The organism is Brevundimonas sp. EU05-FHT14B11, assembly GCF_058790835.1.
Genome location: NZ_JBYTCY010000003.1, coordinates 219,722 through 275,559, shown reverse-complemented (window position 1 = coordinate 275,559; position 55,838 = coordinate 219,722). Strand labels below are relative to the sequence as shown.

Sequence of the window (55,838 nt, the reverse complement as noted above, 5' to 3'; positions counted from 1 at the left end):
GACATCCACATCTGGAACTGGGACGAGTGGTCCCAGAAGAACGTGCCGGTCCCGATGATCACCGGCCACGAGTTCGCCGGCGAGATCGTCGCCATCGGCAAGGATGTGGATCGCCGCCTGAAGGTCGGCCAGCGGGTCTCGGCCGAGGGGCACGTCATCGACCTGAACTCCGAAGCGGCCCGCGCGGGCCACTTCCACCTGGACCCCGACACCCGCGGCATCGGCGTCAACCGTCAGGGCGCCTTCGCCGAATACGTCGTGGCCCCGGCCTTCAATGTGATCGAGCTGCCGGACGACGTTCCCTATGAGATCGGTTCGATCCTCGATCCGTTCGGCAACGCCGTGCACACGGCCCAGCAGTTCGACCTGCTGGGCGAGGACGTGCTGGTAACCGGCGCAGGGCCCATCGGCATGATGGCCGCCGCTGTCGCGCGCCACGCCGGCGCGCGCACCGTGGTCCTGACCGACATCAACGACTTCCGCCTGGACCTGGCCCAGAAGGTCGCCCCCGGGGTCCGCACGGTGAACACCACCAAGGAAGACCTGAAGGACGTCATGCATGAGCTTGGCCTCAAGGTCGGCTTCGACGTGGCGCTTGAGATGTCTGGCTCGCCCATCGCCTTCAAGCAATGCGTCGACACCCTGATCATGGGCGGCGGCATGGCTCTGCTGGGCATTCCGTCCAAGCCGATGGAGACCGACTGGGGCCAGATCATCCTCAAGGCCCTGACCATCAAGGGGGTCTACGGCCGCGAGATGTTCACCACCTGGCGCAAGATGCTGGGCCTGCTCAAGGCCGGGCTCGACCTCCAGCCCCTGATCACCCACCAGATGTCGTACGAGAACTACCGCGAGGGCTTCGAGGCCATGCGGTCCGGCCAGTCCGGCAAGGTGGTGCTCAACTGGGACAAGGCGGCCTAGGAGGCGACGCTGACCGCATCGACGCCCTCCGTCCTCGCCTTCCTTGAGGGCGAAGGGACCGATGCGCGCGGGCGCACGATCTTCGACGTCCTGGCGTTCGACGATGCGGCGCTGGAGAACACCCACGATTTCATCCAGTGGCTGTTCCCGCTGACCGAGCCCTCGTCCGCCGTGCCGGAATCGCCCGTGCTCACCGAGGACGAGGCAACGGCCATCTGCGACTCGGTCATGGCCCAGTGCACCCTGGCGGCGGCCACGGACCGGATCGCCGCCTTCTACCGCAACAACGACCATTGGCTGAAAGCGGCGGACCACAACCACCTGCGCATCACCCGCATCATCCGCGCCCTGCGCCGCCTGCGCGGCGACGAGGAGGCGGAGGCCTTCCGCGCGGCCATCCTGGCGAAGGTGACGACGACCGGCGCGCCGGTCAGTCTTCGCAGCCGCGGCTACTGGATGACGGCCTGAGCGCTCATCGCAGGGCCCGGATCAGGGCGGCTTCGAATCCCTTGGCGTCCGGGCCGGGCAGGGCGGCCAGGCCTCCGGCCTCGAACATCTCGAATACCTTCGGATGGACATAGGACGACCGGCAGACCGTCGGCGTATTGCCCAGCAGGCCGGAAACGGCCCTCACGCAGACGGTGATCTTGCGCTTGGCGTCGGTGGGCGAGGTCGGGGTCTCCGCCTCCCTCAGCGCCCGCGCCGCCGACACGGTCCCCGCCCAGGTGCGGAAGTCCTTGGCTGAAAAGGCCTCGCCCATGGCGTCGCGGATATAGGCGTTTACATCGTCCGACGTGATAGGGCACAGGTCGCCATCGGCGTTGCGGTATTTGAACAGTTGCTGGCCCGGCAGGTCACGCAACGACCGGACCACGGTCGCCAGCCGCCGGTCGCGCACCTTCACCTCATGCTCCACCCCGCTCTTGCCCTTGAAGGCGAAGGTCAGGGCGGCGCCCTCCAATTCCAGATGCCGCTTGTGCAGGGTGGTCAGACCGTAGGACCGGTTCTGCTTCGCATATTCCGCGTTGCCCACCCGGATCAGGGTGATCTCCAGCAGCCGTACGGCGGTGGCCAGCACCTTGTCCCGGGTCATGCCGCGCTTCGTCAGATCAGCCTCGACCCGCGCCCGCAGTTTCGGCAGCGCTTTGGCGAAGGCGGGCAGGCGGTCGAACTTGCTCTCCGAGGCGTGGCGGCTCCAGTCGGGGTGATAGCGGTACTGCTTGCGGCCCTTGACGTCCCAGCCGATGGCCTGGATGTGGCCGTTGGCGCGCGGGCAAATCCAGACGTCGGTCCACGCCGGCGGGATGGCCAGCATCCGGATACGGTCCAGCGCCTTGATGTCGGTGATGCGCTTGCCGTCGCGATCCAGATACCGGAACCCTGTTCCCGACTTCCGGCGAGAGAAGCCGGTCGCCTCGTCGCTGCACCAGGTCAGGCCCTCGGGCACATCGACGTGGGTCACACCCCGACCTCGCGCAAGGTTTCGCGCAGTCCGTGGACCCAATCCCGCGGGGCGTCTCCGCCCCACACCTGCCAGGCGATATAGCCGGCCGAGGGCTTGTCCTTGTTGTTCCAGTCCCGCCCGTGCTTGTCGACGACGTGGCGGGCGAAATAGCTGTACGTCGACCTGATGTCCCGATCGCTCAGGATCTCCTGGCTCATCAGCTGCTCGGCCCGGCGCGCGCCGACCTCGGCGCCGCCGCGCTTGTGCTCGCGGCGCAGCTCCAGTCCTCGCTCCGCAGCGTCCGCGACGGCCTTCGGAGGGGGGCGGTTTTCGTCGGACAGGACGGGGTGTTCGATCATGGCGAACTCCAACGACGAGCGAACGAAGGCGGTTCCTCTTGACCGCGCGGGCGCGGAGGCGGAGGGCAGGGGGCATGAACTATCGCCACAGCTTCCATGCCGGAAATTTCGCCGATCTGGTCAAGCACGCTCTCGTGCTCTGGCTGCTCGACCGCCGTCGCGCCACCGGCCCCGTGACGGTGATCGACACCCATGCCGGGGCCGGGGTCTACGACCTCAGCGGCGACGGCGTCCGGTCGAAGGAAGCCGAGGCCGGCATCGCGCGTCTGATGGCCGCCGATCATCGTCCGCCCCTGATCGAGGCCCTGGCCAGGGCGGTCGGCGAACTGAATCCGCACGGCGGCGCGCGCCTCTATCCGGGCTCGCCCCTGCTGATCGCTCACCGGCTCGGCCGCGACGACCGCTATCTGGGCTTCGAGCTGAACCCGCCGGTGCTGGAGCTGCTGACCTCGGCGCTGGAGCCCTTCCCCCAGGCGACCGCCCGGGGCGGCGACGGCTATGATCAGGCGCGGGCCGAGGCGGCGCATGCGTCCGGCGCCCTGGTCCTGATCGACCCGCCGTTCGAACGGCCCGACGACTATCAGCGCGCCGCTGACACCGCCGCCGCCATCGTCCGCGCCGATCCCCGCGCCATGGTCGCGGTCTGGACTCCGCTGAAGGATCTGGAGACCTTCGACGGCTTCCTGCGCCGGCTGGACGAGGCGGGCGCCAAGCGGGTGCTGGTCGCCGAGGCGCGCCTGCGGCCGCTGACCAATCCGATGAAGATGAACGGCTGCGCTATGGTCGTGCTGAATGCTCCCGCCGGGGCGGAAGACGCCGCGCGCCAGATCTGCGACTGGGTGGCCGGTACGCTGGGCGAGGCCGGGGCCAAGGCCGAGGTCTGGACGGCGTAATTTAGTCGATCACTTCGCCGGGCTCGTACAGGTGCGGCTCGAAGGTCGCGATGGCCATGATCGGCTCCATCGCCTTGGCCACGCCGGCGGTCCGGGCCATGGCTTTCCAGTCCTCGCGTGTGCGCCAGACCGCATAGACCGCCGCTACCTTGCCGTTCAGGCCCCGGTGCAGGGTCGCCGAGATGAAGCCCTCGGCTCCGCGCTGGGCGGCGACCATCACCGCCAGATGTTCCATCAGCAGCGCCTGCTTTTCAGGATCGCAGCGATAGACGTTGATGAGCACTATGGGATCAGCATCGGACATGGCGCGTCCTCTAGACCAGTTTTGCTTCAGGTTTGTACGGTCCGAACCTAAAGAATCCTCTCTCGCCAACGACGGGAGCAGCGTCTTGTCTGTCCGGCCAGCGAGGCCATATCGGGTGGCCCGTGGAGAGCCGAATGACCCGTATCGCCATCCTGAAGACCGGTGCGCCGCCGCCGGCCCTGGCCGAAACCCATGGCGACTATCCGGCCATGTTCGGGACCCTGCTGGGCGACGGGTTCGAGACCACGGTGTTCGACGTGCGGCAGGGCGAATGGCCCGATCCCGTCGGCTTCGACGGCGCCGTCATCACGGGCTCGGCGGCCGGGGTCTATGAGGACGACGCCTGGATCGGCGCCCTGCTGGACTGGATCCGTCTGGCCCGGGGCGAGACGAGATTGGTGGGCGTCTGCTTCGGCCACCAGGCCATGGCCCAGGCCCTGGGCGGCCGGGTCGAGAAGTCGGACCGGGGCTGGGGCGTCGGCCTGCATCGCTACGAAGTGGCCGCGCCGGCGCCGTGGATGACCCCCGCCGCCGCCACGGTCGCCATCCCCGTCTCGCATCAGGACCAGGTGGTCGCCATTCCCGGCGACGCCCTTGTCACCCTGAGCAGCGCCTTCACCCCCTACGCCGGCCTGGCGTGGGGCGAGGACGCCATCAGCTTCCAAGGCCACCCCGAGTTCACCCCCGCCTACGCCTCGGACCTGACCGCCGGGCGGCGCGGGCGGATCGATCCGGTGCTGGTCGACCGGGCGCTGGAGACCCTGGCCCAGCCGAACGACCGGGCCCTGGTCGCGGACTGGATTCGCGGCTTTCTCGCGCTGTAAATCTTACTCAAGGAATGCGTGCGAATACGGAGGGACATGTGCCTTTCCCGGTTCGCGCTTACGATTGCAGCAGTGTTCGCCGTCCTCGGCGCCGCTCCCGCGTTCGCACAGCCGGACGCCAGGGGGACGGACGACGGGATGCAGCTGGCGGCGTTCGTGGAGGCTCGGGCCTCCTCGACCACCTTCGCGGCGCTGGAGGCCTTCGGCCATGACGCCATGCGGCGCACCGACCGTGAGGGGCTGAACCGGCTCTACCACGTCACCTGGACCATCCTGAACCAGGGCGAGTTCGAGCGCGCGGCGGTGTGGAACGCCCGGCTGGAGGCCGCCGCCCGCCGTCGCCGCGACGCTCGGTACATCGACATCGCCCACCTGAACGCCCTGACCATCCGCTACGACCAGGGCGAGGGCGCCGTGGCCGCGGAGATGAACCGCATGGCCGCCTCCGGCCGCGACTGGTTCGTGCGCGCCCACGCCGCCCGCCTGACCGCCCTGTGGATGATCGACAACGCCCGCGTCGGGGAGGGCCTGCAGCTGTTGAGCCAGGCGGAGGCCGACATTCCCGCCAACGACCCCTTCGCCGCCACCGCCCGCGCGGGCATTTGGGAGGTGGCGGGCATGGGTCTGAAGGCGCTCAACGACGTCAAGGGCGCCGCCGACGCCTTCCGCAAGTTCGAGATCGACTATTCCACCCCGGCCTATCCGCGTCCGGATTTCGACAGCCTCTACAACCTGGCCATGATGGCGGTGAAGGTGGGCGAGATGGACCGCGCCGCCCGCTTCTACGCGGCCCACAACCGGCTGGCCCTGCGTTCCGACCTGCCGACGCTGAAGATCTATGACGCCAGTCTGTGCGCGACCGTCGCCGACGCCCGCCAGGCGCCGCGCGCGGTGCTGGCCTGTCTGGAGCCTTACGGCGAGGACCTCGGCGAGGCCGCCTTCCTGGCCCGGGACGCCCTGCCGCTGCGCGCCGTCGCCCGCGCCCGCACCGGCCAGGCCGCCGCCGCCCGCCGGGACCTGGAGACGCTGCGGCGGCTCGAGGCCGGCGTCGGTGAACAGTCGAACGTGGATCAGGTCGAGGCCGAGGTGCTGTTCGCCGAGGGCCGACCCGAAGAGGCCTTCCGCATCCTGCGCGCCCATATGGCGGCCCAGGAGACTTCGGCGGCCCGAAGCTTCAGCGCCGGCATCCACCAGGTCACCGGCAACATGCAGCAGCAACTGGCCGAGCGCCGCCGCCAGCTGGAGATGGCCCGCGCCAACACCCGGCTGCAGCTGACCGTCACCGTCATCGTCGTCCTGTTCCTGCTGTGCGCCGCCGCGGCGCTGGCGTGGCAGTGGCGGCTGGGCCGGTTCCTGCGCGACGCCCGCCGCCGCGCCGAGGAGGCCAACCGCGCCAAGAGCGAGTTCCTGGCCAATATGAGCCACGAGATCCGCACGCCTCTGAACGGCGTGGTCTCCATGGCCGACTCGCTGGCGCGCCGCGATCTCGATGCTCAGGAGCGCGAGATGGTCGAGCTGATCCGCTCGTCCGGGGCGACCCTGGAGCGCCTTCTGTCCGACATCCTCGACAGCGCCAAGATCGAGTCCGGGCAGGTCACCCTCGAACCGGTCGCCTTCGATCTGGAGCAGACCGTCGGCGACGTGGCGGCCCTGTGGCGGGTCAAGGCCGAGGACAAGGGCGTCGCCCTGAACGTCGACTTCGACCCGGCCCTGTCCGGCTTCGTCGAGGGCGACGCGGTCCGCCTGCGCCAGGTCCTCAACAACCTCGTCTCCAACGCCCTGAAATTCACCGCCGAGGGCGAGGTCCGGATCGCCGTGCAGGCGGTCGAGGACGGCCGCGCCGTCTTCCGTGTCAGCGACACCGGCGTCGGCTTCGACGCCGAGCAGAAGGGCCGCATCTTCACCCGCTTCCAGCAGGCCGACGGCTCGATCACCCGGCGCTACGGCGGCACGGGCCTCGGCCTGGCCATCTCCACCGCCCTGGTCGATCTGATGGGCGGCGCGCTGGATTGCGACAGCACGCCGGGCGAGGGCGCGGCCTTCTGGTTCGAGATCGCCCTGCCGCCGGCCGAGCCGGTCGCCGCCGAGGCGGTCGCGCCCGCCGACACGATCGACGTGGCCGCCACGCCCCTGCGCATCCTGCTGGCCGACGACCACCCCGCCAACCGCAAGGTGGTCGAGATCATGCTGGCCGCCACGGCCATGGAGATGGTCGCCGTCGAGGACGGCCGTCAGGCGCTGGACGCCTTCGCGGAAGGCGGCTTCGACCTGGTGCTGATGGACATGCAGATGCCGGTGATGGACGGTCTGAGCGCCACCCGCGCCATCCGCGCGCTGGAGGCCGACCAGGGGCTGCCGCGCACGCCCGTGGTGATGCTGACCGCCAACGCCATGGCCGAGCATGTCGCGGCGGGCCGCGCCGCCGGCGCCGACGGCCACCTGACCAAGCCGGTCACCCTGGCCAGTCTGTTCGAGGCGATCCGCAGCGCCCTGGACCCCGAGGGGCCGAGCGGTCAGATCAGGGCCACTTCACCACGGGCGGCATCGAGCTGAGGATCGAATCGACGTTGCCGCCGGTCTTCAGGCCGAAGGTGGTGCCCCGGTCGTACAGCAGGTTGAACTCGACGTAGCGCCCGCGCCGGACCAGCTGTTCCTCGCGCTCCTCCGCCGTCCAGGCCTCGCCCATCCGGCCCGCCACGATCCGCGAATAGATGTCCAGGAAGGCCTCGCCCACGTCGCGGGTGAAGGCGAAGTCGCGATCCCAGCCGCCGCTGTCGTGATGGTCGTAGAAGATCCCGCCGGTGCCGCGCGGCTCGTTGCGGTGGGGCAGGAAGAAATACTCGTCGCACCACGCCTTGAACTTGGGATGCCAGCTGGGATCGTGGGCGTCGCAGGCGGCCTTCATGGCGGCGTGGAAGGCGAGGGTGTCGGGCGCATCCTCGCGCCGGTCCACGTCCAGCACGGGCGTCAGGTCCGCCCCGCCGCCGAACCAGCTCTTGGTCGTGGCGATGAAGCGGGTGTTCATGTGCACCGCCGGAACCCGCGGGCTCACCGGATGGCAGATCAGGCTCACGCCGGTGGCGAAAAAGCGCGGGTCCTCCGCCGCGCCCGGCACCGTCTTCGCATAGTCCGCCGGGAAGGTTCCGTGCACGGTCGAGACATGGACGCCGACCTTCTCGAACAGGCGGCCGTGCATCATGCCCATGACGCCCCCGCCGCCCTCCTTGCGCTCCCACGGGGTGCGCACGAAGCGGCCGGGCTCGCCGGGGAACAGGTCGGCGGGCGCCTGGTCTTCCAGGGCCTCGAACCCGGCGTGGATGCGGTCGCGCAGGGTTTCGAACCAGGCCCGGGCTTCGGTCTTCTTCTGGGCGAGGGGATCTGCGGCGTCGGTCATGGCGGCTTCCTAGACCATTTTTGCTTCAGGTCGCTTCGACCTGAATCCAAAAAATGGTCCAGCATCAAACTGGAGCGAAATCTGAGCCGAGCCGGACTTCGTCCAACTCGACCGATTTCGCTCTAGGCCCCCGTCGCCTTCGACGAAAGTGCGGCCCGTTGACCGCCCCCGCAACTCTGCCACTGTCGCCGCTTCGTTTTTGGGGAACCGTCCATGATCCGCACCGTGCTTCTGGCCGCCGTCGCCCTGTCCGCCGTCGCCCTCCCGGCGCTGGCCCAGTCGGCGGCGCAGACCGATCCTGGCGAGGCGCGCGCCCGGCGCATCCTGGACGGCACGCCGCTGATCGACGGCCACAACGACCTGCCCTGGGCCCTGCGCGAGAGCCACGGCAACGACCCCTACGCCGTCGACCTGACCCACGACCTGCGCGCCACGACCAAGCTGCACACTGACATTCCCCGCCTGCGCGCCGGCGGCGTGGGCGGCCAGTTCTGGTCCGTCTACGTCCCGGCTGACCTCAGCCCGACCGTGGCCGCGCGCGAGACCTGGGAGCAGATCGACACGGTCCGCCGCATCGTCGCCGCCCATCCGGATGTGTTCGAGTTGGCGACCACGGCGGACGACGTCGTCCGGATCCACGGCGAGGGCCGCATCGCCAGCCTGATCGGCATCGAGGGCGGTTATTCGATTGATGATTCGCTGGGCCTGCTGCGCGAGTTCCAGGAGGCCGGGGTCCGCTACATGACCCTGACGCACTCCAAGACCACGACCTGGGCCGACAGCGCCACGGACGCGCCGAAATGGGGCGGCCTGTCGCCGTTCGGCGAGCAGGTGGTCAAGGAGATGAACCGCATCGGCATGATGGTCGACCTCAGCCACGTCTCCGAGGACACCATGCTGGACGCCATGCGGGTCTCGGAGGCGCCGGTGATCTTCTCCCACTCCTCCGCCCGCGCCGTGACCAACCGGACCCGCAACGTGCCCGACAATGTCCTGCGCCTGATGCCCGAGGACGGCGGCGTGGTGATGGTCACCTTCGTGCCCGGCTTCGTCAGCGCCGCCCAGATGACGTGGAACCAGGAGTTCGCGCTCGAGGCCGACCGTCTGGGCGTCGATCCGGGGGCGGAGACCCCTGACCCGCGCCTGCTCGCCTGGGCCGAGGCCCACCCCCGGCCCCGCGCCACGATCGCCGACGTGGTCGCCCACATCCAGCATGTCCGCGACGTCGCGGGTATCGACCATGTCGGCCTGGGCGGCGACTTCGACGGCGTGGACAGCCTGCCGGACGGCATCACCGGGGTGGACGCCTATCCGCGCATCCTCGCCGCCCTGATGGCTAACGGCTGGACCGAGGCCGACATCCGCAAGCTGGCGGGCGAGAACGTCCTGCGCACCATGCGCGCCGTCGAGGCCGTGGCCGCCGCCAAGCGCGCCGAACGCCCCAGCCTGGCCGCGCCGCTGGCGGGCGGGGCGCCGGAATAGCTAGTTCGAGCGCGCGTCCTCCAGCCGCTCGTAGGCCGGCTGCATCCACCGCTCCGCCAGCGCGCGCAGGCCCTCCGGCGCGGACTGGCGCTTGGCTTCTGCGTCGCCGGTGAACGGCTGGTCGCCTTGTTTGGGATTGCGGCCCGAGGCGGCGGTCAGGCGCGAGATCTCGTCGGGCGTCGGCGTGATCCCGAAATGGGCGGCGACCTCACCCCAGGTCGCGCCGGGCAGTTGGCTGTAGTCGATCAGCAGCCCGGGCGCCCGACCGTGCGCCTCCAGCCCCGCCGCATAGATCGCACCCAGCACCCGGGCGGCGTAGGCGTCCGCATCCGGCTCGGCGTCGATCCCGAACAGGGACGCCGGCAACAGGCCCGGCACGGTGTGCACCCCGCGCTGGCCCAGGGCGCTGACCAGCACTTCCACCGGATCGCGGTACAGGAAGACCCAGGGCGTCTCGGGGAAGGCCTCGCGGATCAGGTCGTGCTGCAGGGTGTTCCAGGCGTCGAACTTGACGAACAGCCGGCTCTGCCCGGGCGCCCGCGCTTGACCCAGCGCTCCGACCATGGCGCGCAGCAGGGCGACCTGCCGCTCGCGGCCCAGCCGCTCGCCCGCCCGGATGAGGCTGTCCACCGGCCCCGGCTCCGACAGCACCAGCGCCCCGTCCAGCCGACCCAGCAGATGCGCCAGCAGGGTCGAACCGCAGCGCGAGACATGGAAGATGAAGCCGGTCGGCGGGACGCCCGGACTGCGCCCGACCCAGGTCTCCAGTTCCGTCAGCGTCGTTCGCCGCCGGAACAGCGTGTTGGCCGGATGGCGCATCAGCCCGGTGAAGGTGTCGTCCAGGAAGGCCTCGGTGAAGCGCGGGGCGTCGCACCAGATCCATTCCACGACCGACGCCTCGACATCGGCGTCGTCCCAGAAGATGCGGCCGGGCAACCAGCCGTCCAGCGCGCCTACTTCATCCATTGGTCGTTCCAGCGGCGGCGTTCGGTCGCCATGGCCTCGCGCACGGTCTGGGCGGTGAAGGGCAGGCCATGCTCCAGGCCCAGCCGCACGGTCTCCTCGACGAACAACTCGCGGTCGGTGGTGTCGCGCAGGTCGCCGTGCAGGGCGGGCTCGGCCGCGACCAGCGCCCGGAACCGCTCCAGATTGGCCCTGGCCTCGTCGGCCCCGACCTCCGGCTCCACGGACCGGAAGGGATCGTCGGCCTCGAAGGGGATCCGGTCGCGCAGCCAGTCGTTGACGCCCACGTCGATGACCAGATGGATGCGGTCGGTCGCGCCGCCGTTGAACACCCGGTGCGGCTGGCCGAGGTCCAGATACCAGGTCTCGCCCGGCGCCATGACCACCCGCCGGTTCCGCAGGTGGAAGCTGACGTCGGGGTTCGTGACCACGGGCACGTGCAGCCGGGCCTCGCCCCGGTCGTAGCCCAGGTCGTAGTCGCGATGCTCCCGGATGACCCCGCCAGGCCCCAGCCGCAGCAGCCGCACCGACCGCAGCGGACAGTCCAGCGTCGCCAGCACCGCGCGGACACCGGGACAGAGATCCAGCAGGGGCGTGTCGGCGAAGGCCTCGGCCGTCGCCACCAGGCTGTCGGCGCCCTGCGCCGGACCGCGCAGCACCAGTCCGCTCCAGTCGCCGTCGTAGAAGCCCCGATTGAAATGCGGAATCCAGCCCTCGGCCGACAGGGCGTCGAGATCGGCCGTCAGGGCCGCGGCGTCGAAGGTGAGGGGCAGCCGGAAGCGGTCGATCATGCCCGCAGATTGTATTGGCTGTTCCGGCTCGCGCGTCCAGACGCTTCAGGGCAGGCCGTCCGTCTGCCGCAGCGCTTCGAACAGGGCGATTCCCGCCGACACCGACAGATTCAGCGACCGGGCCTCGGGCCGAAGCGGGATCACCACCCGTTCGTCGGCCGCCGCGTGCACGAAATCAGGCGCGCCCGTCGGTTCGCTGCCGAACAGCAACACATCGTCCGGCCTGAACGCGAAGCCGGGCAGGGGCGTCGCGCCCTTCGTCGTAAACAGCACCAGCCGCCCGGCGCCCCGATCGCGCTGGAATTCGTCCCAGCCGGCGTGCCGGGTCATATGGCCGAGGGGGCCGTAATCCAGCGCAGCACGCTTCATCGCCCGGTCATCCAGACGGAAGCCGGTGGGTTCGATCACGTGCAGTTCGACGCCGAAACAGGCGCTCAGCCTGATGCACGCGCCCACGTTCTGCGGAATGGCCGGTTGAAAAAGGGCGAGACGCATTCTAAGGCCCTCATACGCGCGGCCCGGGGGCTTGTCGCGGCCTGTTTTGCGACCGTTTCGCAAGAAGCGTCAGCAACTTGCGGCTTTCCGCCGCAAACTCGGGCCGGGCGAGATTTCCGGGTTTCCGCTAATGCATTCATGCCGTGACCGCCATGCTCCTTCCCGGGCGTGGAATGCGGCGTACGAGGAGTGAGACGTGGCCGAATCGGTCGTTGAAGGCGAAGGCGGCGACGCCACCCGCCGGGACTTCATCCATATCGCCGCCGGCGCGGCTGCGGTCGGCGCGACCGCCATGGTCGTCTGGCCGTTGATCAATTCGATGAACCCCGCGGCCGATACCCTGGCCCTGGCGTCGATCGAATTCGACATGACTAAGGTCCAGGAAGGCCAGCAGGTCGTGATCAAGTGGCAGGGCAAGCCGGTGTTCGTGCGCTATCGCAGCCCGGCCGAACTGCAGCGCGTGATCGCCGACGATCATGCCAGCGACCTGAAGCAGCCGCAGACCGACGCGGAACGCACCAAGCCGGGCCACGAGAAGTATCTCGTCGTGCTGGGCAACTGCACCCACTTGGGCTGCGTCCCGACCTTCGGCACCGGTGACTTCGGCGGCTGGTTCTGCCCCTGCCACGGTTCGCACTACGACGCCTCGGGCCGCATCCGTAAGGGACCGGCTCCGGCCAACCTCGTGGTGCCGGAGTATGACTTCGTGTCCGACACCCGCATCAAGATCGGCTGAGGACGGATAAGAGAACGATGAGCGATCACGAATCCACCTACGTCCCCAAGACCGGCGTCGAGAAGTGGCTCGACACCCGTCTTCCGATCGTCCGCTTCGGCGCGGACTACATGTCGCTGCCGACTCCGAAGAACCTCAACTACTGGTGGACCTTCGGCGGCATTCTGGCCCTCTGCCTGGTCACGCAGATCGCGACCGGCATCATCCTGGCCATGCACTATGTGCCGAACACCGAACTGGCCTTCGCTTCGGTCGAGCGCATCATGCGTGACGTCAACGGCGGCGACCTGATCCGCTACACCCACGCCAACGGCGCCTCGATGTTCTTCATCGCGGTCTACCTGCACATGCTGCGGGGCCTCTACTACGGGTCCTACAAGGCGCCGCGGGAGATGATCTGGATCGTCGGCTGCGTGATCTTCTTCCTGATGATCGCCACCGCCTTCCTCGGCTACGTCCTGCCGTGGGGCCAGATGTCCTACTGGGGCGCCGAGGTCATCACCAACCTGATCGGGGCCATCCCGGTCGTCGGCGAGCCGATCCTGATCTGGCTGCGCGGCGGCCCGGCGATCGACAACGCCACCCTGAACCGCTTCTTCTCGCTGCACTACCTGCTGCCGTTCGTCATCGCCGGCTGCGTGGTGCTGCACCTGTGGGCCCTGCACACGGCCGGCCAGAACAACCCGGTCGGCATCCTGATCCCGAAGGACCGCGAGAAGAAGGACACCGTTCCCTTCCACCCCTATTTCACGGTCAAGGACGGCTTCGCCATCATCCTGTTCCTGATCCTGTTCGCGGTGTTCGTCTTCTTCATGCCGAACGCCCTGGGCCACGCCGACAACTACATCCCGGCCAACCCGCTGCAGACCCCGGCGCACATCGTACCCGAGTGGTACATGCTGCCCTTCTACGCGATCCTGCGCGCGGTCCCGGACAAGTTCGGCGGCGTGCTGGCGATGTTCGGCGCCATCGGCGTGCTGTTCATCCTGCCGTGGCTGGACACCTCGAAGGTGCGCTCGATGCGCTACCGCCCGACCATGAAGATCTTCTTCGTGATCTTCGTCGTCGTCGGCGTGATCCTGGGCTGGTGCGGCGGTCAGCTGCCGGACGCCGCGGTCGTCCCCGGCATGCCCAGCTTCACCCTGATCGACGGCAAGCTGAACAGCTACCTGTGGCTGACCCGCCTGGCGACGCTCTATTACTTCGCCTTCTTCTTCGTGATCCTCCCCTTGGTGGGTCTGAAGGAGAAGCCGCTCCCGATCCCGGCGACCATTTCGGAACCCGTCCTGTCGGGCAGTGACGAGCACAAGGGCTGATCGCGACCATGATGACCCTCAAGACTCCGATGCGCTCCATGAAGAAGACCCTGGTCCTGATCGCCGCGGCGGCCGGCCTGACCCTCGCCGCCGGCCCCGCGCTGGCGGAAGGCGGCGGCCACCACCTGCGTGACGGCGGCTTCTCGTTCGACGGTCCCTTCGGGACCTTCGATCAGGGCCAGCTGCAACGCGGCTACAAGGTCTACCGCGAGGTCTGCGCGTCCTGCCACAGCATGGACCTGATGCATTTCCGCACGCTCGCGGAACCGGGCGGCCCCTTCTACGACGCGCACCAGGCCAGCCCGGCCGAGAACCGCTTCGTCAAGGCGCTGGCCAAGGAAGTTCAGATCGCGGACATCGACACGGAAACCGGCGAGCCGGTGATGCGTGACGGCACCGCCGCCGACCGCTTCCCGCACCCGTATCCGAACGCCACGGCCGCCGCGGCGGCCAACGGCGGCGCGGCTCCGCCCGACCTGTCGGTGATGGCCAAGGCCCGTCACGGCGGCGCGAACTACATCTACTCGCTGCTGACCGGCTACCACGCCGTGCCGGAGGGTCTCACGATCCGTCCGGGCCAGAACTACAACGCCTACATGGCAGGCGACCTGACCCCGTTCTGGACGGGCGACGCGAAGCACGTGCCGGCCGGCGGCTTCATCGCCATGCCCGCGCCGCTGCGCGCCGGCCAGGTGACCTATGACGACGGCACGGCCCAGACGGTCGACAACTACGCCAAGGACGTCGCCGCCTACATCGCATGGGCCTCGGATCCCAAGCAGGTGGCGCGCAAGCGGGCCGGCGTCGGCACGCTGATCTTCCTGCTGCTGTTCGCGGGCGTGACCTACCTGTCCTACCGCCGCATCTGGAAAGGCGTCGCCCACTAAGGCGCCCCCACAGGCTGACATGATCGACCCGCCGGAGCCCGCGCTCCGGCGGGTTTTTCATTTCCGTCTCCAGTGCGTTGCCAAGACTGAAAAAGAACTTTAGAACACAAAGTGAAATCAAGGGAGGTCTCCATGATCCGCCGTCTTCGCTCCGCGTCCGCCGCCGCCCTGGCCGTGTTCGCCCTCTCCACGGCGATTCCCGCCGCCGCCCAGGTCGCGCCCAGCCCGACGGGCAGCCAGGCCCAGCGGACCGCCGTCGGCGCGCTCGACTTCCTGGACGGCGAATGGCGCGGCGAGGCGGTGATCAACATGCCCGGCGGCCGCCTGGTCCTGACCCAGACCGAACGCGTCGGCTCCCTGCTGGGCGGTTCGGTCAAGGTGATCGAAGGGCGGGGTTACGCCGCCGACGGCGCGACCGGCTTCAACGCCCTCGCGATCCTCTCATGGGACGAGCGGGCCGGACGCTACGGCTTCCGCAGCTACGCCAACGGCTACAGCGGCGACTATCCGTTCGAGCGCACCGAGGACGGATTCCGCTGGGAAACGCCCGCCGGGCCGAACGCGAAGATCCAGTACGTCGCCACCGTCCGCGACGGCGTCTGGCATGAGGTCGGGGACTATGTCGCCGAAGGTCAGCCGCCCCGCCGCTTCATCGAGATGCGCCTGACCCGCGTCGGCGACACGACCTGGCCCGCGGGCGGGGCCGTGTCGCCGCAGTAGGCGGCGCCTGATCGACAGCCCCCGAACGGCGCCCTACGGTCCGCCCCCTGTTCAAAAGGCTGAGGGTGTCCCGAGCATGCGTTTGTCCGTCTCTGTCGCCGCGCTGGTCGCCGGCGCGCTCCTGTCCGTCGCGGGCGCCGCCGGCGCCCAGACCCCGACCTTCGACACCGGCCGGCTGTCCGAGCATGTCCGCGTGCTGTCCGACGACAGCTTCGAGGGCCGGGGCATCGCCACGCCCGCCGAGCAGAAGGTCATCGACTACCTGAGCGCCCAGTACGCCGCCGCCGGCTTCCAGCCGGGCGGGCCGAACGGCCAGTGGACCCAGGACGTGACGCTGAACCGCTTCACCGCCTCCAACATCCGCGCCGGCTTCAAAGTCGGCGACACCGCCATCCCGCTGACCCAGGGCCAGCAGATCGTCATCTCCACCCGCCTTCCCAGCCAGCACACCATGCTGATGGACAAGCCGCTGGTCTTCGTCGGCTACGGCATCGACGCGCCCGAGCGGCAGTGGAACGACTTCAAGGACGTGGACGTCCGCGGCAAGGTCATCGTCGTCCTGGTCAACGACGCCGACTTCGAACAGCCGGAGCTCAACACCTTCGGCGGCCGGGCCATGACCTACTACGGCCGCTGGACCTACAAATACGAAGAGGCGGCCCGCAAGGGCGCCGCCGGCGTCATCATCGTCCACGAAAGCGCGCCCGCCTCCTATGGCTGGGCCACCGTGACCAACAGCTGGTCGGGGCCGCAGTTCGACATCGTCCGCGCCAACGCCGCCGCCGAGCGCGTGCCCATGGAGGCCTGGCTGCAGCGCGACGTCGCGGTCGAACTGTTCCGCGCCGCCGGCCAGGATTTCGAGGCCCTGAAGGTCGCCGCCCGCAGCCGTGACTTCCGCCCGGTCGAACTGACCGGGGCCGCCTTCAGCGGCATGTTCGACGTCGCCTCGAACCAGGTCACGACCCACAACGTCATCGCCCGCCTGCCGGGCACGACCCATCCGGACGAGACCGTCCTGTTCACCGCCCACTGGGACCACATCGGCGTCGGCGCGCCGGACGCCGAAGGCGATACGATCTTCAACGGCGCGGTCGACAACGCCACCGGCACCGCCGGCCTGCTGGAGCTGGCCCGCGCCTTCGGCGCCGGTCCGCGGCCCCAGCGCTCGATCGTCATGATCAGCTTCACCGCCGAGGAAAGCGGCCTGCTGGGCTCGGAATACTATGCGTCCAACCCGGTCTACCCGCTGGCGACCACGGTCGGCGGCTTCAACGTCGATTCGATGAACGTCTACGGCCGGGTGAACCGCTACGGCATCACCGGCTACGGCCAGTCGGACCTGGACGAGCGCATCGCCGCCGTGGTCGAGACCCAGGGGCGCACCATCCAGCCGGACGCCAACCCGGCCTCGGGCGGCTACTTCCGCTCCGACCACTTCCCGTTGGCCAAGCGCGGCGTGCCGATGACCTACGGCGGCTCGACCGGCGACTTCCGCGATGAGCCGATCGCCGAGCGCCAGGCGTCCCGGTCCGAGTACGGCCGCAGCCGTTATCACCAGGCCGCCGACGAATGGTCGCCCGACTGGGATCTGCGCGGCCAGGTCGAGGATCTGCAGGTCCTCTATTCGGTCGGCCGCGACCTGGCGAACAGCCGCGTCTGGCCGCAGTGGAAGGACGGCTCCGAGTTCGGACCGGCCCGCGCCGCGACGGCGGCCCAGCGGCGGTAGAGACCCCGCGTTTCCCTCCCCCTTGTGGGGAGGGATGTCGGCGCGTCAGCGACGACAGGGTGGGGTCCATATCCGAGCGCTCGGTTCCCCACCCGTCTCGCTTCGCGAGCCACCCTCCCCAGAAGGGGAGGGAGACGGCGCTGACATGACAAAAATGTAAGGAGCGGTCCTTCGGGGCCGCCCTAGAGTGCGCGCCATCAAATCGGGGGATGGAGCCTACTCAATGTTTCGCAAACTGACGGGCGGCATCGCCCTCGCCGCCATGCTTCTGGCGGCCGGCGCCGCCGGGGCCCAGAGCTTCTCGGCCGAGCGCATCAGCAACGACATCCGCACCATCAGCGCGGACGAATACCAGGGCCGGTATCCCGGCGCCGAGGGCGAGCGCATGGTGCTGGCCTGGCTGCAGGGGCAGTACGAGGCCATGGGCCTGCAGCCCGGCGGCCCGAACGGCCAGTGGCTGCAGCCGGTCGAGCTGAAGCGCTACACCCCGGTCGCCGGCGGCACGGCCAGCTGGACCGGCCCGGACGGCCAGTCGCACCCGCTGACGGTCGGAACCGACATCGTCCTGCGCGCCGTCACCAACGACGGTCGCGCCTCGATCCGCAATGCGGGCCTGGTCTTCGCCGGCTACGGCATCACGGCTCCCGAGCGGAACTGGGACGACTACGGCGACCTGGACGTGCGCGGCAAGGTCGTGGTGGTCATCGCCGGCGAGCCGGACGGCGAGCGGTTCAACGGCGAGTACGCCACCAACTATCAGTCGGGCGCCTACAAGGCCGACGAGGCCTTCCGCCGCGGCGCGGTCGGTGTCGTCACCCTGGTCCCCATGGCCGCCTCGTCGCCCCAGTGGCAGGGCGCCATGCGCGGCGCGGGTCGCACTCGCACCCTGACGCCCGGCGCGGCGAACCTGGAGTTTTCGGGTGCCATCAACCACGACCTCGCCTTCGCCCTGGCCGCGGCGGCCGGGCTGGGCATGGACAGCTTCGCCAACACCGCCGGCGGGTCGTTCAAGGCCGTGCCGCTGAACGGCGTCACCCTGTCGCTGGATATCTCGGAGACCATCGACACCCTGGTCACCCACAACCTGCTGGCCCGCATTCCGGGGACCGAGCATCCGGAAGAGACCATCATCTATTCGGCCCACTGGGACCACGTCGGCGGCGCCGCCCAGCACCCCAATGTGACCGGCGACAACATCTGGAACGGCGCCTGGGACAACGCCTCGGGCACCATCGGCGTGCTGGAGATGGCGCGTCAGCTCAGCCAGGCCCCGCGCCCGAAGCGCTCCATCGTCTTCGCCCACATGGCGGCCGAGGAGATGGGTCTGCTGGGCGCCTACGGCTACGCCGCCGATCCGGTCTATCCGCTGGAGACGACGGTCGCGGACATCAACATCGACATGCTGCCGCTGTCCGGTTCGACGCGCGACATTCCGATCTTCGGCAAGGGCCAGAACGATCTGGAAGACCGGCTGGAGGCCCTGGCCGCACCGCTGGGCCGCTACGTCTCGGACGACCACATGCCCGAGGAAGGCTTCTACTACCGGTCGGACCACTTCCCCTTCGCCCGCATGGGCGTGCCGGCGATCATGCCGTGGCACGGCTGGGACTGGGTCGAGGGCGGCCGTGAAGCCGGCGAGGCCGCCTGGCGCGCCAAGTTCGCGGCCGACTATCACAAGCCCTCGGACGAATGGTCGGCGGACTGGAACCTGACGTCGGCGGTCGAGAACCTGACCCTGCTCTACCACCTGGGTCTGGACCTCGCGAACAGCAACGACTGGCCCGGCTGGAAGCCGACCTCCGAGTTCGCCCAGGTGCGCGCCCGTTCGGACGCCGCTCGCCAGTGACGGTCAGCATCCGCCCTCTGACCGGCGACGGCTCGCCGCCGGCGGAGGGCGAATACGCCCAGGCCTGTGAAGTCAGCGGGGCGACCCGCTGGCTCTATCTGTCCGGCCAGATCCCGGTCGCGCCGGACGGGTCGCTGGCGCCCGACTTCATTGGCCAGTGCGAGCAGGTCTGGGACAATCTGGAGACCCAGCTGCGCGCCGCCGGCATGACACTGGACAATCTGGTGAAGGTCACGACCTTCCTGTCCGACCGTGCCTACGCCCTGGAGAACCGCGAGGTGCGCATCCGCCGTCTGGGCGGTCGCCAGACCGCGCTGACGGTCATCGTCACCGGAATCTTCGACGAGGCCTGGCTGGTCGAGATCGAGGCCGTGGCGGCGGCGTAAGGTCGCCTTGTGGGGCTTCGCCAATCGCCCCACAGTCGGCCCCATGAGCCGCTGGTCGCCGCAGCCCGCACCGCAGGAACCCGACGGCCTGATCCTGTTCGACGGGGTCTGCGTCTTCTGCTCGCGCTGGGTGCGGTTCGTGATCGACCATGATCCTGAGGGGCGGTTCCGCTTCCTGCCGATCCAGTCCGAGGCCGGGCGGGCGCTGGCGATGCGGTACGGCATCGACCCGGAGGCGCCGCAGACCAACGCCGTGGTCCTGGACGGACGCATCTTCTTCAAGTCGGACGCGGCGCTGAGTGTGCTCGGCGTACTCAGGGACACGCGGCCGTTGGCGGTCTTGAAGGCGGCGCCCCGGGCGCTGCGCGATCCCGTCTACGACCTGATCGCCAAGAACCGCTACGCGATCTTCGGGCGGACGGAGACCTGCATGGCGCCGTCGGCGGCCGACCGGGCGCGCTTCCTCGCATGACCACAGTTCTCGTGATCGGAGCGGGCGGGGTGTTCGGTTCGCGGCTGGCCGATGGGCTGCTGCGGCACGGCTTCGGCGTGGTGGTCGCGGGGCGGGACCGGGCGCGCGCCGAAGGCGTGGCCGCGCGGCTGAGGGCGGCCTTCCCGGAAGGGCGGGTCGAGGTCGCCGTCATGGACACCGCGACCCTGACCCCGGAGACGCTGAAGGCCACGGGGGCGACCGTCGTCGCCGACATGGCCGGGCCGTTCCAGGGCGCGCAGCCGACGACGGCGCGGGCCGCCATCGCGGCGGGCCTGAATTACGTCGACCTCGCTGACGGCCGGGACTTCGTGAAGGCCTTCCCCACGCTGGACCAGGCGGCGAAGGCGGCGGGCGTCGTGGCCCTGACCGGCTGCAGCTCGACCCCGGCCCTGTCCAACGCCGTGCTGGACCGGCTGACCGAGGGCTGGCGCGAGGTGGTCTCGGTCGAGGCCGCCATCTCGCCGGGCGCGCGGGCGCCGAAGGGCCTGTCGGTGATGCAGGCCATCCTGTCGTGGCTGGGACGGCCGGTCATGGTCTTCGACGGCGGCGTCTGGACGATGCGGCGGGGGTGGAGCGGGCTCTACAAACGGGACTTCGGCAAGGCGGGCGCGCGGCGGGTGTCGCTGTGCGAGACGCCGGATCTGGACCTGTTCCCCGTCCGGTTCGCACCGCGGGAGCAGGCGCTGTTCCTGGCGGGAATGGAGCCCTGGCCCCTGCATCTGGAAGGCTGGCTTCTCGGTTGGTTGGTCAGCCTGTTCCGCTTCGATCCCGTACCGCTGGCCAAGCCTCTGCTGGCGCTGGCCGGGCTGCATTCCGTCACGGGTTCGGACCGGGGCGCGATGCGGGTGCAGGCCTATGGCGTGGACGGCGAGGGCCGGGCGGCGCGGGCGGTCTGGCGGCTGGTGGCCGAACCGGGGGAGGGGCCGGTGACGCCCAGCCTGCCCGCGCTGGCGGCGATCCGCGCCATCGCGGCCGGACAGGTCGCGCCGGGCGCGGGTCCTTGCGTCGGCGTGTTGCCGCTGGAGGCGATCGTGGACGAGATGGCGCCGCACGGACTGGCGACGGAGAGGCTGGCGGAGCGGGGCGCGATCTACGCCCGCGCCATCGGCCCGGCGTTCGACGGCCTGCCCGCGCCGATCCGGGCGCTGCATGAGACGCCGGGGCGGTCGCTGTGGCGGGGACGGGCGACGACCGAGGGCGCGTCGAGCCCGCTGGCGGCGCTGGTCGCCCGCATCGTCGGCTTTCCGAAGGCGCAGGCCGACTGTCCGGCGGAGGTGGCCATCGACGCGGACGGCGACCGGTCGGTCTGGCGGCGGCGCATTGGCGGCCATGCCTTCGCCAGCGTCCTGTCACGGCCTCGCCCCGGCGGGCGGGTGCGCGAGCGCTTCGGGCCACTGAGCATGGACCTGGGCCTGACGCCCGAGGACGGGCGGCTGGTCTATCGGGTCGAGGGCTGGCGGGCGGGTCCGATCCCTTTGCCCCGCGCCCTGGGCCCATCAACGCAGGCCTTCGAAGAGGTGGATGAGCAGGGCCGCTTCGTCTTCGACGTGACCATCACCGCGCCGCTGATCGGGCGGCTGGTGCGGTATCGGGGCTGGCTGGAGCGGGAAGCCTGATCCTTCTCCCCTTGGGGGAGAAGGGCTCAGCTCGTCGGCGCCACCGTGGCGCGGGCGATCAGGTCGCGCGCCTGGGCGATGCCGGCTTCGGTGGTCAGGGTCCCGGCCTGGATTTCCTCGGCCCAGTCCATCAGCGGCTTGCCGGTGACGGCGCCGCGGTTGGCCTCTTCTTCCAGGTAGATCCCGCCGTTGGCGGTCGCGACCGCGTCCCAGGCGGCGCGGACGCCGGCCCAGTAGTCCTTGGTGGCGGCCCAGTAGTCGTCGCCGGGCTTGGCGTCATAGTTGTCGACGCGGCGGTAGGTGTTGATCACGTCTTCCTGGACGATGGCGACAGGATCGCCGGCGTCGCCCTCGGCCTGACCCATCTTCATGTTGTCCTGGATGTGGACCCAGCCCTGCGGGGTCAGGGCGTGGCGGTTGACGCCCAGGTAGCGGTCGTAGATCGGGTTGCGGACCGCGTCGCGGCGGGCTAGCGGGCGCCAGGTGGCGTTGCTGGTCCACTCGGCCAGGCCGTGGTCGTAGTCCCAGTGGCCGACGCCGCCGTAACGGGGGCTGTCGTCGGTCTGCCAGACGGTTTGCGACCAGGCGCCCCGGCGTTCCCCGGCCGAAACCGGGGTGACGGTCCAGCGGTTCGGACCGGCGTAGGTGAGGACGGTCTCGGGCTCATAGACCCAGTCCTGGCGCCAGTGCTTGATCACGAAGTGGTTGCCCGCGTCGTCGCCCATGACGAGGATGTGCTGCAGGCTGATGCGCGTGCCGTCGTCGTAGACGACGCGGACGATCTCGTCGCCCGCCGACAGCTTCTCTTCCAGCGGCTCATATCCCTCGCGGAAGCTGACGTTCTCGCGCATGTCGAAACGGACCCGCCATTGCCCCGCCTGGGCGAGGATCGACTGGCGATCCCGCTCGAACTGGCTGGCCGCCGGCGCGTCGACCGAGGCCGCCGCGGCGGCGGGCTCGGCGCCACTCGAGGCTTGGGCCGGGGCGGTCGCCGCGAGGGCGGCCAGGACGGTGGTCAGCAGCAGTGCGCGGCGCATGGAGCGTTCCTTCGAATGCGAGTCAGTCGCGTTATCGTCTTCTGGTTTCAGTACCGCAAGGCCAGCGAGAGACCGAAGTTGCGGCCGGGCTGGGTGTAGGCGTCCTTGACCGCCGACGAGGCGGCGACGCCGCGGACGTCGCTCCACCAGCTGTACTTCTCGTCCAGGACGTTGAAGAGGCCGGCGCGGGCCGTGACGCGGTCGGTAAGGGCGAACCAGGCGGTCAGGTCGACCAGGGTGAAGTCATCGCCGGTGTAGCAGCCGGCGGCCGGGTTGGCCGCGTTGTAGCAGCCCAGACCGTCCGTATCGCCGGCGTCCTTGGCCTGCGACCAGGTCAGAACGGCCTGACCGCCGAAGCGACCCTGGGGCTCTTCATAGCCGAGGCCGAAGACGACCTTGATCGGGTCGATGGTCGGCAGCTGGCGGGTGACGCCGGCGCTGGTGGTCTCGCCGTCGGCATAGGCGAAGGCGAAGCGGGCGCTCATGCCGTTGTCCCAGAAGGCGTTGGCGCTGGCCTCGAAGCCCTGGATCTCGACGTCGGTGAAGTTGATCCACTGGTAGACCATCGGATCGGCCGGGGTGCCGGCGCCGGAGACGACCTGCTGGCTGATGAAGTCCGAGTAGTCGGACTGGAAGACCACGGCCTGGCCCGCGAACGTGCCGCCCAGTAGCGAGATATCGCGGACGCGGACGCCGAACTCGACGCTCTGGCTGGTTTCCGGCTTCAGGTTCGGGTTCGGCAGCGAGGTGTAACCGAAGGCCAGGTTGGCGAAGTAGTTGTTCACCTGGCTGGGGGTCGGGGCCTTGAAGCCCTCAGCCCAGTTGGCGAACAGGCCGAAGTTGTCATGTCCCCACCAGACCACGCCCAGCTTGGGCGAGACGTGGTCGTCCGACTGGTCGGCGCGCGGCCCCGGATACAGCGGATCGTTGGCGGTGCTCAGGTCATAGGTGTCCCAGCGGACGGCCGGGACGATGCGCAGGTCGCCGCCCAGCAGGGTGATCTCGTCCTGGACATAGACGCCGCCCAGCGAGAAGTCGGTCTTGGGGAAGGCGCTGGTCGGGAAGGTCTCGCCGGCCGGCGGCACGGTGCCCGAGCGCACGCCTTCCTGGGTGGTCTCGGACCAGTCGCCGCCGACGGTCAGGCGGTTGACGCCGATGGTGCGGGTGAAGTCGGTCGAGACGCCGAACACCTCGTTGTCGAAGGTGTTGTCGCGGCTGCGGTCGACGGCCGGGGTGCGGTCCTCGAAGGTGTACTGGCGGGTCTCGGCGGTCTGGCCGTAGACGGTCAGGCGGCCGCTGTCGAAGCCGAGGACGTCCTTGCCGCGCCAGCCGGCGCTCCAGCCCTCGCGGGTGGTGGTGTCGTCGGCCAGCAGTTGCAGCACGGTGAGGCTGCGGCCGCTGAGGACGTCCGCGGTCATCTCGCTTTCGAAGTAGTCGTAGGTCAGGCGCAGGCTGTGGCCCGGCGCGAAGTCCCAGACGCCCTTGGCCAGGAAGGCGTCGGAGCTGACGTCCATGGGGTTGGCCTGGGTGCGGGTCGAGCCCGTGCCGCCGACGGATCCGGCGTTCTCGGTTTCCTGGGCGTCGCGGCCCGTCCAGGCCAGCATGCCCGAGAAGGCGCCGCTGCGGGCGGCCATCATGCCGGACTTGGTCAGGCCTTCGTCGGCCGAGTTATAGCCGACGCGCGCGCGGGCGCCGAAGCTCTCGCCGCTGCGAATGAGGTCGGCGGGGTCCTTGGTCGTGAAGGCCACTGCGCCGGCCAGGCCGTCCGAGCCGTAGAGGGCCGAGGCCGGGCCGCGCAGGATCTCGACCGAGCGCATGAGGTCGAGGTCGGCGTAGCCGCCGCGGCCGACGCTCTGGGCGCCGAAGGTGAAGCCGTCCGGCACCCGGACCCCGTCGACCAGCATCAGGACACGGTCGCCGCCCATGCCGCGGATGGTGAAGCCTTCATTGCCGCCGCGGCCGGTCGTGCCCAGGGCGGCGCCGAAGCGCTGGGGCTGGCTGACGACGCTGACGCCCGGCTCGAAGCGGACCAGGTCCTTGATGTCGGTGACCAGCTCGTTCTCGATCTGGGCGGCCGTGATGACGGTGACGGTGGCCGGGGCTTCGTCGGGGCGGACCTCGGTGCGGGTCGCCAGCACGCTGACCGGGGCCAGCTCGGTCGCGTCCTGCTGGGCGGCCGGGGCCGTCTGGGCCATGGCCGAGGGAGCGGCGGCGACGGTCAGGGCGGCGAGCCCGGCGGAGAGGAGAAGCGTGCGCATGTATGGTCCCGCTTGAAGAGGTGGCGGGGCAATTACTGCGAACGACTCTCACAATCAATCTCAGATCGGGCGAAGTCGTGACGTGATGCGAATAAGTCGCAGGTTTCCCTTCCCACCCGCGACGCGAACGGGGAGGAGACGGCTCAGCGCTTGCGGACGAAGACCGTGCCGGCCGAATAGCCGGCGCCGAAGCTGCAGATCAGGCCGGTGTCGCCGGGCGCGAAACCGTCCTGGTGCAGATGGAAGGCGATGATCGAGCCGGCCGAGGATGTGTTGGCGTATTCGTCCAGGATGATGACGTTCTCGTCCGCCTCGGGCTCGCGGCCCAGGACCTTGCGGCCGATGAACTGGTTCATGTTGATGTTGGCCTGGTGGAGCCACATCCGCTTTAGGCCCGTGGGATCGACGCCCAGTTCGGCGGCGTGATCGACTATCATGTCCGAGACCATCGGCACGACGTCCTTGAAGACCTTGCGACCCTGCTGGACGAACAGCTTGTCCGGCGCGCCGATGCCCTCGGGGGCGGCGTTGTTCAGGAAGCCGAAATTGTTGCGGATGTTGTTCGAGAAGGTGGTCTTCAGGCGCGTGCCGAGGATCTCCCAGCCGCCCGGAGCGGCCTGGTCTTCCGCCTCGATGATCACGGCGGTGGCGACGTCGCCGAAGATGAAGTGGCTGTCGCGGTCCTTGAAGTTCAGGTGGGCCGAGCAGACTTCCGGGTTGACCATCAGGACGGCCTTGACCGAGCCGGAGGCGATGAAGTCCGCCGCGGTCTTGATGCCGAAGGTGGCCGAGGAACAGGCGACGTTCATGTCGAAGGCGAAGCCGTCGATGCCCAGGGCCTGCTGGACCTCGATGGCCATGGCCGGATAGGCGCGCTGCATGTTGGAGGCGGCGCACAGGACGGCGCCGATCTCCGACACCGGCTTGCCCCAGGCGGCGATGGCGTCTCGGGCGGCCTTCACCGCCATCTCGGCCAGGACCGACAACTCCTCGTTGGAGCGTTCGGGGATGTTCGGGGCCATGCGCTCGGGGTCCAGCACCCCGGCCTTGTCCAGGACGAAGCGTGACTTGATGCCCGAGGCCTTCTCGATGAACTCGACCGACGACGGGGTCAGGGCGGCGACGTCGCCCTCGGCGATCTCGGCGCTGTGGCGTTCGTTGAAGCGCTCGGCGTAGGCGTTGTAGGCGGCCACCAGTTCTTCGTTCGAGATGGACTGGTCGGGCGTGAACAGCCCTGTGGCGGCGATGACGGCGTTGGTCATGGTTTTCTCTAAGCGCCCCTAACGCTCGGCGTGCGACGCCTCGCTGCATGAGGGGCGCGCCCGTTCTGTTTCTGGACTGACTAGATAGGCCTGTCAGGTTCGCCGGTCGAGGTGGGCGAGAACACGTTCGGCGACGGAAAGATGCAGCCGCTCGACCATCTGGCCGTCCACCCGGATCGCGCCCTTGCCCCGGGAATCCGGCGAAGCGAAGGCGGCGACGACGGCGCGGGCCCAGGCGATCTCGGCCTCGGAGGGCGAGAAGGCGGCGTTGGCGGGCGCGATCTGGGACGGATGGATCAGGCTCTTGCCGTCGAAGCCGTAGAGGCGCCCTTGCGCGCATTCGGCGGCGAAGCCCTCAGCATCGGTGAAGGCGTTGTAGACGCCGTCGATGGCCAGCAGGCCGTGGGCGCGGGCGGCCGCGACGGTGGCGGCCAGCCAGGGCTTCAGCGGTTCGCGATCGGGGGAGGGGCCGGTGCGCAGTTCGGCGGCCAGGTCGTTGACCCCGAGCATCAGGGCCTCCAGCCCATGGAGGCTTGCGATGGCGTCCAGCTGGGCGAGGGCGCGAGGCGTCTCGATCATGGCCCACAGGGCTATGCCCTGGGGCCGGAGGGCGTTCAGGATCTGGGCGATCCGGGCGTCCACCTTGGGGACGACGATCAGGCCGACGCCGGCGTCTGCGAGCGTCCGGAGATCGTCGGCGCCGTCCCCGGTGTCCAGCCCGTTGATCCGCACCCCGAGGCGCGGGCCGAAACCGCCGGCGCGGACGGCCTCGACGGCGGCGGCGCGGGCGTCGGCCTTGGCCTCGGGCGCGACCGCGTCCTCCAGGTCGAGGACGGCCACGTCACAATCCAGCGTCCGCGCTTTCTCGATGGCGCGCGGATTGCTGGCGGGGAGGAAGAGGGCGGATCTGCTCATGGTCTCATTCTCCGCTCATTCCGGCGAAAGCCGGAACCCAGTGTTTTGGATGACCGGTGTTGAGGTTCGACATTCATCCGCCAATCCCTGAGCGGCAGCGTCAAGCTGGACAGAACTGGGTCCCGGCTTTCGCCGGGATGAGCGGATTCAAGGACGTCAGACCTTCCCCGTGACCGGCACCAGGGCGCCCGTGATCGCGCGGGCCTCGGGCGAGGCGAGGAAGAGGATGACCCGGGCGAGGTCCGACGGCTGGACCCATTTGGACGGGTCGGCGTCGGGCATGTCCTTGCGGTTCTGCTCGGTGTCGAGGATCGAGGGCAGGACGGCGTTGACGGTGACGGGGGTCGACTTCAGCTCTTCGGCCAGCCCCTCGGTCAGGCGGTGGACGCCGGACTTGGAGGCGGCGTAGGCGCCCATGCCGGCGGCGGCCTTGAGCGCGCCGTTGGCGCCGACGTTGACGATCCGGCCCTCGGGCGAGGCCTTCAGATGGGGCAGGGCGGCGCGGCTGGCGTTGAGCGCGGTGGACAGGTTCAGGGCGAACATCCTGTCCCAGGCGGGGGCGTCGTCGTCAGTGGTCTGCCAGACGAAGCCGCCGGCGACGTTCAGCAGGGCGTCCAGCCGGCCGAAATGCGCCGCGGCGGCGTCGACGGCCGCCCTGGCCGAGGCCGGGTCGGTGAGGTCGACCCCGCCCAACTCCAGCACGCCGTCCGGCACCGCGTGTCCCGAGGCGTGGTCGATGACGGCGACCTTCAGGCCGTCGGCCAGGGCGGCTTCGACGACGGCGCGGCCCAGGACCCCGTGGCCTCCGGTGACGGCGATGACGCGATCAGACATGGGAACTCCGGCGAATGAAAAAAACTTGGGTGCGAAGAGTGCGAAACGGGGACTGAAAAACACCGTCCGAACCGTCCGATGCGTTCGGATCGAATTCGGGAAAACGCTACGAAAACAAAGAAGCCCTGAGAAATTATCCGGGTAGAAAGTCCAGACGGTTCGGACCCGGCCTAGCCGAACACCTTGGCCAGCAGTCCTTCAAGAGCATAGGCGTCCGATGCGTCAAAAGCGGACGTTTCGGTCGCGTCCACGTCGAAGACGGCGATCAGGGCTCCCGAGGCGTCGAAGACCGGGACGACGATCTCGCTGGCCGAGCGGGCGTCGCAGGCGATGTGGCCGGGGAAGGCGTGGACGTCCTCGACGATCTGGGTGGTCCCGGTCGCGGCCGCCGCGCCGCAGACGCCGCGGCCGAAGGCGATTCGCAGGCAGCCGAGCGTGCCCTGGTAGGGGCCCACCACGAGCTCGTCCCGCTTGGTCTCGTCGACGACGTAGAAGCCGGTCCAGAAGAAGACGGGGAAGGCGTCGGCCAGCATGGACGAGACGGTGGCCATGCGGGCGACGCGGTTCGGCTCTCCCTCCAGGACGGCGAGGATCTCGGCCTCGACCTCGGCATAGCGGGCGGCCTTGTCGGCGGGGCGATCGTCGCGGGCGACGTAGGACATGGGGGCAGGGCTCCGGCGGGCGTCGGTCGCATATAGGTCGATGGCGAACGGGAAGCGAGGCCGCGACTTTTCGCCTGACAGGCGAGTTCGCAAGCTGCTGATTCCCGTGGACAACTCCTGAAAGGACACAAAATGGCCGTGTTGCGGCAACGCTTTGTCGCGAAACGGCGTTAACCTTGACAGGTTGTTAACTGGATCGGACTGTCGAAGTCCCGCAATGGTTAACGGCCCGGGGGCGGTGGCGCCGGTACATGGGTGTGCGAGGGGTTATGGCGGACGGCGAACGCGATCACGGAAGACGCTCGCGTTTCGGGGCTTCGCGCGGCCCGATCGCCGTGGTGGCCGTCGCGGGCCTGCTGGGGCTGACCGCCCTGGGCATGGCGTCGTGCGGCGATCGCGGAAACGGCGTGCGCTTCTGGCAGGGCGGCGACAACGCCGCGACCAACAGCTGCCCGCGTCCGGCCTTGATGACCGGGTCCGAATTCAACGCCCAGGAAACCGGCCTGCGCGCCCTGCGCCGCGCGGCCTTCCAGAACGACTTCTTCGCCCAGCTGGAGCTGGGCGCGCGCTATTCGGCGGTGCGCGCGACCGACAAGAACATCGAAGATCCGATCGAGAGCGCCACCTGGCTGGCGATGGCCCTGGCCAATGACGAGGGCTACGCCCCGATCAACCGGGTCAATCGCGGCGGCTGGGGCGGCTGGCGCCCGCTGTCCCGCTATGACGACTGCCGCGCCTTCGAGCGGCACGAAGCCTATCGCAAGCTGGACCGGCTGCTGGGGTCGATGACCCTGGACGAGCAGGGGGCGGTGCGCGACCGGGTCATCTACATCCTGTCGACCCAGGACGCCGAGGGGTACCGCACCCTGGCCCGGCTGCACGACAGCCTGTATGGCCCGTTCGGCGAGCCCGAGGACAACCGCGAGGCGCGCGAGGCCTGGGGACGCGGCAATGCGGACCGGGGCCAGGGGCGCGAGCGCAACCGCCGCGGCTATCCGGCGGCGACCAGCCTGTTCCAGCGCAACGACGTGGACGCCTATCTGTACAACTACCTGGCGGTGCAGACCGGGGACGTGGGCGCCTATGTGCTGATGCGCGACTTCGAGCGGTCGGCGCCGAGCCGGGCGCAGTACCAGCGGTTCGTCGAGGTGAAGGCGCGCCAGTGGACGCCGCCGTTCGAATTCTATCCCAACACCGCGCCGCAGTCGGGCGTGCCCTTCTCGGACGAAAGCCGCCCGCGCGGCGACGCCTATGAATATGCGCTGGGCCGGATGGCGGGCGAGCTGCCCTTCATCCACGTGGGCCGCGCCCTGCGCTATCTGGGCGTGACCGACACGGCGGCGCAGCGGCCCGAGGACCTGTCCAAGCGCCAGATCGAGACGCTGGAGGCCATGCTGGGCCATCCGATGGAGGGCCGGCTGTCCTATCTGGAGCGTGTGCGCGCCATTCAGATGGCCGCGGTGAACGGGTCTTCGGAAGCGCAGCTGGTGCTGGCGGTGATGTACGCCGAGGGCATCGGCCTGCCCGCCGACTACGCCCGCGCCTTCAAATGGTTCGAGGAGGCGGCGCGTCAGGGCAGCCCCGAGGCCAAGTTCGCCATGTCGAGCTACTTCGCGCTGGGCGTCTCGGGCGTGGCCGACCAGGACAAGGCCCAGGCCGTGGCCTTCCGCATCGATTCGGCCCTGTCAGGCTTCGGCCCGTCGGCGAGCCGCCTGCAGGCCGTGCTGGCGCAGGTTTCCCGTTCGCAGCGCCGCTAAGGAGGGCGTGAACCCATGACGACCCGCACATCCTTGAGCCTTCTGGGCGGAGCGGCGGCGATCGCCGCCGCCGTCGCGGCCTTCGCCCTGGGCGCGCCGCCGACCCACGCCCAGGTGGCGGCCAAGGTGGAGAGCCAGACGCGTCCGAATTTCGGCGTCCTGCTGGACCCGCCGACCCGGTCGTACAGCCAGCGCCGCGACCGCGGCCGCTATGACTATCGCCGTCACCGGCCCGACTGGCGCCCCGGCTATCCGCCGCTGCGTCCGGGCGGGGAGGAGATCGTGCTGGTCGACTGCGGCGGCAATCCCGGCACGGGCGCCGTCGAGGATGCGGTGCGCCGGGTGCGCCCCGGCGGGACGCTGGTGATCCGCGCCCGGGCCGGCGCCTGCGTCGGCTGGCTGAACATCGACAAGCCGATGACCATCATCGGCGAGGGCGGCTTCGACCCGCGCGACTGGGCCAGGGCGTCCGAGCCCACGCTGCAGGCCCCGGACGGCCTGCCCTGCATGACGGTGGCCCAGGGCGTGCGCGTCGAGATCCGAGACATGGTCTTCGCCTCGCCGCGCGCCGGCGACGCCGCCTGCATCGTCGGTTACGGCGCCGAGATCGTCATGAACCGGGTCGGCTTCCACCACGCGGGCGACGAGGCGGCGATCTACGCCGACGGCGGCCTTCTGGACATCCGCAACGCGGTGATCGAGGCCCAGACCATCGCCCCGGCCATCGTGTCGGACGGCGCGGTGCTGAACACCTGGGAGACGGTGGTGTCGGGCGCCCAGTCGGGCATCGAGATCACCCCCGCAGCCGGCCCGGCCTCGCGCCTGACCTCGACGACCCTGAAGGGGACCAATGCGCCCAACGCCTTCGGCCCGCGCAGCATCGGCGTGATCGTGCGCGCCGGCCGCGACTACGGCAGGGTCGAGATCGACAACACCGCGGTCTGCGGCTTCGTCGAGGGCGTGGTGGTCGAGGGGGCCTCGGTCGACATCAAGAACAGTCGCGTCTGCCGCTCGGACAAGGGCGTGGTGCTGTACAGCGGCGAGCTGCGCCTGGCCGACAGCCGGGTCCGCGCCACCACGGTCGGCGTCGCCGCCGCCGCCGGCAATGCGGTGATCGTCAACAACGCCTTCGCCGGCATGCGCGAGGTCATCTATCGCGAGCCCCGCGCCAATGTGCAGGCCAGCGGGAACCGGGTCTGGTCGCAATACGCCTGCCGCCCGCAGTTCCGCGACCGATACCGCGGCCGCTACGAGCCCTACTGGCGTCCGGGCGAGGGCTGGGAGTGCGCGCGCGGCTCGTATCCGCGCGACTGGTGGAGCCAGGAAGACGGCCTGCTGGGCGTCGCCTACGCCGACGACGGCTATCAGCTGGACGGCTACGACGACTATCAGGACGGCGAAGGCTGGTACGACCGCGACGGCCGCTATGTGCCGGACAGCCGGTACCGCGGCGACGACCGCTGGAGCCGGGGCGGCGGCTGGGGGCGGTAGGGCTTCGCTGATATCGAAACATGAAACGGCGCTCCGGATCGGGGCGCCGTTTTCGTTTGAGCGTTCAGGTTCGGGACGGCGCGTGCGGGATGGCGTCGGCCATGATGTGGATCACCTGATCCAACCCCGCGGAGACGCCGACGTCCTGCGCCTTGAGCGTGATGTGGACGCGGGGCGCGGCGCCGGGCGGCGGGAGCGCGTCCGAGGCGTGGGCGAGGCCGGAGAGGCGGATGGCTCCGCCGTCGCTGTCGGGCGGCGTCAGGGCGGTGATCTCCAGCGCGAAGTCGATCGAGACATCCTTGATCGTTGGCGGGGACATCTCGGTGATGGCCAGGGCCGGGATGGGCATTTTCACCGCTTCGCTCAGAATCTGGCCGTCCGGGCCGGGTCCGGCGGGCCGGGTGAATTCAAATTCGACCGTGCGCGCCTGGAGGGCGTCGCCGTCCGCCGTCGGCTCGAAGCCCGCTGTCCGGATGTAGTCGAGGGTGGCCTGCGATATCTCGACCCTGGCCGCGTGCGCCGCCATCAACGGGTCGGCGAGCAGGTCGGCGAGGGGCCGGCTTTCGGGGGCGGGGTCGGGTTCGCTCATGGTCAGCTGTTCGCCGCGGGGGCCGGGATCGCCTCGAGCCGGAGGGTCATCGTCGCGGGCTTGCGGCCGTCGGCGCCGGGCGTGACCGTGGCGTGGGCGGCGAACCCGTCCGGGGTCAGGTGCGCGCCGGACGCTCCGATCAGGACCAGATCGGCGGGATCGATCTCGAACGCGAGGGTGGCCTCGGTGACCCGCAGGGCGGTCGGGGCGGCGAAGCTCAGCAGGGGGATGTCCACGACCTTCTCCCCGTCCGGACCGGGCAGGCGCACGGTGAGCGCCCGGGGACGGCCGTTCTCGTCGATGAAACGTTCGAGGTCCGCGCGCTGGGCTGCGTCGATGCGGGCCTGGGCCTCTGTGATGGCGGCGGCGACGGCCTCGGCGAGGCTGCTGAGCGTGAGGGGCGTGCTGGACATGGGAACCGCTCCCGGCGGCAGGGTTCGACGGGCTTGCGGGGCGGTCGAGCCGGGCGGCAGCGAAGCTTACGGTTGTCCGGCTGTCAACGCGGGACGCGTCGGCGACCAGTAGGCCCGGCAGGACTCGAACCTGCAACCAGACCGTTATGAGCGGTCGGCTCTAACCATTGAGCTACGGGCCCCCGGAGCGGAGGACGCCCGGCCTAGCAGGTGGGGCGGCGAGTTGCCAAGCACGCCTTGCCCGCGCCTTCGACCTGTCGGCGTTGTCACGCACATGAACGGTTTCTGCCAGCGGAGCCAAGCCGCCCGTTCAGGCGTATACGGTCATGGTTGGAACACGGACGCCGACGACGGTGTTCGCAACGACAACATCGTCTCTCACGGAGTTTCCCCCGATGATCCGCCCCGTCGCAGCTTCTGGCGCCGCCGTGCTGCCCGCCGTCTCCAACCGCGCCCTGATGATCGGCGGCGCCCTGATGGCCGCAGTCGCTCTGACGGTCGCCGCGCCGTCCGCCCACGCCCAGTCCCAGCCGCAAGGAGGCGCTCCGTTGACCATCCAGGCCGTTACCGAGCGCCCGTCGCTGAACCTGTCGGCCTATGGCGAGGTCAAGGCCACGCCGGACATGGCGACCATCAATTTCGCCGTGGTCACCGAGGCGACGACCGCCGCCGAGGCCATGAGCCAGAACGCCACGCGGATGAACCAGGTGATGGCCGCCCTGCGCCGCGCCGGGATCGCCGAGCGCGACATCCAGACCTCGGGTCTGAACCTGTCGGCCCAGTACGACTACGTTCAGAACGAGCCGCCGAAGCTGCGCGGCTACCAGGCCTCGAACCAGGTGACCGTGGTCATCAACGACCTGACCAAGGTCGGCGCCACCGCCGACGCCGTGGTCTCGGCCGGCGTCAACCAGATCAACGGCATCAGCTTCGGCCTGAAGGATCCGTCGGCGGCCGAGAACCAGGCGCGCCAGATCGCGGTGCGCAACCTGCAGGCCAAGGCGGCCCTGTACTCGCAGGCCCTGAACACCCCGCTGGGCGGCATCCGCTCGCTGACCGAAGGCGGCGGCTACGGCGGCCCGCAACCGGCCCCGATGTACGCTCGCGCCATGGCCATGGACTCGGCTGGGGGCGGCACCCCGGTCGCGGCCGGCGAGCTGACGATCCGGATCGACATCACTGGCGTCTACGACCTGAACCGCTGATCCGGCGGACAGGCTGAGATGAACGAGGCTCCGGCGTCCGCGCCGGAGCCTTTTTCAATCGACCGACCGCACCAGCATCAGGCCGATCGAGACGCTGAGCAGATGGGCGACGAAGATGATCGCCAGCGAGGTGACGGAATCGAAGTCGAACAGGAACAGCGGCAGGGTCCACGGCAGGCCCGTGATCATGCCGGGCAGAAAGGTCACGCGCTCCGGCGGCAGGCCCAGCAGCTCCAGTCCCGGCGTCAGCGCCATCATCAGCGCCACAAGGGCGGCCAGCACCCAGGCGCCGTACAGCACCCAGCGAACCCTGATGATCGTGCGCGTCATGACCGTTCCTCCGGAAGGAGAGGGAAGGCTTCGGCGCGGCTCAGGTCAAGCCGACCGGATCAGGCCGCCGGCTTGATGTTGTTCTGGTCGTCCAGCAGGACCACGGTCGGGGACCACTGGCGCGCCTCTTCGGAGGGGAGCTGGCCGTAGGTGACGACGATGACCTTGTCGTTCTTCTGCACCAGGCGGGCCGCGGCGCCGTTGACGCCGATGACCTTGGACCCGCGCGGGGCCTCGATAGCGTAGGTGGTGAAGCGCGCGCCGTTGGTGATGTTCAGCACATCGACCTGCTCGTGCGGGAAGATGCCCGCGGCGTCCAGCAGGTCCATGTCGATGGCGATGGAGCCTTCATAGTCGAGGTCGGCCTGGGTCACCGTCGCGCGGTGCAGTTTGGCCTTCATCAGGGTGACCAGCATGGGGAGTGCGGTCCGAACATGACGCGGGGCGATAGGCCCCCGCTCGCAGACCGCCCATATAGGGATTTCGGAGCGGCGCATCAATCTCGCTTTCGGCAGCGCACCATGACGATGCTGCGCCGCATTCTCCCATTGCGGGACATTCATTTGACCGCAAGCCCTGCCGCCCTATGGTCAAAATGTGGCCATGACCCGGCCCGCGCTCCGGACGACGTGTCGCCCCCATGAAGCAATTCTTCCTCACGATGGCGGGCGTCTTCGCCGGGCTGTTCCTGTTCTTCGTCATCATCCCCTTCGTCTTCCTGGCGATCGCGATCAGTTCGCTGAGCGCCAAGGAGCCCACGCCGGGCCATACGGTGCTGGAGCTGGACCTGCGCGAGGGGCTGACTGACCAGGCGCCGACCAATCCGTTCGCCGTGTTCGGCGGCGGCGGGCTGTCGACCATGCAGATCGTCGACACCCTGGCCCAGGCCGAGACCGACACCCGGGTGAAGGCCCTGCTGATCCGCCTGCCGGAAGGGGGCGTCACCCCGGCCGCCGCCGACGAGATCCGTCAGGCGATCCGCCGCTTCCGCCGCTCGGGCAAGGTCGTCATCGCCCACAGCCAGGGCTTCCAGCCCATCGGCACGACGGTCTCCAGCTACATGCTGGGCGCCGCGGCGTCCGAGCTGTGGATGCAGAACACGGCCAGCTTCCAGCTGGCGGGCTTCTCGGCGGAGAGCGTCTTCCTGGGTCGCGCCTTCGAGAAATACGGCGTCGAGGCCCAGTTCGAGCAGCGCTACGAGTACAAGAACGCGGTCAACGAATACACGCAGAGCGACTTCACCGCCGCCCACCGCGAGGCGATGACGGCGTGGATGACCTCCATCTACGACAGCGCGCTGAACAATGCGGCGCAGGACCGCCGCACGACCCTGCCGCAGCTGAAGGCGGTCATCGAGGCCGGGCCCTATTCGGCCGCCGACGCCCTGCAGCGCCGCCTGATCGACAAGATCGGCCAGGTCGAGGAGGCCGAGGCCGAGGTCAAGCGCCGCGCCGGCAAGGGCGCCGAGATCATGGAGTTCCACGACTACGCGGCCTCGATCGGCGAGCGCGCCGGCTCGGGCAGCGACGCCATCGCCATCGTCAGCGGCGAGGGGGCCATCGTGACCGGCCGCAGCGGCGGGGCCAGCCCGTTCGGCGAGGGCTCGTCCATCACCTCGGACGACACGGCCAAGGCCATCTATGACGCGATTGAGGACAAGGACGTGAAGGCCATCGTCTTCCGCGTGTCGTCGCCCGGCGGCTCGCCGGAGGCCTCGGAGCAGATCCTGGCCGCCGTTCGCGCCGCCAAGGCGGCGGGCAAGCCGGTGGTCGTCTCGATGGGCGAATATGCGGCCTCGGGCGGTTACTGGATCAGCTCGGAAGCCAACTGGATCGTGGCCCAGCCGACGACCCTGACCGGCTCGATCGGGGTGTTCGGCGGCAAGTTCGTACTGGCCGACGCCCTGGGCCGGTTCGGGGTGGACATGCGCCACCTGACCGTCGGCGGCGAATACGCCGACGCCTTCTCCCCCTCGCAGGAGTTCACCCCGGCCCAGCGCGCCGCCTTCGCGGCCCAGATCGACCGGACCTATGAAGAGTTCATCGCCCGCGTCTCGGCCGGTCGCCGTCTGCCGCCCGCCCGGGTGCGCGAGATCGCCCGAGGCCGGGTGTGGACCGGCGCCCAGGCCCGCGGCATCGGCCTGGTGGATCAGCTGGGCGGCATCGAGGAAGCCGTCGCCAAGGCCAAGGAACTGGCCCGCATCGCGGCCGGGACCGAGGTGCGCTTCAAGCGCTATCCGGAAGCCGGTTCGACGTTCGAGGCCCTGTCGAAGATGTTCGGCGTCTCGGGCGAGGCGGCGCGGGTGCTGGTCGGCATCGGCGGGGTCATGAACGACCCGCAGGCGGAGGCGACCGTTCGCCGCATCCAGACCGACCGCGCACGGGCTTCTGGCGCGTCGGTGCTGGCTGAGCAGCCCTACTGACCGGCCCGGACACTCGCCTGTGAAGCGGCCCATCATTGACCGGCCGACCCTATGGACCGACATTGGGGGTTCGGCGTTGTACGCAGCGCCCCTGAAGGTGAAGTCATGACCGAGTCCGAACGCCTGATCTTCGGCCCCGCCGCCCGGCGGCCCTCCAATGGCCTGCTCGCCCCCGTGGTGTGGCTGTTCGGCCTGATCGCCACCCTGGCCGCCATGGCCATCGGCGCCGTGCTGGCGGTGGTGACCGCCGCCGCCGTGGCCGTGATCGCCGTGATCGCCGCCGTGCTGGTGTTCGTGGCCGGCCTGGCCATGCGCGCCCGCCGGACCATGACCCGGCGCGACCGCCGCGCCGACGACGGCGTCATCGAGGCCCGCAAGGTCGGCGACGCCTGGGTCGCCTACGGCTGGGAGCGGACGGGCCGGTAAGGCTGCGCCGCCATGCTGGTCGTCAAGGACGCGCCATCCCCCAATTTCGATATGCGCCGGGCCCCGCCGGACATGCTGGTGCTGCACTACACCGGCATGCAGACGGGCGAGGCCGCGGTCGCGCGGCTGCGGGATCCGGACGCCAGGGTTTCGGCCCACTACGTCGTCGACGAGGACGGCTCCATCCTGCGGCTGGTCGATGAGGCGCGCCGGGCCTGGCACGCGGGCCGCGGCGGCTGGCAGGGCGAGACCGACTGCAACGCCGCCTCGATCGGCATCGAGATCGTCAATCCGGGCCATGAGTTCGGCTATCGCGACTTCCCCGAGGTCCAGGTCGACGCCGTGATCAGCCTGATCTCGGACATCCGCACCCGCTGGACCATCCCCGACGCCCGCATCATCGGCCATTCCGACATGGCGCCCGAGCGCAAGCAGGATCCGGGCGAGCGCTTCCCTTGGAAACGGCTGGCCGGGGTCGGCCACGGCCTGTGGTTCGAGCCCGCGCACGAACGGATCGCCGCCCTGGGCGCGCCGCTGGGGCCGGGCGACGAGGGGCTGGGCGTCATTGTCCTGCGCGCCGGCCTGCACCGGCTGGGCTATACCCTGCCGCCGGGCGGCGACTACGACGAGGCGACCCGCCTGACCGTCGAGGCCTTCCAGCGCCACTGGCGGCCTTCGCAGGTGGACGGCGTCGCCGACGGCGAGACGCGCGCGACCCTGATGGGGGTGCTGCAACTGGCGACAGCGGAGAGCGTCACGGGCGTGTTGCAGTAACGGGGTGTCCGGAGGACCCAAGGCCCTCCGGACCGGTTTCCTCAGAAGCGGGCGCGCACGCCGAGCACCAGGTTGCGGCCCCGCAGCGGCGCCAGATTGCTGATGAACGAGGCGTGGTTCAGCGCGACCTCATCCAGCAGGTTCGTGCCGCGCACGAAGACCTGTCCGTCGGCGCCCGCGACGGAGACGTCGTAGGCGAGGGTGGCGTTGACCATGTCATAGCCGGGGGTCTCGCGTTCGTAGTCGGCGATGCGGTCCTGTTCGAAGACGCGGACGTATTCCAGATCGCCGGACAGGTCGCCGCGCCGGGCGTCCGCGCGGACCCCCGCCCGCGCCGCCGGGATCCGCGGCAGGTTTCCGCCGTCCTTCAGCTCGGCCCGAACCATGTCGCCGAAGACGGTGAAGGACAGGTCGGGACGAACCCGCCAGGTCACGTCGCCCTCGACGCCGGTGAAGCGCGCGTCGGCCTGGGTGTAGCGGATCAGCCGGAAGTCCTCGAACCGGTCCAGGGTGTCGGCGTAGATGTACCCGTCATAGTCATACCGGTAGGCGCCGGCCGAGAAGGTCACGGTCCCCGTCGTCTTGCGCAGGCCCAGCTCCAGCGACCGCACGGTCTCGACGTCCAGGTCGACCGAACCGATCTCATAGGTGTTGGTCGCCAGGTGAACGCCCCGGGCGTACATCTCCTGGGCCGTCGGAGCCCGCTGCGAGCGCGCCACATTGGCCGAGATCACATAGCCCGGCGCCACGGCCCAGCTGGCGCCGGCCGAGATCGAGAACGGGTCATGGCTGCGCGCGGCGCGGCCCTTGGCCGAGGCGTCCTGCCATTCCTGGCGGATCGCGCCTTCGAACCGCCAGTCGCCCAGCCGGTACTCCTCGACCACGAACAGGGCGTTGGTCTCGATCCGGCTTTCAGGGATGAAGGATTCGGTTCCGACCGCGGCGAAGTCGCTGCGCCCGTTCTGGACGCCGACCACGCCGCGGAAGCCGGCGATCGGCGCGTGCTGGACCTCGATGCGGGCGTCGTGACCCTCGTTGGAGAAGGTGGTCGCGATCGCGCCGTCGTCGATCTCGTGATGCCGATAGTCGGTGAAGCCGCCGCGGAAGCGGATGCGCTCCACCCCGGCGAAGGGATCGTTGATCTCGCCGCGCACATCGACGCGGCGGCTGACCAGATCGACCGTGGGCGCGCCCTCGTGCTCATGGTCATGATCGTGATCATGGTCGTCCTCGCCATGGTCGTGGCCGCCGCAATGCAGGCTGGAGCCGTGCGGGTGGCAGCTTTCGTACTCGTGGCTGTGGCCCGGCAGGCCGTATTCGCTGCGCTGTTCGGTGAAGGCGGCGCCGAGGTAACCGCGCGCGCCGATCCACGAGCCGCCCAGGGTCAGGGTGCGGGTGTCGTTGAAGGAGCCCTCCAGCCGGTCGAAGCCTTCGTCTTCCTCGTGCTCGTCTTCCGCATGCTCATGATCGGCGTGGGTCGGCGTGTAGAAGGGGACGTCGTAGTCGTTGGACCGGCGGCCGGCCGCCTCGATCCGCACCGCGAATGATCCCAGGGCGGCGGTCAGGCCGACGACGGCGCTGCGCTCGTCGTCCGCGCCGCCCAGGCGCAGTTCGGCGACGCCGTCATGGCCGCCGGCCGGCAGGCGGGTCGGCACCTTCTTGTCCAGCAGGTTGACCGCTCCGCCGATGGCGCCGCCGCCGTAGATCAGGGCGCTGGGGCCGCGCAGGATCTCGACGCCCTCCAGCAGCAGGGGGTCGCCGGAGACGGCGTGGTCGGGCGAGACCTCGGAGGCGTCGAGGATGGCGGCGCCGTCCGTCAGCACCTTGACCCGCGGCGCGGTCTGGCCGCGGATGACCGGGCGGGCGGCTCCGCCGCCGAAGGTGTCGGAGTTGACGCCGGGCAGGCCGCTGAGGGTTTCGCCGAGCGTGGCCTGACGGCGGTGCACCAGGTCGTCGCCGCGGACGACCGCCACATTGGAGATGACGTCCCGACCGGCTCGGCCCAGGGGGTCGGCGGTGACGACGACCTCGTCGAGCTGGGTCGTCGGGCCAGACTGGGGCGGCGTGTCGGGAAGAGCCTGGGCCGCGCCGGCGAGCGCGCTGACGCCGGCGGCGGCGAGAAGGATGGTTCTGGTGTGCATGACAGCCCCCGGCTCGATTGAAGAGGGGTCTGTTATGTTATACTATAACAACAATCAAGACGGTTTCCCCCAATGACCTCGGCTCTGTTCACCCATATCGAAGCGCTTCAGGCGGGCCGCCCCTGGGGCGGGTTTCTGGACGCGGGGACCGGGGTCAATTCCAGCCTTTGGAGCACGGCCCTGCCGACGGACCGCTGGTGCGGGGTGACGGGATCGCCGGGTCACGCCGCCCAGGTTTCGCGCGCGGTCGGCGACCGGATGCGGCCGGTGGACCGTCTGATCGTCGGCAACTGGACCGATCCGGCGCTGCTGGCGGGAGAGCGGTTCGAGACCGTGCTGGCCGACTATCTGCTGGGCGCCGTCGAAGGCTTCTCACCCTATTTCCAGGGCGAGCTGTTCGCCCGCCTCAGGCCGCTGGTGGGGGAGGTTCTCTATGTGGTCGGGCTGGATCCGTATGTGGTCGGGGCGGCCGGGAGCGACGCGGGACGGTTGGTTCAGGCCATCGGCCGGATGCGGGACGCAGTCCTGCTGCTGGCCGATGAGACGCCCTATCGCGAATATCCCGCCGAATGGGTCGAGGCGTCCCTGGCCCGGTCGGGATTCGTGATCACCGCCTCGCGCCGCTTCGCCAATCGGTACCGCGAAAAGTGGGTGAACGGGCAGCTCGACATGGCGGTGCGGCGCCTGGAGCGGATCCGGGACCGCGGGGTCGCGGAGAGCCTGGCGCGGGAGATCGAGCGTCTGAGGGCCGAAGGCCTGGCCCTGTGCGCGGCCGAGGGCGGGCTGCGCCACGGGCATGACTATGTGATCGCCTGCCGACCCGTTCCTTGACGCCGTCCCTCGAAAAGCTCACCTAGCCCCCGTCAGACGGCCGGGCGGTCGCGGCGGGGGTTATGCTCTCGTCGAGGAAAGTCCGGGCTCCACGGTGAAAAGGCGGCGGGTAACGCCCGCCCGGGGCGACCCGAGGGATAGCGCCACAGAAAGCAAACCTCCGGCCTCGCGAGGCCGGTAAGGGTGAAAGGGTGGGGTAAGAGCCCACCGCGGGACTGGCAACAGGACCGGCATGGCAAGCCCCGCCTGGAGCAAGACCGAATAGGGATGTCGCGTGGGTTTCGGCCTGCAGGGCTCACCGCCCGAGAGCATCCGGGTAGGTCGCGAGAACCGGTCAGCAATGGCCGGTCCAGAGGAATGATCGTCGCCGTCCCCAGACTTCGGTTCGGGGGCGGAACAGAACCCGGCTTACAGGCCGTCTGACCATATTTCTTGCTCTAGCGCTTGCGCCGCGGGCGCTCGCTCCTTGAGCGCGGACGGGGCCGCCGCTCGCCGCGCTAGCGCCCGTCCTCCAGCGTCTTGAGCTGTTCGACGGCGTTGGCGTTGGCGGGATCGAGCGTGAGGGCGCGCCGGTAGTTCTCGATGGCGCGGGCGCGGTCGCCGGAGCGGGCGTACACCTCGGCCAGGCTGTCGTAGGCGTTGCCGCTGTCCGGGTGGAGTTTGACGATCAGCTTCATCAGCGTGAGGGCGTCCGCGACCTGGCCCCGGGACAGCAGACGATAGCCCCAGTTGTTCAGATCGCTTTCGGACAGGGAGGCGGCGCCGTCCCGCGCGACGAGCTCCGCCGCGATCCGTTCGGCCTGGTCGAAGCCTTCCGCTTCCAGCCGCTCGCGCAGGGCGGTCACGCCGGTCAGGGTCATGCCGGGAATGAAGCGGGCGGCGACGGGGTCGGTCAGTTCCTCCGGATAGGCGCCCGCCAGATTGGTCAGGATGATCACCGCCACGCCATCGTCCGGATAGACGGAGAAGGCGGACCGGCCGCCGCCGCTCATGCCGACGGACCGGTGCTCGGGGCGGTCGACGACGACCCAGCCGTTGGCCCATTCGCCGGTCCGGCCGTCGTTGAAGCGGCCCTGGGTCCACAGCGCTTCGAGCGTCGCCGGCTTGAGAATCTGGCCGGCCTGCAGCGCGATCAGCCAGCGCGCCAGGTCCTGACCCGAGCTGTTGATCCCCGCCGCGGCGCGGGTGAAGGGCGGGAACAGCTCGTGCACGTTCTGGAGGCGAGGCGGCTGTCCGTCCGTCGGGCGATTGTAGCGATAGCTGTCGGCCTTGCCGGGGATGAGGTCGAGAGAGTCGCCGAAGCCGGAATGGGTCATGCCCAGCGCGGCGAAGGCGTCCTGGCCCACCACGGCCTCGAAGGCGCGGCCGCGCGCCTGCTCGATGACCCATTGCAGAAGCAGATAGTTGGTCTGGTTGTAAGCGAACCGCTCGCCGGGCGCGGCGCGCAGGGGCTGGTCCGCCAGGGCGGCGATGGCCGAGGTCCGGTCCTGGCCGACATAGCCGCCGTCGCGCGTGATGATGTCAGGCAGGCCCGACATGTGGGTCAGCAACTGGCGCACGGTGATCGGCCGCCAGGCCTGGGGCAGGTCCGCGAGATAGGTCGAGACCGGGGCGTCCAGATCCACCTCGCCGCGCTCGACCAGCCGCAGGATCTCGACGCCGGTGAAGGTCTTGGTCGCGGAGTTGATCGAGAAGACGGTGTCCGGGGTGACCGGGACCGGGGTCTGCAGATTGGCCAGGCCATAGGCGCCCGAGAAGACGACCCGTCCGTCCTTCACGACCACGACCTGCATGCCCGGGATTGAACGCAGGCTCATTTGCCGGCCGACCCAGGCGTCGAGGTCAGCGCGGGCCGAGGGCTGGCTGGAGAGCGGGGGCGACGGCTGGGCCGAGGCCGCGACCGGCGCGCCGGCCAGGGCGACGGTGATCGCCAGGGCGAAGATCAGGGGTCGAAACGTCATGGCGGCTCCAGTCGCGGGCCGGCAGGCGACCACTTCGGGTTCCGGTCCGCCAGTGAAGCTTTGGTAATCGGCGCAAGCCGCGTGTCGGCTCGAAAATTTTCATCACCGGGTGGGATCGGCGGAAGGGTTTCGATCCCAGTGGTTTCGCCGGGTCTTAACCGCTTGGATCGAAAGGGCTGTCAGCATCGATCCACCGTCCGTCCACATGTGCATAGTTCACTGTATGTTCCGGTTTTCGTTCAATTTTGAGCGGGTCTGACGGTTAACGATCGTCAACTAATCCCATTGAGACCCACTCAATCCCATGCTATCCCAGAACCTCAGTAAGGGTGTGGGTGCGCCGGCTGGCGTCAACGGGATTCAGGGGAGCGGGCCTTCAGGGGCTCGAGTGGGCAGGGCGTGTTTCTCTCGACCTATGAGAAACAACTGGACGGCAAGCGCCGCCTGCTGATCCCGCAGGAGTTCCGCACCGCCGACAACGGCGCCGAGCACGGCGTGTTCTGCTTCTTCTCGATCGAGTCCGATTGCCTCGAGGCCGGCGGCGACAAGCTGATGGCCGAGTACGTCTCGATGATCGAGGAGCTGCCCTTCGGCGACGACCTGCGCACCGCCCTGGAAGAGACCTTCTACGCCGGCCAGCGTCCGCTGGCCTACGACGGCGGCGGCCGCATCACCCTGCCGGAAAGCCTGTGCCAGGAAGCCGATCTGGGCGAGGACGTGGTCATCGTCGGCCTGGGCTCGCGCTTCCAGATCTGGGACCGCGCCCGCTGGACCGCGCGCCGCGACGAGCGCCGTGCGCTGGCGCGGCAGGCCGTGCGAGAGCGCGGCGAGGCGGGCCGCAAGGCGCTGCTGGCCGGACGCCGTCCGGGCGGGGAGGGCGCATGACGTCGCCGCACGCCCCCGTCCTGATCGATGAAGTGATCGAGGCGCTGGCCCCGCGGGTCGGCGACGTGATCATCGACGCGACCTTCGGCGCGGGCGGCTATACGCGCGCCATCCTGAAGACCGGGGCGACGGTGATCGCCCTGGACCGCGACCCGACCGTGCAGCCCCACGCCGACGCGGTGGCCAACGACTATCCCGAGACCTTCCGCCTGATCCGCACGCCGTTCTCCGGGCTGGCCGACGCCTTCGCCCAGACGGATGAGGCGAAGCTGGACGGGGTGGTGTTCGACATCGGCGTGTCGTCGATGCAGCTGGACCAGGCCGAGCGCGGCTTCTCCTTCATGCGCGACGGGCCGCTGGACATGCGCATGTCCGATGAAGGCGAGACCGCCGCCGACATCGTCAACACCTGGGACCACGGTCCCATGGCCCATATCTTCAAACTGTACGGCGACGAGCGTCAGTCTGGCCGGGTGGCGACCGCTATCCTGCGCCGCCGCGTCGAGAAGCCGTTCGAGCGCACGCTGGATCTGGCCGAGGTGGTCGAGAAGGCGCTGGGCGGCCGCCGCGGCGCGCCGATCCATCCGGCGACCCGGGTGTTCCAGGCCCTGCGCATCGCCGTGAACGACGAGCTGGGCGAGCTGCGCGCCGGGCTGGAGGCCGCCGAGGCGACGCTGGCGCCCGGCGGGCGGCTGGTCGTGGTGACCTTCCACTCGCTGGAAGACCGGATCGTGAAGGCCTTCCTGACCGAGCGGACCGGCAATGCGCCGGGCGGCTCGCGCCATGCGCCCGTCGCCGTCGAGACACGCAAGCCCAGCTTCACCCTGAGCTTCAAGGGCGCGGTCGAGGCGGGCGAGGCCGAGCTCGCCGCCAACCCTCGCGCCCGGTCGGCCAAGCTGCGCGCCGCCGTCCGCACCGACGCGGCCCCTTGGGGGAGGATCGCCGCATGAACGCCGCGGTCGTCGCCCGGAGCTTCAACCGCCTGTTCGCCTGGAAGGTGCGCGGGATCCGCTGGATCGAGATCATCGGCGTGCTGATGGTCGCGGCCATGATCTTCTCGGTCTATCTGGCCAAGGCCGCCGCCGCGCGCGAGAGCGCCGAGATCGCCGACCTGGAGCGCCAGATCGGCATCAGCGGCCAGCGCGTCCGCCTGCTGAAGGCCGAGGTGGCGCGGCTGGAGCAGCCGGGCCGGCTGGAGGCCCTGTCGCGCGGCGCGGGCCTGGGTCCGGTCGACATGAAGCGGCAGGCCAGCGAGGACAACCTGGCCCAGCTGCAGCCGATCCCGGAGCCGAAGCCGGTGATCATCGTCGCCCCGACCCCGGCCCTCGTTCCCGCCGCCGCGCCCACCGCTCCGGCAGGGGAGGGCGCGCGATGAGCGTCCACGATCCCCACGCCTGGGACCGGGCCGCCCCGCGCGGACCGCGCCCTGTCGTCTACGGCATCCGCCGCCTGCTGCCGTCATGGCGCTGGCTGGCCGAGGCCATGTGGTGGGTCGAGCATTCGTTCGGCCGCGCCCGCGCCGACGCCCGGCCCGAGGAAGACACCCGCGTCCGCATCTTCGTGATCGCCTCGGCCTTCACGGCGGTGTTCTGCTGCCTCGCGCTCGGCGCGGCGCATGCGGCCCTGATGACGCCCAAGGGGGTGATCGGCTCGGCGGCCAATCCGAACGCCGTGGCCCGCGCCGACATCGTCGACCGCAACGGCGCGCTGATGGCGACCAACATCACCCACTACGGCCTGTACATCGATCCCCGCGAGGTCTGGGACCCGACGCTGGCGGCGCAGCAGATCAAGCGCGCCCTGCCGCGCATCTCGACGGCCAAGCTGCGGCGGATCCTGGCGGGCGACCGCCGCCTGATCGCCCTGCCGGGCCTGACTCCGCAGGAGAAGTCCGCCGTCCACGCCCTGGCGCTGGGCGGGGTGACGTTCGAGCCCGAGGATCGCCGGGTCTATCCGCTGGACAGCTCGGCGCGGCACGTGCTGGGCGTGGCCGACAGCGGCGGCCAGGGCCTGACCGGCGCCGAACTGGCCTTCAACGCCGACATCCGCGCCGCCGGGGCGCGGGGCGAAAGCTTCCCGCTGTCGATCGATCTGCGGGTGCAGGGCGTGCTGGAGAACGAACTGGGCGCCGCCGCCTCGGCGGTCGGGGCCAAGGGCGCCGTGGGCGTGGTCGTCGATGCGAGCACCGGCGAGGTGCTGGGCATGTCCAGCTGGCCCACGACCGACGCCCTGAACCGCGTGACCTCGGCCCACTACGAGATGGGCTCGGTGTTCAAGACCTTCACCATCGCCGCCAGCATCGACACCGGCAAGGCGGACATGAACACCATGTTCGACGCCTCGCAGCCCTACATGATCGGCAACCGCCGCATCACCGACTTCCACGCCACGAACAAGATCCTGAGCCTGGAAGAGGTCTACCTGCACTCGTCCAACATCGGCACCTCGCGGATGGCGGTGGAGCTGGGGCCGGACGTGATGCGCGACTATTTCGGCCGGTTCGGCCTGCTGGACGCCGCGCCGATCGAGCTGCACGAGTCGGCCCGGCCGCGCCGTCCGGCCAACTGGGAGGACTCGACCCGGGCCTCGATGTCGTTCGGCTACGGCATCATGATCACCCCGCTGCAGATGGCGGCGGCGACGGTGTCCCTGGTCAACGGCGGCGTCTACCGCCCGCTGTCCCTGCGCCGCGGCGGCTCGGGCGCCGAGGGCCGCCAGGTCGTCAGCCCGGAAACCTCGCGCAGCATCCGCGACCTGATGCGCGCCAACGTGCTGCGCGGTTCGGGCAAGTCGGCGAACGCGCAGGGGCTGCGCGTCGGCGGCAAGACCGGCTCGGCGAACAAGCTGGTCAACGGCCGCTATGACCCGCGTCACGGCGTGGGCTCCTTCGCCTCGGTCTTCCCGGCGGACGGTCCGGACACGACCCGCCGCTATGTGGTGTTCGTGCTGATCGACGAACCGGCCCAGGGCTCGCAGCTGGGCGGCGCGGTCGCGGCCCCGACGGTCGGACGCGTCATCGACCGGATCGCCGGCTTCCTGGGCGTCGACCGCGTGGCCGATCCCGTCATCGCTCCGGCGGCGCCCCAATGAGCGCCGTCCGCCTGTCCGACCTGCTGCGCCGCGACGTGTCGTCCGATCCGATGATCACCGGCGTCACCGCCGACAGCCGCAAGGTCGCGCCCGGTTCGCTGTTCGTGGCCCTGCCCGGCACGGCCGCCGACGGACGCGCCTTCATCCCCCAGGCGTTGTCGCAGGGCGCCGCCGCCGTGCTGGCCCCCGCCGACACCGACGCGGCCCTGGCCCCGGTGCTGGTCACCTCCGGCGACGTGCGCCGGGCCTACGCCATCGCCGCGCGCGGCTTCTACGGCGCCCAGCCCGCCCACTGCGTCGCGGTCACTGGAACCAACGGCAAGACCTCGGTCGCCGCCTTCTGCCGCCAGATCTGGGCGGCGCTGGGCCTGACGTCCGCGAGCATGGGCACGCTTGGGGTTTTGAAACAGTCAGGTAACGTTAATCAGGCGTTGACCGGCCCCGGCCTGACCAGCCCGGACGCCGCCGACGCGGCGCGCCTGCTGGCCGAACTGGCGACCCAGGGCGTGACCCATCTGGCGCTGGAAGCCTCGTCGCACGGCATCGACCAGCGCCGCCTGGACGGGGTGACGCTGAAGGCGGCGGCCTTCACCAACCTGACCCAGGACCACCTGGACTACCACGGCGACATGGAGAGCTACCGGGCCGCCAAGCTGCGCCTGTTCGAGACCCTGCTGCCGCGCGGCCGGACCGCCGTGCTGAACGCCGACAGCGACGCCTATTCCAGCTTCGCCTCGGCCAGCATCATGTCCGGGCTGGGCGTGATGGGCGTGGGGCAGCGCGGGCGGGACCTGGCGCTGGTCGCCCGCCGGGCGGTTCCGGAAGGCCAGCGCCTGACCATCGACGTGCAGGGCGAACTGCATGAGATCCTGCTGCCGCTGGCCGGGGCCTTCCAGGCGTCGAACGCCCTGGTCGCCGCGGGCCTGTGCATCGCCGCGGGCGAGAGCGCCGGACGCGTGCTGGCGGCGATGGAGAAGATCGAGGGCGCGCAGGGCCGGCTGGAGCGCATTCCGGGCGGCGCAGGGCAGGGCGAGGTCTATGTCGACTACGCCCACACGCCCGACGGGCTGGAGACGGTGCTGAAGGCGCTGCGTCCGCACGCGACGGGCCGGCTGATCGTGGTGTTCGGCGCCGGCGGCGACCGGGACCGGGCCAAGCGGCCCCTGATGGGCGAGATCGCGGGCCGTCTGGCCGACATCGCCATCGTCACCGACGACAACCCCCGCTCGGAAGACCCCGCCTCGATCCGCAAGGCCGTGCGCGAGGGCTGTCCCGACGCGCAGGAGATCGGCGATCGCCGCAAGGCCATCCACCACGCCATCGCCCTGATGCGCGAAGGAGATGTGGTCGTGATCGCTGGAAAAGGGCATGAACAGGGCCAGATCGTCGGCGGGGTGACCCATCCCTTCGACGACGCCACCGAAGCCGCCGAAGCCCTGCGTATCCATGCCTGATTCCGAACCCCTCTGGACGTCCGCCGAGATCGAGGCCGCGACCGGAGGACGCCTGTCCGGCGCCCCCTTCGCGGCGACCGGGATCACCTACAACAGCCGCGAGATCGTTCCGGGCGACCTGTTTGTGGCGCTGAAGGGCGCGCGCGACGGGCACGACTTCGCCGACATGGCCTTCGCCAACGGCGCGGCCGGCGCGATCGTCGAGCGGGCGGTGAACGGTTCGGCCGTGATCACGGGCGACACCCTGCATGCGCTGGAGGCGCTGGGCGTCTTCTCGCGCGAGCGGGCGCCGCAGGTGAAGCGGGGCGCGGTCACCGGCTCGGTCGGCAAGACCAGCGTGACCCAGGCGATCAAGGCGGGCCTCGACCTGGCGGGGCCGGCCCACGCCTCGATCAAGAGCTACAACAACCATATCGGCGTGCCGCTGACCCTGGCCCGGATGCCGCGCTCGGTGGAGCGGGCGGTGTTCGAGATCGGCATGAACGCGCCGCGCGAGATCGCGCCGCTGTCGAAATTCGTCCGGCCGCACGCCGCCTGCGTGACCACGGTGGGGCCGGTGCATATCGAGGCCTTCGCGGACGGCGAGGCCGGGGTGGCGGCCGAGAAGGCGTCGATCTTCGAGGGGCTGGTCCCCGGCGGGACGGCGGTGGCCAACGGCGACGTGGCCCTGTCCGGCGTCGTGTGCGACCGGGCCCGGGCGCTGGGCGCGCGGCTGGTCACCTTCGGGACCGACATGGGGCATGACGCCCGCCTGCTGGACTTCCAGCCGTTCGAGGGCGGGGCGCGGGTCAGGGCCGAGCTCTACGGCAGGCCGCTGGACTTCGAACTGGCGCAGTCGGGCTTCCACTGGGGGCTGAACAGCCTGTGCGTCCTGCTGATGCTGGATGCGCTGGACGTGCCGCTGGAGACGGGGCTGCAGGCGCTGGCCGGGTTCCGGCCGCTGGCGGGACGGGGCGAGACGATCACCGTGCGCGCGCCCGGCGGGGCCTTCACCCTGATCGACGAAAGCTACAACGCCAATCCGCTGTCGATGGCCGCGGGCTTCCGCAGCCTGGGGGCCAGGCCGGTCGCGACGGGCGGCCGCCGGATCGTGGTGCTGACCGACATGCTGGAGCTGGGCGAGCAGTCGCACGCCCTGCACGAGGGGCTGGCCGAGCCGATCGCCGCCGCCGGGCTGGACCTGGTCCACGCCGCCGGGCCGGAGATGAAGCGGCTGTACGACGTCCTGCCCGCCGCCCGCCGGGGCGAGTGGCGCGAGACCGCCGCCGAACTGGCCGCCGACGCGGCCACGCTTGCAGGCCCGGGCGACATCGTCATGGTCAAGGGATCGAACGGATCGAAGGCCTCGCTGATCGCGAAGGCTCTCGCCGCGCTGGGGGAATAAGAGCGTGTTCTATCTGCTGTATCTCTACTTCCAGGACGTGGCGAAAGACTATCCGCTGCTGCACCTGATCCAGTACCAGACGGTGCGGGTGGCGCTGGCCATGGTCACGGCCATGATCGTCGCAGTGGCCATGGGCAGCCGCTTCATCGCCTGGATGCGGGTCAAGCAGGGCAAGGGCCAGCCGATCCGCTCGGACGGCCCGGTCACCCACCTGTCGAAGGTGGGCACCCCGACCATGGGCGGGCTGATGATCCTGGCGGGCATCGCGGTGGCGGTGCTGCTGTGGGGCGACCTGACCAACCCCTACATCTGGATCGTCTCGTTCGTCACCGCCGCCTTCGGCGTGCTGGGCTTCATCGACGACTACGCCAAGGTGACCAAGCAGACCTCGGCCGGGCTGACGTCGAAACAGAAGCTGGTGGCGCAGGTGATCGTCTCGGTGATCGCGGGCGTGATGACCGTGGCCTGGATGACGGTGTCGCCGACCTCGCCGGGGCTGGAGACGTCGATCGCCTTCCCCTTCTTCAAGGCGGTGCTGCTGAACATCGGCTGGTTCTATGTGGCCTTCGCCGCCTTCACGATCGTGGGCTTCTCCAACGCGGTGAACCTGACCGACGGTCTGGACGGCCTGGCCATCGTGCCGGTGATGATGGCGGCGGCCGCCTTTGGCATCATCTCCTACCTGGTCGGCAACTTCATCTTCTCCCAGTATCTGGGCGTGCACCATGTGCCGGGCTCGGGCGAGCTGGCCATCTTCTGCGCGGCCATGATCGGCGGGGGCGTGGGCTTCCTCTGGTACAACGCCCCGCCGGCCAAGATCTTCATGGGCGACACCGGTTCGCTGGCCCTGGGCGGCGCCCTGGGCGCCATCGCAGTGGCCACCAAGCATGAGCTGGTGCTGGGCATCGTCGGCGGCCTGTTCGTCGTGGAGGCCGCCTCGGTCATGATCCAGGTCGCCTACTTCAAGGCCACCAAGAAACGCATCTTCCTGATGGCCCCGATCCACCACCATTTCGAGAAGATGGGCTGGCCGGAATCGACCGTGGTGATCCGCTTCTGGATCGTCGCGGGCATGCTGGCCCTGGCCGGCCTCGCCACCCTGAAGCTGCGCTGACGCCATGATCCCGGTTCCCGGCTTCGAAGGGCGGAGGATCGCGGTCTTTGGCCTCGGACGGTCGGGGCTGACGGCCGCGCGCGCGCTGAAGGCGGGCGGCGCCCTGCCGGTGCTGTGGGACGACAGCGTCTCCAGCCGGATGCAGGCGGAGGCGGAAGGGTTCGCCGTCGAGGACCTGACGGTCGCCGACTGGTCGGGCTTCGCCGCGCTGGTGCTGTCGCCGGGCGCGCCCCTGACCCACCCCAAGCCGCACTGGACCGTCGAGAAGGCCAAGGCGGCGGGCGTCGAGGTGATCGGCGACATCGAACTGTTCTCGCGAGCGCTGGCGGCGGTGCCGGAGGGCGAGCGGCCGGCGGTGATCGCCATCACCGGCACCAACGGCAAGTCGACCACGACGGCCCTGATCGGCTGGGTGCTGAAGAAGGCCGGGCTGACGGTGCATGTCGGCGGCAACATCGGCATCGGCGTGCTGGCCCTGCCGGCGCCGACGAAGGACGCGGTCTATGTGATCGAGGTGTCGAGCTATCAGCTGGACCTGACGACACGCTTCGCGCCGGACGTGGCGATCCTGACCAACATCTCGCCGGACCATCTGGACCGGCACGGGGGGATGGAGGGGTATGTCGCGGCGAAGCGGCGGATATTCGCGAACCTGCACTCGGGCGCGGTGGCTGCGATCAGCGCCGATGACGACTGGGCGCGGAAGGTCGCGCGAGACGTCATCGCGGCTGGGGCCAAAGTGATCGCTGTTGAAGTGACCGACGCGCCACACGGCGCCGATGGGCGAGCGAACTTCTCCGGAGCGTCCCGGGCGATCGACGTCCTCGGCGGCGTGCTTGTTGATGACGGGCGACCGATCGCAGATTTGGCTAAGGCCCGCTCTCTTCCTGGCAGGCATAACGCCCAGAACGCCGCGTTCGCGTGGGCGGCGGCGAAGGCGCTCGATGTGGCGGAGGACAAGGCCGTTGATGGCCTCCTCTCCTTCCCCGGCCTCGCGCATCGGATGGAGACCGTGGGCCAGCTGGGCAAGGTCCGCTTCGTCAACGACTCCAAGGCCACCAACGCGGATGCGGCGCGGCAGGCGCTGATGTCCTACGACCGCAGCTTCTGGATCGCGGGCGGGCGGGCCAAGGCCGGTGGGATCGACGACCTGGAGGACCTGTTCCCCCGGGTGGTCGAGGCCTTCCTGATCGGCGAGGCCGCCGGGCCGTTCGCCGCGCGGCTGGGCGAGACGCCGCACCGGATCAGCGGCGACATGGCCAGTGCTGTGCAGCAGGCCTATGAGGCCGCCGCCGTGACCGGTCGAGAGGAGGTGGTGTTGCTGAGCCCCGCCGCCGCCAGCTTCGATCAGTATCCCGACTTCGAGGCGAGGGGAGAGGCGTTCCGCGCCGCCGTGCTCGCCCTCGGCGCGATCCCCGCGAGCGCCTCATGAGCCAGCAGGGCTACAATCCCGCCTTCTCGCGCAACGACCAGAGCCTGCTGGCGCAGTGGTTCTGGACCGTGGACCGGGGCCTGCTGGCCGCGGCCCTGACTTTGATGGGGCTGGGGGTGGCGTTGAGCTTCGCCTCGTCGCCCGCCGCCATCCTGGCCGACCAGTCGATCTCGGACCCGTTCCATTATTCGTGGCGGATGATGGTGTTCGCGGGCGCGGGGCTGGGGGCGATGCTGACCATGTCCCTGCTGTCGCCGCGCGGCGTGCGGCGGATCGCGGTGCTGGTCCTGCTGGGGGCCATCTGCATCATGGCCCTGCTGCCCTTCATCGGCGACACGGTGAAGGGCGCGGCGCGCTGGATCAATCTGGGGCCGTTCAGCCTGCAGCCGTCCGAGTTCGCCAAGCCCAGCCTGATCGTCTTCGCCGCCTGGATGTTCGCCGAGGCGCAGAAGGGGCAGGGGGTGCCGGGCGTCAGCATCGCCTTCGGGGCCTGGGCCCTGACCGTGGGCCTGCTGCTGATCCAGCCGGACATCGGTCAGACCCTGCTGATCACCACCACCTTCATGGCCGTCTTCTTCATGGCCGGGGTGCCGCTGAAGTGGGTGATGGCGCTGGCCGCCGCCGGGGGCGCGGGCGTCGTGGGCCTGTTCTTCACCTTCAGCCACATGCGCGACCGCCTGAGCCGCTTCGGCTCGGACGACGCCGGGGCCACCTACCAGATCGACCGCGCGTCCGAGGCCATCCGGGCGGGCGGGCTGGTCGGCCGGGGCGTGGGCGAGGGCGTGATGAAGCGCTCGGTGCCCGACCTGCACACAGACTTCATCTATTCCGTCGGCGCCGAGGAGTTCGGCCTGGTGCTGAGCCTGGCCATGATCGGCCTGTACGCCTTCATCGTCATCCGCGGGATGCGGCTGGCGATGAAGCTGAACGACCCGTTCGAGCAGGTGGCGGCCGCCGGCCTGTTCATGCTGATCGGGCTGCAGGCCTGCATCAACATCGCGGTGAACCTGAACCTGATCCCGACCAAGGGCATGACCCTGCCCTTCATCAGCTACGGCGGCTCGTCCATGCTGGCCATGGGCCTGACCATGGGGTTCGCCCTGAGCCTGACCCGACGCCGCCCCGGCGCCTATGAGCCCGGAACCACCCTCGGCGCCCGCCGCCGCATCCTGCCTTAGGACTCACCCAGCGCGAATGGCTTGAGTGAGTTCTGAATCCATGGTTGTTTTTCGACACAACCATTGGGGGATGTAATGCGACTGAACAGGCTCTCCATCATCGGGCTCGTGGCGGCGATTCCGGCCCTTGCGGCCACCGCCAGCGTGGCCCTGCCGCGCGACATGACCATCATCGACTACTACACCGATGCGACGCATCAGGAGCAGGCGGGGACCTACGTCGAATTCTGCTCGGGTCGTCGCACGACGGTGGGCACGGTGACGGCCTTCACGGAAACCACGCGTCACCGGTGCTATAATGGTATCGACTACGATCTGTTGATCTCCGACTGGTACAAGTTCAACTGTGCCCAGCCGGGCGTGACCTGTTTCTTTTACTGAGCCTAAGGCCCGCCATCCGAGCCTGAAGCGGATTGCGTGTGGGGCTGATGACCAGCTTGTCTGAATGCCGGTGAAAGTCTGTGTCGTCGCCGCCGGGGGCACCGGCGGGCACATGTTCCCCGCCGAGGCCCTGTCGCGCGAACTGGCGGGGCGCGGCTGGCGCATCGTGCTGGCCACCGATCATCGCGGCGAGCAGTACGCCCACGGCTTTCCCGCCGAGGAGCGGCTGGCGCTGGACGCCGCCACGGGGCGCGGGCCCATCGGCATGGCCAAGGCCGGCGTGGCGATCCTGAGGGGGGTGATGCAGGCGCGCGCGGCCCTGACCCGGCTGGACGCCTCGGTCGTGGTCGGCTTCGGCGGCTATCCGTCGGCGCCCGCCCTGCTGGCGGCGCTGAGCCAGAAGCGCCCGACCCTGCTGCATGAGCAGAACGCGGTGCTGGGCCGCACCAACCGCTGGCTGTCGCCCTATGTCGGGTCCATCGCTTCCTCCTTCCCCAACCTGCAGAAGGTCCCGCAGGCGGTGGGCGCGCGTGTGACCCTGATCGGCAATCCGGTTCGGCCGGACATCCGCGCCCTGTTCGACCGGCCCTTCGTCGCCCCGGCGGGCGAGGCCCCCATCCATGTGCTGGTCACCGGCGGCAGCCAGGGCGCGCGCATCCTGTCCGAGACCGCGCCACGCGCGCTGGCGGCCCTGCCCGAGACCCTGCGCCGCCGCCTGAAGGTGCAGCAGCAGTCGCGGCCCGAGACGCTGGAAACCGCGCGCCAGATCTATCTGGAGGCCGGGATCGAGGCCGAGGTGGCCCCCTTCTTCCGCGACATGGCCGCCCGCCTGTCGGCGGCGCACCTGGTCATCGGCCGGGCCGGGGCCTCGACCTGTTCCGAGCTGGCGGTGGCGGCCGTGCCGTCGCTGCTGATCCCGCTGAAGATCGCCATGGACAACCACCAGCGCTTCAACGCCGCCAGCCTGGCCGACGCCGGCGGGGCCGAGGTGATGCTGGAGGACGCGGTGACGGTGGAGGCGATGACGGCGGCGCTGGACGCCATCCTGTCCGACCCCGCCCGCCTGACGGCCATGAGCGCCGGGGCCCGCTCCGCCGCCCTGCCGGACGCGACGGCGGACTTGGCGGACATGGTGGAAGCCGCCGCGATCACCTGAACGGTTCTGATCGGCAGCTTCGCGCGTTACAGCTTCACCATGCCGACCTTCATCACCGATCTGACCCACGAGGTCTTCCGTCTGTGGCGGGAGTTCTACTGGCTGCCCGAATGGGTGGTGATCAGCGTGATCGTCGTCAGCTGCGTCTTCATCGGCTGGGCGGCGAACCAGCTGGTGTTCTGGCTGCTGCAGCTGGCGGTGAAGAACCGCAGCCTGTTCTGGCGGGGGTCCGTCGGACGGGCGCGGCTGAAGGTGCGGATCGCGGTGATGATCGCGGCCATGGCGCTGGCGGTGACCATCTCTCCGCTGGATCCCGGCCCGTCGCTGGTGATCCGCCAGACCCTGTGGTTCGGCTTCATCCTGACGCTGGGCTGGATGCTGATCGGGGCCAGCGACATGTGGGCGGTGGTCTATCTGCGCCGCTTCAACATGGCCGAGGAAGACAACCTCATCGCCCGCAAGCATGTGACGCAGGCGCGCATCCTGCAGCGGGTGGCGGCCCTGCTGATCGCCATCGTCACCCTGGGGCTGGCGCTGATGACCATCGGCGCGGTGCGGCAGTGGGGCATGAGCCTGCTGGCCTCGGCGGGGGTGGTCGGCATCATCGCCGGCCTGGCGCTGCAGCCGCTGCTGACCAACATGATCGCGGGGGTGCAGATCGCCACGGCCCAGCCGATCCGGCTGGACGACGCCGTGATCGTCGAGGGCGAATGGGGGCAGGTGGAGGAGATCACCTCGACCTATGTGGTGGTCAAGCTGTGGGACTGGCGGCGGATGATCCTGCCGCTCAGCTATTTCATCTCCAAGCCGTTCCAGAACTGGACCCGCGAGACGGCCCGGCTGATCGGCTCGGCCTTCCT

At 69.8% G+C, this 55,838-nt stretch carries 53 protein-coding genes, 1 tRNA gene and 1 other RNA gene (2 of these 55 running past the window's edge); 35 read left to right on the top strand and 20 right to left on the bottom strand.

Annotated elements, in window-relative coordinates:
* Both tdh and AC3WRV_RS14520 read left to right on the top strand, forming a co-directional pair.
* On the top strand, positions 1-921 hold the 3' portion of the coding sequence (gene tdh, locus AC3WRV_RS14525; RefSeq protein ID WP_492313810.1) for an L-threonine 3-dehydrogenase. Its footprint begins 132 nt before the window's first position; only the last 921 of its 1,053 coding nucleotides appear in the window; its start codon lies beyond the left edge, outside the window; it ends in the stop codon at positions 919-921.
* Between the two features lie 9 nt (positions 922-930).
* Positions 931-1,389, top strand: coding sequence for an opioid growth factor receptor-related protein (locus AC3WRV_RS14520; RefSeq protein ID WP_492314086.1), 459 nt, complete (start codon positions 931-933; stop codon positions 1,387-1,389).
* Between the two features lie 4 nt (positions 1,390-1,393).
* On the opposite strand, the gene AC3WRV_RS14515 is transcribed toward AC3WRV_RS14520, so the two are convergent.
* Both AC3WRV_RS14515 and AC3WRV_RS14510 read right to left on the bottom strand, forming a co-directional pair.
* On the bottom strand, positions 1,394-2,383 hold the full coding sequence (locus AC3WRV_RS14515; protein WP_492313809.1) for a DNA topoisomerase IB: 990 nt from the start codon (positions 2,381-2,383) through the stop codon (positions 1,394-1,396).
* Positions 2,380-2,724, bottom strand: coding sequence for a hypothetical protein (locus AC3WRV_RS14510; RefSeq protein WP_492313808.1), 345 nt, complete (start codon positions 2,722-2,724; stop codon positions 2,380-2,382). The genes AC3WRV_RS14515 and AC3WRV_RS14510 overlap by 4 nt, the downstream gene beginning before the upstream one ends.
* Positions 2,725-2,798: 74 nt before the next feature.
* On the opposite strand from AC3WRV_RS14510, the gene rlmJ reads away from it, so the two are divergent.
* Complete coding sequence (gene rlmJ / locus AC3WRV_RS14505; protein WP_492313807.1) at positions 2,799-3,617, top strand: 23S rRNA (adenine(2030)-N(6))-methyltransferase RlmJ; 819 nt, start codon at positions 2,799-2,801, stop codon at positions 3,615-3,617.
* A gap of 1 nt (position 3,618) precedes the next feature.
* On the opposite strand, the gene AC3WRV_RS14500 is transcribed toward rlmJ, so the two are convergent.
* A complete protein-coding gene (locus AC3WRV_RS14500) occupies positions 3,619-3,921 on the bottom strand; it encodes an antibiotic biosynthesis monooxygenase family protein (RefSeq protein WP_291833890.1) in 303 nt (100 codons plus the stop codon).
* Between the two features lie 134 nt (positions 3,922-4,055).
* On the opposite strand from AC3WRV_RS14500, the gene AC3WRV_RS14495 reads away from it, so the two are divergent.
* On the top strand, positions 4,056-4,745 hold the full coding sequence (locus AC3WRV_RS14495) for a glutamine amidotransferase-related protein (protein ID WP_492313806.1): 690 nt from the start codon (positions 4,056-4,058) through the stop codon (positions 4,743-4,745).
* Positions 4,746-4,817: 72 nt separating this feature from the next.
* Positions 4,818-7,298 carry a hybrid sensor histidine kinase/response regulator gene (locus tag AC3WRV_RS14490; protein WP_492313805.1) on the top strand — a complete coding sequence of 827 codons (2,481 nt, stop codon included), beginning with the start codon at positions 4,818-4,820 and terminating at the stop codon, positions 7,296-7,298.
* Here AC3WRV_RS14490 and hemF read toward each other — a convergent pair.
* Positions 7,264-8,139, bottom strand: a complete 876-nt coding sequence (hemF, locus tag AC3WRV_RS14485) for an oxygen-dependent coproporphyrinogen oxidase (protein ID WP_492313804.1) — start codon at positions 8,137-8,139, stop codon at positions 7,264-7,266. The two genes, AC3WRV_RS14490 and hemF, sit on opposite strands and share 35 nt — an antisense overlap.
* 213 nt (positions 8,140-8,352) lie before the next feature.
* On the opposite strand from hemF, the gene AC3WRV_RS14480 reads away from it, so the two are divergent.
* Positions 8,353-9,621, top strand: a complete 1,269-nt coding sequence (locus AC3WRV_RS14480; protein WP_492313803.1) for a dipeptidase — start codon at positions 8,353-8,355, stop codon at positions 9,619-9,621.
* Here AC3WRV_RS14480 and AC3WRV_RS14475 read toward each other — a convergent pair whose 3' ends face one another.
* The 3 genes from AC3WRV_RS14475 to AC3WRV_RS14465 are packed head-to-tail and all read right to left on the bottom strand — an operon-like array spanning position 9,622 to position 11,870.
* Positions 9,622-10,587, bottom strand: a complete 966-nt coding sequence (locus AC3WRV_RS14475) for an aspartyl beta-hydroxylase (protein WP_492313802.1) — start codon at positions 10,585-10,587, stop codon at positions 9,622-9,624.
* Positions 10,575-11,375, bottom strand: a complete 801-nt coding sequence (locus tag AC3WRV_RS14470; protein ID WP_492313801.1) for an aspartyl/asparaginyl beta-hydroxylase domain-containing protein — start codon at positions 11,373-11,375, stop codon at positions 10,575-10,577. Before AC3WRV_RS14470 ends, AC3WRV_RS14475 begins: the two co-directional genes overlap by 13 nt.
* A 45-nt stretch (positions 11,376-11,420) precedes the next feature.
* Positions 11,421-11,870: a tRNA (cytidine(34)-2'-O)-methyltransferase gene (locus tag AC3WRV_RS14465; protein ID WP_291833911.1), complete on the bottom strand. Its 450-nt coding sequence runs from the start codon at positions 11,868-11,870 to the stop codon at positions 11,421-11,423.
* Positions 11,871-12,066: 196 nt separating this feature from the next.
* Between AC3WRV_RS14465 and petA the strand changes: the two genes are divergently transcribed.
* From petA to AC3WRV_RS14420, 9 genes are all read left to right on the top strand, one after another.
* Positions 12,067-12,606: a ubiquinol-cytochrome c reductase iron-sulfur subunit gene (petA, locus tag AC3WRV_RS14460; RefSeq protein ID WP_291833914.1), complete on the top strand. Its 540-nt coding sequence runs from the start codon at positions 12,067-12,069 to the stop codon at positions 12,604-12,606.
* 17 nt (positions 12,607-12,623) lie between these two features.
* Positions 12,624-13,922: a cytochrome b gene (locus AC3WRV_RS14455; protein ID WP_492313800.1), complete on the top strand. Its 1,299-nt coding sequence runs from the start codon at positions 12,624-12,626 to the stop codon at positions 13,920-13,922.
* 8 nt (positions 13,923-13,930) lie between these two features.
* Positions 13,931-14,809: a cytochrome c1 gene (locus AC3WRV_RS14450; RefSeq protein WP_492313799.1), complete on the top strand. Its 879-nt coding sequence runs from the start codon at positions 13,931-13,933 to the stop codon at positions 14,807-14,809.
* Positions 14,810-14,941: 132 nt separating this feature from the next.
* Positions 14,942-15,529: a DUF1579 domain-containing protein gene (locus tag AC3WRV_RS14445; RefSeq protein ID WP_492313798.1), complete on the top strand. Its 588-nt coding sequence runs from the start codon at positions 14,942-14,944 to the stop codon at positions 15,527-15,529.
* A 76-nt stretch (positions 15,530-15,605) separates the two neighbouring features.
* Positions 15,606-17,255 carry a M28 family metallopeptidase gene (locus tag AC3WRV_RS14440; protein WP_492313797.1) on the top strand — a complete coding sequence of 550 codons (1,650 nt, stop codon included), beginning with the start codon at positions 15,606-15,608 and terminating at the stop codon, positions 17,253-17,255.
* Between the two features lie 223 nt (positions 17,256-17,478).
* The gene (locus tag AC3WRV_RS14435; protein ID WP_291833929.1) at positions 17,479-19,101 is read left to right on the top strand and encodes a M28 family peptidase; all 1,623 of its coding nucleotides are present in this window, start codon (positions 17,479-17,481) and stop codon (positions 19,099-19,101) included.
* Positions 19,098-19,487 (top strand): RidA family protein, encoded by a 390-nt coding sequence (locus AC3WRV_RS14430; protein ID WP_291833932.1) that lies wholly within the window; start codon positions 19,098-19,100, stop codon positions 19,485-19,487. The genes AC3WRV_RS14435 and AC3WRV_RS14430 overlap by 4 nt, the downstream gene beginning before the upstream one ends.
* Positions 19,488-19,530: 43 nt before the next feature.
* Positions 19,531-19,959: a thiol-disulfide oxidoreductase DCC family protein gene (locus tag AC3WRV_RS14425; protein WP_492313796.1), complete on the top strand. Its 429-nt coding sequence runs from the start codon at positions 19,531-19,533 to the stop codon at positions 19,957-19,959.
* A complete protein-coding gene (locus AC3WRV_RS14420) occupies positions 19,956-21,596 on the top strand; it encodes a saccharopine dehydrogenase family protein (protein WP_492313795.1) in 1,641 nt (546 codons plus the stop codon). The genes AC3WRV_RS14425 and AC3WRV_RS14420 overlap by 4 nt, the downstream gene beginning before the upstream one ends.
* Positions 21,597-21,622: 26 nt before the next feature.
* Here AC3WRV_RS14420 and AC3WRV_RS14415 read toward each other — a convergent pair whose 3' ends face one another.
* From AC3WRV_RS14415 to AC3WRV_RS14390, 6 genes are all read right to left on the bottom strand, one after another.
* A complete protein-coding gene (locus AC3WRV_RS14415; protein ID WP_492313794.1) occupies positions 21,623-22,633 on the bottom strand; it encodes a DUF6607 family protein in 1,011 nt (336 codons plus the stop codon).
* A gap of 47 nt (positions 22,634-22,680) precedes the next feature.
* Positions 22,681-24,891 carry a TonB-dependent hemoglobin/transferrin/lactoferrin family receptor gene (locus tag AC3WRV_RS14410; protein WP_492313793.1) on the bottom strand — a complete coding sequence of 737 codons (2,211 nt, stop codon included), beginning with the start codon at positions 24,889-24,891 and terminating at the stop codon, positions 22,681-22,683.
* 143 nt (positions 24,892-25,034) lie between these two features.
* A complete protein-coding gene (locus AC3WRV_RS14405; protein WP_492313792.1) occupies positions 25,035-26,153 on the bottom strand; it encodes a beta-ketoacyl-ACP synthase III in 1,119 nt (372 codons plus the stop codon).
* Between the two features lie 93 nt (positions 26,154-26,246).
* Positions 26,247-27,068 carry an HpcH/HpaI aldolase/citrate lyase family protein gene (locus AC3WRV_RS14400; RefSeq protein ID WP_492313791.1) on the bottom strand — a complete coding sequence of 274 codons (822 nt, stop codon included), beginning with the start codon at positions 27,066-27,068 and terminating at the stop codon, positions 26,247-26,249.
* A 156-nt stretch (positions 27,069-27,224) separates the two neighbouring features.
* Entirely contained in the window at positions 27,225-27,902 is a 678-nt protein-coding gene (locus AC3WRV_RS14395) for an SDR family NAD(P)-dependent oxidoreductase (RefSeq protein WP_492313790.1), read from the bottom strand.
* A gap of 170 nt (positions 27,903-28,072) precedes the next feature.
* Positions 28,073-28,564: a GAF domain-containing protein gene (locus AC3WRV_RS14390; protein WP_492313789.1), complete on the bottom strand. Its 492-nt coding sequence runs from the start codon at positions 28,562-28,564 to the stop codon at positions 28,073-28,075.
* Positions 28,565-28,902: 338 nt separating this feature from the next.
* Between AC3WRV_RS14390 and AC3WRV_RS14385 the strand changes: the two genes are divergently transcribed.
* Positions 28,903-30,321: a tetratricopeptide repeat protein gene (locus AC3WRV_RS14385; protein WP_492313788.1), complete on the top strand. Its 1,419-nt coding sequence runs from the start codon at positions 28,903-28,905 to the stop codon at positions 30,319-30,321.
* Positions 30,322-30,336: 15 nt separating this feature from the next.
* The gene (locus AC3WRV_RS14380) at positions 30,337-31,812 is read left to right on the top strand and encodes a hypothetical protein (protein WP_492313787.1); all 1,476 of its coding nucleotides are present in this window, start codon (positions 30,337-30,339) and stop codon (positions 31,810-31,812) included.
* Between the two features lie 64 nt (positions 31,813-31,876).
* Here the strand turns inward: AC3WRV_RS14380 and AC3WRV_RS14375 are convergent, their stop codons facing one another.
* From AC3WRV_RS14375 to AC3WRV_RS14365, 3 genes are all read right to left on the bottom strand, one after another.
* Complete coding sequence (locus AC3WRV_RS14375; protein WP_492313786.1) at positions 31,877-32,401, bottom strand: DUF2589 domain-containing protein; 525 nt, start codon at positions 32,399-32,401, stop codon at positions 31,877-31,879.
* Between the two features lie 2 nt (positions 32,402-32,403).
* Entirely contained in the window at positions 32,404-32,814 is a 411-nt protein-coding gene (locus tag AC3WRV_RS14370) for a hypothetical protein (RefSeq protein ID WP_492313785.1), read from the bottom strand.
* 109 nt (positions 32,815-32,923) lie between these two features.
* A tRNA-Ile gene (locus tag AC3WRV_RS14365) sits at positions 32,924-32,996 on the bottom strand.
* A 213-nt stretch (positions 32,997-33,209) separates the two neighbouring features.
* Here AC3WRV_RS14365 and AC3WRV_RS14360 point away from each other — a divergent pair.
* Entirely contained in the window at positions 33,210-34,019 is an 810-nt protein-coding gene (locus tag AC3WRV_RS14360; protein ID WP_291835628.1) for an SIMPL domain-containing protein, read from the top strand.
* Positions 34,020-34,073: 54 nt separating this feature from the next.
* On the opposite strand, the gene AC3WRV_RS14355 is transcribed toward AC3WRV_RS14360, so the two are convergent.
* Together AC3WRV_RS14355 and panD are read right to left on the bottom strand one after the other, a co-directional pair.
* Positions 34,074-34,349 (bottom strand): hypothetical protein, encoded by a 276-nt coding sequence (locus AC3WRV_RS14355; protein ID WP_291835626.1) that lies wholly within the window; start codon positions 34,347-34,349, stop codon positions 34,074-34,076.
* A gap of 59 nt (positions 34,350-34,408) precedes the next feature.
* Entirely contained in the window at positions 34,409-34,765 is a 357-nt protein-coding gene (gene panD / locus AC3WRV_RS14350) for an aspartate 1-decarboxylase (protein WP_492313784.1), read from the bottom strand.
* Between the two features lie 224 nt (positions 34,766-34,989).
* On the opposite strand from panD, the gene sppA reads away from it, so the two are divergent.
* The 3 genes from sppA (at position 34,990) to AC3WRV_RS14335 (ending at position 37,971) form a co-directional block, all read left to right on the top strand.
* Entirely contained in the window at positions 34,990-36,771 is a 1,782-nt protein-coding gene (sppA, locus tag AC3WRV_RS14345; protein ID WP_492313783.1) for a signal peptide peptidase SppA, read from the top strand.
* A 105-nt stretch (positions 36,772-36,876) separates the two neighbouring features.
* A complete protein-coding gene (locus tag AC3WRV_RS14340) occupies positions 36,877-37,197 on the top strand; it encodes a hypothetical protein (RefSeq protein WP_492313782.1) in 321 nt (106 codons plus the stop codon).
* Positions 37,198-37,209: 12 nt separating this feature from the next.
* The gene (locus tag AC3WRV_RS14335) at positions 37,210-37,971 is read left to right on the top strand and encodes an N-acetylmuramoyl-L-alanine amidase (protein WP_492313781.1); all 762 of its coding nucleotides are present in this window, start codon (positions 37,210-37,212) and stop codon (positions 37,969-37,971) included.
* 41 nt (positions 37,972-38,012) lie between these two features.
* Here AC3WRV_RS14335 and AC3WRV_RS14330 read toward each other — a convergent pair whose 3' ends face one another.
* On the bottom strand, positions 38,013-40,112 hold the full coding sequence (locus AC3WRV_RS14330; protein ID WP_492313780.1) for a TonB-dependent receptor domain-containing protein: 2,100 nt from the start codon (positions 40,110-40,112) through the stop codon (positions 38,013-38,015).
* Between the two features lie 72 nt (positions 40,113-40,184).
* On the opposite strand from AC3WRV_RS14330, the gene AC3WRV_RS14325 reads away from it, so the two are divergent.
* Positions 40,185-40,943 (top strand): hypothetical protein, encoded by a 759-nt coding sequence (locus AC3WRV_RS14325; RefSeq protein ID WP_492313779.1) that lies wholly within the window; start codon positions 40,185-40,187, stop codon positions 40,941-40,943.
* A 32-nt stretch (positions 40,944-40,975) separates the two neighbouring features.
* Positions 40,976-41,370, top strand: an RNA gene (gene rnpB, locus AC3WRV_RS14320) — RNase P RNA component class A.
* A 70-nt stretch (positions 41,371-41,440) separates the two neighbouring features.
* Here rnpB and AC3WRV_RS14315 read toward each other — a convergent pair.
* Positions 41,441-42,904 (bottom strand): serine hydrolase, encoded by a 1,464-nt coding sequence (locus AC3WRV_RS14315; protein WP_492313778.1) that lies wholly within the window; start codon positions 42,902-42,904, stop codon positions 41,441-41,443.
* Between the two features lie 399 nt (positions 42,905-43,303).
* On the opposite strand from AC3WRV_RS14315, the gene AC3WRV_RS14310 reads away from it, so the two are divergent.
* The 12 genes from AC3WRV_RS14310 to AC3WRV_RS14255 form a co-directional block, all read left to right on the top strand.
* Positions 43,304-43,789 carry a division/cell wall cluster transcriptional repressor MraZ gene (locus tag AC3WRV_RS14310; RefSeq protein ID WP_492313777.1) on the top strand — a complete coding sequence of 162 codons (486 nt, stop codon included), beginning with the start codon at positions 43,304-43,306 and terminating at the stop codon, positions 43,787-43,789.
* Positions 43,786-44,739 carry a 16S rRNA (cytosine(1402)-N(4))-methyltransferase RsmH gene (gene rsmH / locus AC3WRV_RS14305; protein ID WP_492313776.1) on the top strand — a complete coding sequence of 318 codons (954 nt, stop codon included), beginning with the start codon at positions 43,786-43,788 and terminating at the stop codon, positions 44,737-44,739. The genes AC3WRV_RS14310 and rsmH overlap by 4 nt, the downstream gene beginning before the upstream one ends.
* On the top strand, positions 44,736-45,164 hold the full coding sequence (gene ftsL, locus AC3WRV_RS14300) for a cell division protein FtsL (RefSeq protein WP_492313775.1): 429 nt from the start codon (positions 44,736-44,738) through the stop codon (positions 45,162-45,164). The genes rsmH and ftsL overlap by 4 nt, the downstream gene beginning before the upstream one ends.
* Positions 45,161-46,879, top strand: coding sequence for a peptidoglycan D,D-transpeptidase FtsI family protein (locus AC3WRV_RS14295; RefSeq protein WP_492313774.1), 1,719 nt, complete (start codon positions 45,161-45,163; stop codon positions 46,877-46,879). Before ftsL ends, AC3WRV_RS14295 begins: the two co-directional genes overlap by 4 nt.
* On the top strand, positions 46,876-48,333 hold the full coding sequence (locus AC3WRV_RS14290; protein ID WP_291839147.1) for a UDP-N-acetylmuramoyl-L-alanyl-D-glutamate--2,6-diaminopimelate ligase: 1,458 nt from the start codon (positions 46,876-46,878) through the stop codon (positions 48,331-48,333). Before AC3WRV_RS14295 ends, AC3WRV_RS14290 begins: the two co-directional genes overlap by 4 nt.
* Entirely contained in the window at positions 48,326-49,717 is a 1,392-nt protein-coding gene (locus AC3WRV_RS14285; RefSeq protein ID WP_492313773.1) for a UDP-N-acetylmuramoyl-tripeptide--D-alanyl-D-alanine ligase, read from the top strand. Before AC3WRV_RS14290 ends, AC3WRV_RS14285 begins: the two co-directional genes overlap by 8 nt.
* Before the next feature lie 4 nt (positions 49,718-49,721).
* Positions 49,722-50,831, top strand: a complete 1,110-nt coding sequence (gene mraY, locus AC3WRV_RS14280) for a phospho-N-acetylmuramoyl-pentapeptide-transferase (RefSeq protein WP_492313772.1) — start codon at positions 49,722-49,724, stop codon at positions 50,829-50,831.
* Positions 50,832-50,835: 4 nt separating this feature from the next.
* Positions 50,836-52,263 carry a UDP-N-acetylmuramoyl-L-alanine--D-glutamate ligase gene (murD, locus tag AC3WRV_RS14275; RefSeq protein WP_492313771.1) on the top strand — a complete coding sequence of 476 codons (1,428 nt, stop codon included), beginning with the start codon at positions 50,836-50,838 and terminating at the stop codon, positions 52,261-52,263.
* A complete protein-coding gene (locus AC3WRV_RS14270; RefSeq protein ID WP_291839505.1) occupies positions 52,260-53,441 on the top strand; it encodes an FtsW/RodA/SpoVE family cell cycle protein in 1,182 nt (393 codons plus the stop codon). Before murD ends, AC3WRV_RS14270 begins: the two co-directional genes overlap by 4 nt.
* Before the next feature lie 75 nt (positions 53,442-53,516).
* Positions 53,517-53,822: a hypothetical protein gene (locus AC3WRV_RS14265; RefSeq protein ID WP_291839501.1), complete on the top strand. Its 306-nt coding sequence runs from the start codon at positions 53,517-53,519 to the stop codon at positions 53,820-53,822.
* A 64-nt stretch (positions 53,823-53,886) separates the two neighbouring features.
* Complete coding sequence (murG, locus tag AC3WRV_RS14260; protein ID WP_492313770.1) at positions 53,887-54,978, top strand: undecaprenyldiphospho-muramoylpentapeptide beta-N-acetylglucosaminyltransferase; 1,092 nt, start codon at positions 53,887-53,889, stop codon at positions 54,976-54,978.
* Positions 54,979-55,017: 39 nt separating this feature from the next.
* A protein-coding gene (locus tag AC3WRV_RS14255; protein WP_492313769.1) for a mechanosensitive ion channel family protein crosses the window boundary here: on the top strand, positions 55,018-55,838 show its 5' portion. 292 nt of this gene lie beyond the right edge of the window; 821 of the gene's 1,113 nt are visible here — the first part of the coding sequence; its start codon is at positions 55,018-55,020; its stop codon lies off the right edge, out of view.

Bases quoted from the DNA above. Each gene is read 5' to 3' on its own strand.
- AC3WRV_RS14295 (WP_492313774.1), top strand. From the start codon at position 45,161: ATGAGCGTCCACGATCCCCACGCCTGGGACCGGGCCGCCCCGCGCGGA.
- AC3WRV_RS14440 (WP_492313797.1), top strand. From the start codon at position 15,606: ATGCGTTTGTCCGTCTCTGTCGCCGCGCTGGTCGCCGGCGCGCTCCTG.
- panD (WP_492313784.1), bottom strand. From the start codon at position 34,765: ATGCTGGTCACCCTGATGAAGGCCAAACTGCACCGCGCGACGGTGACC.
- AC3WRV_RS14475 (WP_492313802.1), bottom strand. From the start codon at position 10,587: ATGGATGAAGTAGGCGCGCTGGACGGCTGGTTGCCCGGCCGCATCTTC.
- AC3WRV_RS14330 (WP_492313780.1), bottom strand. From the start codon at position 40,112: ATGCACACCAGAACCATCCTTCTCGCCGCCGCCGGCGTCAGCGCGCTC.
- AC3WRV_RS14425 (WP_492313796.1), top strand. From the start codon at position 19,531: ATGAGCCGCTGGTCGCCGCAGCCCGCACCGCAGGAACCCGACGGCCTG.
- AC3WRV_RS14285 (WP_492313773.1), top strand. From the start codon at position 48,326: ATGCCTGATTCCGAACCCCTCTGGACGTCCGCCGAGATCGAGGCCGCG.
- AC3WRV_RS14510 (WP_492313808.1), bottom strand. From the start codon at position 2,724: ATGATCGAACACCCCGTCCTGTCCGACGAAAACCGCCCCCCTCCGAAG.
- AC3WRV_RS14265 (WP_291839501.1), top strand. From the start codon at position 53,517: ATGCGACTGAACAGGCTCTCCATCATCGGGCTCGTGGCGGCGATTCCG.
- AC3WRV_RS14495 (WP_492313806.1), top strand. From the start codon at position 4,056: ATGACCCGTATCGCCATCCTGAAGACCGGTGCGCCGCCGCCGGCCCTG.
- ftsL (WP_492313775.1), top strand. From the start codon at position 44,736: ATGAACGCCGCGGTCGTCGCCCGGAGCTTCAACCGCCTGTTCGCCTGG.
- murD (WP_492313771.1), top strand. From the start codon at position 50,836: ATGATCCCGGTTCCCGGCTTCGAAGGGCGGAGGATCGCGGTCTTTGGC.
- AC3WRV_RS14380 (WP_492313787.1), top strand. From the start codon at position 30,337: ATGACGACCCGCACATCCTTGAGCCTTCTGGGCGGAGCGGCGGCGATC.
- rlmJ (WP_492313807.1), top strand. From the start codon at position 2,799: ATGAACTATCGCCACAGCTTCCATGCCGGAAATTTCGCCGATCTGGTC.
- AC3WRV_RS14335 (WP_492313781.1), top strand. From the start codon at position 37,210: ATGCTGGTCGTCAAGGACGCGCCATCCCCCAATTTCGATATGCGCCGG.
- AC3WRV_RS14465 (WP_291833911.1), bottom strand. From the start codon at position 11,870: ATGCGTCTCGCCCTTTTTCAACCGGCCATTCCGCAGAACGTGGGCGCG.
- AC3WRV_RS14355 (WP_291835626.1), bottom strand. From the start codon at position 34,349: ATGACGCGCACGATCATCAGGGTTCGCTGGGTGCTGTACGGCGCCTGG.
- AC3WRV_RS14400 (WP_492313791.1), bottom strand. From the start codon at position 27,068: ATGAGCAGATCCGCCCTCTTCCTCCCCGCCAGCAATCCGCGCGCCATC.
- AC3WRV_RS14375 (WP_492313786.1), bottom strand. From the start codon at position 32,401: ATGAGCGAACCCGACCCCGCCCCCGAAAGCCGGCCCCTCGCCGACCTG.
- AC3WRV_RS14420 (WP_492313795.1), top strand. From the start codon at position 19,956: ATGACCACAGTTCTCGTGATCGGAGCGGGCGGGGTGTTCGGTTCGCGG.
- AC3WRV_RS14405 (WP_492313792.1), bottom strand. From the start codon at position 26,153: ATGACCAACGCCGTCATCGCCGCCACAGGGCTGTTCACGCCCGACCAG.
- AC3WRV_RS14325 (WP_492313779.1), top strand. From the start codon at position 40,185: ATGACCTCGGCTCTGTTCACCCATATCGAAGCGCTTCAGGCGGGCCGC.
- AC3WRV_RS14445 (WP_492313798.1), top strand. From the start codon at position 14,942: ATGATCCGCCGTCTTCGCTCCGCGTCCGCCGCCGCCCTGGCCGTGTTC.
- hemF (WP_492313804.1), bottom strand. From the start codon at position 8,139: ATGACCGACGCCGCAGATCCCCTCGCCCAGAAGAAGACCGAAGCCCGG.
- sppA (WP_492313783.1), top strand. From the start codon at position 34,990: ATGAAGCAATTCTTCCTCACGATGGCGGGCGTCTTCGCCGGGCTGTTC.
- AC3WRV_RS14390 (WP_492313789.1), bottom strand. From the start codon at position 28,564: ATGTCCTACGTCGCCCGCGACGATCGCCCCGCCGACAAGGCCGCCCGC.
- AC3WRV_RS14370 (WP_492313785.1), bottom strand. From the start codon at position 32,814: ATGTCCAGCACGCCCCTCACGCTCAGCAGCCTCGCCGAGGCCGTCGCC.
- AC3WRV_RS14290 (WP_291839147.1), top strand. From the start codon at position 46,876: ATGAGCGCCGTCCGCCTGTCCGACCTGCTGCGCCGCGACGTGTCGTCC.
- AC3WRV_RS14500 (WP_291833890.1), bottom strand. From the start codon at position 3,921: ATGTCCGATGCTGATCCCATAGTGCTCATCAACGTCTATCGCTGCGAT.
- AC3WRV_RS14410 (WP_492313793.1), bottom strand. From the start codon at position 24,891: ATGCGCACGCTTCTCCTCTCCGCCGGGCTCGCCGCCCTGACCGTCGCC.
- rsmH (WP_492313776.1), top strand. From the start codon at position 43,786: ATGACGTCGCCGCACGCCCCCGTCCTGATCGATGAAGTGATCGAGGCG.
- AC3WRV_RS14470 (WP_492313801.1), bottom strand. From the start codon at position 11,375: ATGATCGACCGCTTCCGGCTGCCCCTCACCTTCGACGCCGCGGCCCTG.
- AC3WRV_RS14480 (WP_492313803.1), top strand. From the start codon at position 8,353: ATGATCCGCACCGTGCTTCTGGCCGCCGTCGCCCTGTCCGCCGTCGCC.
- AC3WRV_RS14455 (WP_492313800.1), top strand. From the start codon at position 12,624: ATGAGCGATCACGAATCCACCTACGTCCCCAAGACCGGCGTCGAGAAG.
- AC3WRV_RS14270 (WP_291839505.1), top strand. From the start codon at position 52,260: ATGAGCCAGCAGGGCTACAATCCCGCCTTCTCGCGCAACGACCAGAGC.
- AC3WRV_RS14415 (WP_492313794.1), bottom strand. From the start codon at position 22,633: ATGCGCCGCGCACTGCTGCTGACCACCGTCCTGGCCGCCCTCGCGGCG.
- AC3WRV_RS14360 (WP_291835628.1), top strand. From the start codon at position 33,210: ATGATCCGCCCCGTCGCAGCTTCTGGCGCCGCCGTGCTGCCCGCCGTC.
- AC3WRV_RS14395 (WP_492313790.1), bottom strand. From the start codon at position 27,902: ATGTCTGATCGCGTCATCGCCGTCACCGGAGGCCACGGGGTCCTGGGC.
- AC3WRV_RS14315 (WP_492313778.1), bottom strand. From the start codon at position 42,904: ATGACGTTTCGACCCCTGATCTTCGCCCTGGCGATCACCGTCGCCCTG.
- AC3WRV_RS14340 (WP_492313782.1), top strand. From the start codon at position 36,877: ATGACCGAGTCCGAACGCCTGATCTTCGGCCCCGCCGCCCGGCGGCCC.
- AC3WRV_RS14435 (WP_291833929.1), top strand. From the start codon at position 17,479: ATGTTTCGCAAACTGACGGGCGGCATCGCCCTCGCCGCCATGCTTCTG.
- AC3WRV_RS14450 (WP_492313799.1), top strand. From the start codon at position 13,931: ATGATGACCCTCAAGACTCCGATGCGCTCCATGAAGAAGACCCTGGTC.
- murG (WP_492313770.1), top strand. From the start codon at position 53,887: ATGCCGGTGAAAGTCTGTGTCGTCGCCGCCGGGGGCACCGGCGGGCAC.